At 61.4% G+C, this 56,436-nt stretch carries 53 protein-coding genes, 1 tRNA gene and 1 pseudogene (1 of these 55 cut by a window edge); 25 read left to right on the top strand and 30 right to left on the bottom strand.

Annotation, left to right across the window (positions count from 1 at the left end; genetic code table 11):
- Positions 1 to 459, top strand: a pseudogene (locus tag BM216_RS18855) (ISNCY family transposase); the annotation flags it as partial.
- Between the two features lie 395 nt (positions 460 to 854).
- Positions 855 to 1,280, top strand: coding sequence for an ester cyclase (locus tag BM216_RS18850; protein ID WP_177230834.1), 426 nt, complete (start codon positions 855 to 857; stop codon positions 1,278 to 1,280).
- A gap of 62 nt (positions 1,281 to 1,342) precedes the next feature.
- Here the strand turns inward: BM216_RS18850 and BM216_RS18845 are convergent, their stop codons facing one another.
- Entirely contained in the window at positions 1,343 to 1,738 is a 396-nt protein-coding gene (locus BM216_RS18845) for a RidA family protein (protein ID WP_093000733.1), read from the bottom strand.
- Positions 1,739 to 2,103: 365 nt separating this feature from the next.
- On the opposite strand from BM216_RS18845, the gene BM216_RS18840 reads away from it, so the two are divergent.
- Positions 2,104 to 2,610: a hypothetical protein gene (locus BM216_RS18840; protein WP_093000732.1), complete on the top strand. Its 507-nt coding sequence runs from the start codon at positions 2,104 to 2,106 to the stop codon at positions 2,608 to 2,610.
- An 18-nt stretch (positions 2,611 to 2,628) separates the two neighbouring features.
- Here BM216_RS18840 and BM216_RS18835 read toward each other — a convergent pair whose 3' ends face one another.
- The 3 genes from BM216_RS18835 to BM216_RS18825 all read right to left on the bottom strand — a co-directional run bounded on the left by BM216_RS18835 (position 2,629) and on the right by BM216_RS18825 (position 5,032).
- Positions 2,629 to 3,108 (bottom strand): GNAT family N-acetyltransferase, encoded by a 480-nt coding sequence (locus BM216_RS18835; RefSeq protein WP_093000731.1) that lies wholly within the window; start codon positions 3,106 to 3,108, stop codon positions 2,629 to 2,631.
- 46 nt (positions 3,109 to 3,154) lie between these two features.
- Positions 3,155 to 3,739: a J domain-containing protein gene (locus BM216_RS18830; protein ID WP_093000730.1), complete on the bottom strand. Its 585-nt coding sequence runs from the start codon at positions 3,737 to 3,739 to the stop codon at positions 3,155 to 3,157.
- A 147-nt stretch (positions 3,740 to 3,886) separates the two neighbouring features.
- Positions 3,887 to 5,032, bottom strand: a complete 1,146-nt coding sequence (locus BM216_RS18825) for an MFS transporter (protein WP_093000729.1) — start codon at positions 5,030 to 5,032, stop codon at positions 3,887 to 3,889.
- Positions 5,033 to 5,252: 220 nt separating this feature from the next.
- Between BM216_RS18825 and BM216_RS18820 the strand changes: the two genes are divergently transcribed.
- Positions 5,253 to 5,678 (top strand): DUF4864 domain-containing protein, encoded by a 426-nt coding sequence (locus BM216_RS18820; RefSeq protein ID WP_093000728.1) that lies wholly within the window; start codon positions 5,253 to 5,255, stop codon positions 5,676 to 5,678.
- Positions 5,679 to 5,897: 219 nt separating this feature from the next.
- Here the strand turns inward: BM216_RS18820 and tgt are convergent, their stop codons facing one another.
- From tgt to coaD, 5 genes are all read right to left on the bottom strand, one after another.
- Positions 5,898 to 7,031, bottom strand: coding sequence for a tRNA guanosine(34) transglycosylase Tgt (tgt, locus tag BM216_RS18815; protein WP_093000727.1), 1,134 nt, complete (start codon positions 7,029 to 7,031; stop codon positions 5,898 to 5,900).
- Positions 7,032 to 8,114 (bottom strand): tRNA preQ1(34) S-adenosylmethionine ribosyltransferase-isomerase QueA, encoded by a 1,083-nt coding sequence (gene queA / locus BM216_RS18810; RefSeq protein ID WP_093000726.1) that lies wholly within the window; start codon positions 8,112 to 8,114, stop codon positions 7,032 to 7,034.
- A 66-nt stretch (positions 8,115 to 8,180) separates the two neighbouring features.
- Complete coding sequence (locus BM216_RS18805) at positions 8,181 to 8,690, bottom strand: peptidylprolyl isomerase (protein ID WP_093000725.1); 510 nt, start codon at positions 8,688 to 8,690, stop codon at positions 8,181 to 8,183.
- Positions 8,691 to 8,750: 60 nt separating this feature from the next.
- Positions 8,751 to 9,317 (bottom strand): peptidylprolyl isomerase, encoded by a 567-nt coding sequence (locus BM216_RS18800; protein WP_093000724.1) that lies wholly within the window; start codon positions 9,315 to 9,317, stop codon positions 8,751 to 8,753.
- Between the two features lie 24 nt (positions 9,318 to 9,341).
- Positions 9,342 to 9,836, bottom strand: coding sequence for a pantetheine-phosphate adenylyltransferase (gene coaD, locus BM216_RS18795; RefSeq protein ID WP_093000723.1), 495 nt, complete (start codon positions 9,834 to 9,836; stop codon positions 9,342 to 9,344).
- Between the two features lie 415 nt (positions 9,837 to 10,251).
- Here coaD and BM216_RS18790 point away from each other — a divergent pair, with 415 nt between their 5' ends.
- Together BM216_RS18790 and BM216_RS35040 are read left to right on the top strand one after the other, a co-directional pair.
- Complete coding sequence (locus BM216_RS18790) at positions 10,252 to 10,431, top strand: hypothetical protein (protein WP_093000722.1); 180 nt, start codon at positions 10,252 to 10,254, stop codon at positions 10,429 to 10,431.
- A gap of 29 nt (positions 10,432 to 10,460) precedes the next feature.
- Positions 10,461 to 10,595 (top strand): hypothetical protein, encoded by a 135-nt coding sequence (locus BM216_RS35040; RefSeq protein ID WP_280141690.1) that lies wholly within the window; start codon positions 10,461 to 10,463, stop codon positions 10,593 to 10,595.
- A gap of 137 nt (positions 10,596 to 10,732) precedes the next feature.
- Here the strand turns inward: BM216_RS35040 and gyrA are convergent, their stop codons facing one another.
- The gene (gene gyrA, locus BM216_RS18785) at positions 10,733 to 13,570 is read right to left on the bottom strand and encodes a DNA gyrase subunit A (RefSeq protein WP_093000721.1); all 2,838 of its coding nucleotides are present in this window, start codon (positions 13,568 to 13,570) and stop codon (positions 10,733 to 10,735) included.
- 290 nt (positions 13,571 to 13,860) lie between these two features.
- Between gyrA and BM216_RS18780 the strand changes: the two genes are divergently transcribed.
- Positions 13,861 to 14,490, top strand: coding sequence for a MarC family protein (locus BM216_RS18780; protein ID WP_093000720.1), 630 nt, complete (start codon positions 13,861 to 13,863; stop codon positions 14,488 to 14,490).
- A gap of 18 nt (positions 14,491 to 14,508) precedes the next feature.
- On the opposite strand, the gene BM216_RS18775 is transcribed toward BM216_RS18780, so the two are convergent.
- Both BM216_RS18775 and BM216_RS18770 read right to left on the bottom strand, forming a co-directional pair.
- Complete coding sequence (locus BM216_RS18775; protein ID WP_093000719.1) at positions 14,509 to 14,775, bottom strand: RDD family protein; 267 nt, start codon at positions 14,773 to 14,775, stop codon at positions 14,509 to 14,511.
- A 67-nt stretch (positions 14,776 to 14,842) separates the two neighbouring features.
- Positions 14,843 to 15,406 (bottom strand): single-stranded DNA-binding protein, encoded by a 564-nt coding sequence (locus BM216_RS18770; RefSeq protein ID WP_093000718.1) that lies wholly within the window; start codon positions 15,404 to 15,406, stop codon positions 14,843 to 14,845.
- A gap of 313 nt (positions 15,407 to 15,719) precedes the next feature.
- Here BM216_RS18770 and uvrA point away from each other — a divergent pair, with 313 nt between their 5' ends.
- Both uvrA and BM216_RS18760 read left to right on the top strand, forming a co-directional pair.
- Positions 15,720 to 18,641 carry an excinuclease ABC subunit UvrA gene (gene uvrA, locus BM216_RS18765; protein WP_093000759.1) on the top strand — a complete coding sequence of 974 codons (2,922 nt, stop codon included), beginning with the start codon at positions 15,720 to 15,722 and terminating at the stop codon, positions 18,639 to 18,641.
- A 27-nt stretch (positions 18,642 to 18,668) separates the two neighbouring features.
- Positions 18,669 to 19,478: a DUF72 domain-containing protein gene (locus BM216_RS18760; protein WP_093000717.1), complete on the top strand. Its 810-nt coding sequence runs from the start codon at positions 18,669 to 18,671 to the stop codon at positions 19,476 to 19,478.
- Here the strand turns inward: BM216_RS18760 and BM216_RS18755 are convergent.
- Positions 19,475 to 20,971 carry an NAD(P)H-hydrate dehydratase gene (locus BM216_RS18755; protein WP_093000758.1) on the bottom strand — a complete coding sequence of 499 codons (1,497 nt, stop codon included), beginning with the start codon at positions 20,969 to 20,971 and terminating at the stop codon, positions 19,475 to 19,477. The genes BM216_RS18760 and BM216_RS18755 overlap by 4 nt on opposite strands.
- Here BM216_RS18755 and BM216_RS34065 point away from each other — a divergent pair.
- The 5 genes from BM216_RS34065 to hspQ all read left to right on the top strand — a co-directional run bounded on the left by BM216_RS34065 (position 20,970) and on the right by hspQ (position 24,582).
- Entirely contained in the window at positions 20,970 to 21,146 is a 177-nt protein-coding gene (locus BM216_RS34065) for a hypothetical protein (protein ID WP_177230833.1), read from the top strand. The two genes, BM216_RS18755 and BM216_RS34065, sit on opposite strands and share 2 nt — an antisense overlap.
- A 167-nt stretch (positions 21,147 to 21,313) precedes the next feature.
- On the top strand, positions 21,314 to 21,652 hold the full coding sequence (locus BM216_RS18750) for a P-II family nitrogen regulator (protein ID WP_003515720.1): 339 nt from the start codon (positions 21,314 to 21,316) through the stop codon (positions 21,650 to 21,652).
- Positions 21,653 to 21,702: 50 nt separating this feature from the next.
- Positions 21,703 to 23,112, top strand: a complete 1,410-nt coding sequence (glnA, locus tag BM216_RS18745) for a type I glutamate--ammonia ligase (protein ID WP_093000716.1) — start codon at positions 21,703 to 21,705, stop codon at positions 23,110 to 23,112.
- A 132-nt stretch (positions 23,113 to 23,244) separates the two neighbouring features.
- Entirely contained in the window at positions 23,245 to 24,168 is a 924-nt protein-coding gene (locus BM216_RS18740; RefSeq protein WP_093000715.1) for a DMT family transporter, read from the top strand.
- An 84-nt stretch (positions 24,169 to 24,252) separates the two neighbouring features.
- Positions 24,253 to 24,582: a heat shock protein HspQ gene (gene hspQ / locus BM216_RS18735; protein ID WP_093000714.1), complete on the top strand. Its 330-nt coding sequence runs from the start codon at positions 24,253 to 24,255 to the stop codon at positions 24,580 to 24,582.
- A 91-nt stretch (positions 24,583 to 24,673) separates the two neighbouring features.
- Here hspQ and BM216_RS18730 read toward each other — a convergent pair whose 3' ends face one another.
- The gene (locus tag BM216_RS18730) at positions 24,674 to 25,318 is read right to left on the bottom strand and encodes an invasion associated locus B family protein (RefSeq protein WP_093000713.1); all 645 of its coding nucleotides are present in this window, start codon (positions 25,316 to 25,318) and stop codon (positions 24,674 to 24,676) included.
- A 278-nt stretch (positions 25,319 to 25,596) separates the two neighbouring features.
- Between BM216_RS18730 and BM216_RS18725 the strand changes: the two genes are divergently transcribed.
- Genes BM216_RS18725 through BM216_RS18715 form a run of 3 tightly spaced genes read left to right on the top strand, consistent with a single transcriptional unit; the run spans position 25,597 to position 29,069 of the window.
- Positions 25,597 to 27,402 carry an extracellular solute-binding protein gene (locus BM216_RS18725; protein WP_093000757.1) on the top strand — a complete coding sequence of 602 codons (1,806 nt, stop codon included), beginning with the start codon at positions 25,597 to 25,599 and terminating at the stop codon, positions 27,400 to 27,402.
- 33 nt (positions 27,403 to 27,435) lie between these two features.
- Complete coding sequence (locus tag BM216_RS18720) at positions 27,436 to 28,107, top strand: DsbA family oxidoreductase (RefSeq protein ID WP_093000712.1); 672 nt, start codon at positions 27,436 to 27,438, stop codon at positions 28,105 to 28,107.
- Positions 28,108 to 28,127: 20 nt separating this feature from the next.
- Entirely contained in the window at positions 28,128 to 29,069 is a 942-nt protein-coding gene (locus tag BM216_RS18715) for a DMT family transporter (protein WP_093000711.1), read from the top strand.
- A 209-nt stretch (positions 29,070 to 29,278) separates the two neighbouring features.
- Here the strand turns inward: BM216_RS18715 and mfd are convergent, their stop codons facing one another.
- The gene (gene mfd / locus BM216_RS18705; RefSeq protein ID WP_093000710.1) at positions 29,279 to 32,797 is read right to left on the bottom strand and encodes a transcription-repair coupling factor; all 3,519 of its coding nucleotides are present in this window, start codon (positions 32,795 to 32,797) and stop codon (positions 29,279 to 29,281) included.
- Positions 32,794 to 33,117: an FAD assembly factor SdhE gene (locus BM216_RS18700; RefSeq protein ID WP_093000756.1), complete on the bottom strand. Its 324-nt coding sequence runs from the start codon at positions 33,115 to 33,117 to the stop codon at positions 32,794 to 32,796. The genes mfd and BM216_RS18700 overlap by 4 nt, the downstream gene beginning before the upstream one ends.
- 91 nt (positions 33,118 to 33,208) lie before the next feature.
- On the opposite strand from BM216_RS18700, the gene recG reads away from it, so the two are divergent.
- Positions 33,209 to 35,314 carry an ATP-dependent DNA helicase RecG gene (recG, locus tag BM216_RS18695; RefSeq protein ID WP_093000709.1) on the top strand — a complete coding sequence of 702 codons (2,106 nt, stop codon included), beginning with the start codon at positions 33,209 to 33,211 and terminating at the stop codon, positions 35,312 to 35,314.
- A gap of 6 nt (positions 35,315 to 35,320) precedes the next feature.
- Here the strand turns inward: recG and BM216_RS18690 are convergent, their stop codons facing one another.
- The 9 genes from BM216_RS18690 to pcsA form a co-directional block, all read right to left on the bottom strand.
- The gene (locus tag BM216_RS18690) at positions 35,321 to 36,022 is read right to left on the bottom strand and encodes a DUF502 domain-containing protein (RefSeq protein ID WP_093000708.1); all 702 of its coding nucleotides are present in this window, start codon (positions 36,020 to 36,022) and stop codon (positions 35,321 to 35,323) included.
- Positions 36,023 to 36,118: 96 nt separating this feature from the next.
- Complete coding sequence (glmS, locus tag BM216_RS18685; RefSeq protein ID WP_093000707.1) at positions 36,119 to 37,945, bottom strand: glutamine--fructose-6-phosphate transaminase (isomerizing); 1,827 nt, start codon at positions 37,943 to 37,945, stop codon at positions 36,119 to 36,121.
- Between the two features lie 210 nt (positions 37,946 to 38,155).
- On the bottom strand, positions 38,156 to 40,492 hold the full coding sequence (locus BM216_RS18680; protein ID WP_244530228.1) for a membrane-bound PQQ-dependent dehydrogenase, glucose/quinate/shikimate family: 2,337 nt from the start codon (positions 40,490 to 40,492) through the stop codon (positions 38,156 to 38,158).
- A 381-nt stretch (positions 40,493 to 40,873) separates the two neighbouring features.
- A complete protein-coding gene (gene glmU, locus BM216_RS18675; protein WP_093000705.1) occupies positions 40,874 to 42,232 on the bottom strand; it encodes a bifunctional UDP-N-acetylglucosamine diphosphorylase/glucosamine-1-phosphate N-acetyltransferase GlmU in 1,359 nt (452 codons plus the stop codon).
- 353 nt (positions 42,233 to 42,585) lie between these two features.
- Positions 42,586 to 43,659 carry a BMP family ABC transporter substrate-binding protein gene (locus BM216_RS18670; protein ID WP_093000704.1) on the bottom strand — a complete coding sequence of 358 codons (1,074 nt, stop codon included), beginning with the start codon at positions 43,657 to 43,659 and terminating at the stop codon, positions 42,586 to 42,588.
- A 41-nt stretch (positions 43,660 to 43,700) separates the two neighbouring features.
- On the bottom strand, positions 43,701 to 44,615 hold the full coding sequence (locus tag BM216_RS18665) for an ABC transporter permease (protein WP_093000703.1): 915 nt from the start codon (positions 44,613 to 44,615) through the stop codon (positions 43,701 to 43,703).
- Entirely contained in the window at positions 44,615 to 45,706 is a 1,092-nt protein-coding gene (locus BM216_RS18660) for an ABC transporter permease (protein ID WP_093000702.1), read from the bottom strand. Before BM216_RS18660 ends, BM216_RS18665 begins: the two co-directional genes overlap by 1 nt.
- Positions 45,696 to 47,270 carry an ABC transporter ATP-binding protein gene (locus tag BM216_RS18655; protein ID WP_093000701.1) on the bottom strand — a complete coding sequence of 525 codons (1,575 nt, stop codon included), beginning with the start codon at positions 47,268 to 47,270 and terminating at the stop codon, positions 45,696 to 45,698. Before BM216_RS18655 ends, BM216_RS18660 begins: the two co-directional genes overlap by 11 nt.
- Before the next feature lie 165 nt (positions 47,271 to 47,435).
- Positions 47,436 to 48,164 (bottom strand): phosphatidylcholine synthase, encoded by a 729-nt coding sequence (gene pcsA, locus BM216_RS18650; protein ID WP_093000755.1) that lies wholly within the window; start codon positions 48,162 to 48,164, stop codon positions 47,436 to 47,438.
- Positions 48,165 to 48,357: 193 nt separating this feature from the next.
- On the opposite strand from pcsA, the gene BM216_RS18645 reads away from it, so the two are divergent.
- On the top strand, positions 48,358 to 49,560 hold the full coding sequence (locus BM216_RS18645) for a UbiH/UbiF family hydroxylase (protein WP_093000700.1): 1,203 nt from the start codon (positions 48,358 to 48,360) through the stop codon (positions 49,558 to 49,560).
- A 54-nt stretch (positions 49,561 to 49,614) separates the two neighbouring features.
- Here BM216_RS18645 and BM216_RS18640 read toward each other — a convergent pair whose 3' ends face one another.
- Entirely contained in the window at positions 49,615 to 50,361 is a 747-nt protein-coding gene (locus BM216_RS18640) for a cytochrome c biogenesis CcdA family protein (protein ID WP_093000754.1), read from the bottom strand.
- Between the two features lie 200 nt (positions 50,362 to 50,561).
- On the opposite strand from BM216_RS18640, the gene BM216_RS18635 reads away from it, so the two are divergent.
- From BM216_RS18635 to BM216_RS18630, 3 genes are all read left to right on the top strand, one after another.
- Positions 50,562 to 50,637: transfer RNA gene (locus BM216_RS18635), tRNA-Lys, on the top strand.
- Positions 50,638 to 50,747: 110 nt separating this feature from the next.
- Positions 50,748 to 50,873 carry a hypothetical protein gene (locus BM216_RS35035; protein WP_280141689.1) on the top strand — a complete coding sequence of 42 codons (126 nt, stop codon included), beginning with the start codon at positions 50,748 to 50,750 and terminating at the stop codon, positions 50,871 to 50,873.
- Positions 50,874 to 50,945: 72 nt separating this feature from the next.
- The gene (locus tag BM216_RS18630; RefSeq protein WP_093000699.1) at positions 50,946 to 51,125 is read left to right on the top strand and encodes a hypothetical protein; all 180 of its coding nucleotides are present in this window, start codon (positions 50,946 to 50,948) and stop codon (positions 51,123 to 51,125) included.
- Between the two features lie 49 nt (positions 51,126 to 51,174).
- On the opposite strand, the gene BM216_RS18625 is transcribed toward BM216_RS18630, so the two are convergent.
- A complete protein-coding gene (locus tag BM216_RS18625; RefSeq protein WP_093000698.1) occupies positions 51,175 to 51,435 on the bottom strand; it encodes a DUF2171 domain-containing protein in 261 nt (86 codons plus the stop codon).
- A 289-nt stretch (positions 51,436 to 51,724) separates the two neighbouring features.
- Here BM216_RS18625 and BM216_RS18620 point away from each other — a divergent pair, with 289 nt between their 5' ends.
- From BM216_RS18620 to BM216_RS18610, 3 genes are read left to right on the top strand one after another with little or no spacing between them, the layout of a single operon-like run.
- Positions 51,725 to 53,017: an efflux RND transporter periplasmic adaptor subunit gene (locus tag BM216_RS18620; RefSeq protein WP_244530227.1), complete on the top strand. Its 1,293-nt coding sequence runs from the start codon at positions 51,725 to 51,727 to the stop codon at positions 53,015 to 53,017.
- 10 nt (positions 53,018 to 53,027) lie between these two features.
- Positions 53,028 to 53,744: an ABC transporter ATP-binding protein gene (locus BM216_RS18615; RefSeq protein WP_093000696.1), complete on the top strand. Its 717-nt coding sequence runs from the start codon at positions 53,028 to 53,030 to the stop codon at positions 53,742 to 53,744.
- Positions 53,734 to 54,939 carry an ABC transporter permease gene (locus tag BM216_RS18610; RefSeq protein ID WP_093000695.1) on the top strand — a complete coding sequence of 402 codons (1,206 nt, stop codon included), beginning with the start codon at positions 53,734 to 53,736 and terminating at the stop codon, positions 54,937 to 54,939. The genes BM216_RS18615 and BM216_RS18610 overlap by 11 nt, the downstream gene beginning before the upstream one ends.
- A gap of 53 nt (positions 54,940 to 54,992) precedes the next feature.
- On the opposite strand, the gene sufA is transcribed toward BM216_RS18610, so the two are convergent.
- The 3 genes from sufA to BM216_RS18595 all read right to left on the bottom strand — a co-directional run.
- Positions 54,993 to 55,382 (bottom strand): Fe-S cluster assembly scaffold SufA, encoded by a 390-nt coding sequence (gene sufA / locus BM216_RS18605; protein ID WP_093000694.1) that lies wholly within the window; start codon positions 55,380 to 55,382, stop codon positions 54,993 to 54,995.
- A gap of 77 nt (positions 55,383 to 55,459) precedes the next feature.
- On the bottom strand, positions 55,460 to 55,840 hold the full coding sequence (locus BM216_RS18600) for an SUF system Fe-S cluster assembly protein (RefSeq protein WP_093000693.1): 381 nt from the start codon (positions 55,838 to 55,840) through the stop codon (positions 55,460 to 55,462).
- 8 nt (positions 55,841 to 55,848) lie between these two features.
- A protein-coding gene (locus BM216_RS18595; protein WP_093000692.1) for a cysteine desulfurase crosses the window boundary here: on the bottom strand, positions 55,849 to 56,436 show its 3' end. It continues 657 nt past the right edge of the window; 588 of the gene's 1,245 nt are visible here — the last part of the coding sequence; its start codon lies beyond the right edge, outside the window; the stop codon is at positions 55,849 to 55,851.

Genomic DNA, 56,436 nt, shown 5'->3' with positions numbered 1-56,436 from the left:
ATCAATCTGGCGCCGGACCGATTGGTGGAGATCCTGTGCAAGCGCGAGCAACGTTATGTCGGGGCGCAGCTGGCGTTTTCGTTCGAGCGCAAGCGGATCATGCTGCAGGAAACCGAGGTGACGCGGGGGCTAGTCGGTCGCTATGTCGAGACCTATGCCTATGCGGACGGTCGCCTGGACGTGCGTTGGAAAGGTTATTCCCTGCCCTACACGGTATTCGACAGGGACCAGTGATTGACGGATGCGGCGATCACCGAGAACAAGCGACTGGGTGACGTTCTGGCCTATATCAAGGAACGCCAGGATCAGCAGCCGAAGCCGGACGTAAAGACCAACAGCGAGAAGATTGGCTATAAACCGCGTGGCCGGAAACCCGGTCCCCGGACAGATTACATGAACGATCCGGCGGTCATCGCGCGACATGAGAAGGCACTGTTGCGGCAGCAAGCCGCAGAATGAATGCTCGTTCGAATAGCCTCAAAGCTAAAGCCGAAGAGGTGTGTTTACCACCCGCCCCGATCTGATCTTGCAACCGGAATCAGCCGGTCAGATCGGGGCTGATCGATGTGCCGTGCGCCGACCCCGCGGACATTTCTACTTTGCATCACAGCGGACATTCCAACTCCACCGCCACATTGTATTTGAGTGAGGCACCCTGATTCCTGCTGTGGCTTGTCGCTGAACTCGTCCCCTCCGCGTCATCGTTCTCATCTGCCGCCGAACCAATCCAGCGCTCGAGCCGATTACAATCGTAGTGCATTTGGACGCACACCGTACATGCGGACGCTTCAGGTTTGTGCTGCCGCCGATCCTGATCGGGCGGCTGACTGCAACGCATGGGACGGAGCAACCATATGAAGCCCAGAGAGACATCAATCGAAAAGTTCACCCCCTTGCTGTCCGCATGGGCCAGCGCATGGTCGTATCGTGGTGACGCGGACTTTACCGGGATCCTGACCGAGGATTGCGTCTATGAAGACGTCGCGACCGAGCGTGTCTTCATCGGCATCGCAGACATCACGGACTTCGCGCGCGAAGTCCGCACGGCCTTTCCGGATTTCGCCGTCAGGCTAACCTCCGAGATCTTCACCGGCAGTCATGCAAGTGCCGAATGGGAAATGACCGGAACGAATGGCGGCGAGCTTCTCGGCCTGCCTGCAACCAATCGCGCGATTTCCGTTCGCGGTGCAAGCATGTTCGAGATCGAGGCCGGTCGGTTCAAGCGTTGTTCGGACTATTGCAACCTTGCGTCTCTGCTCAGGCAGCTGGGGCTGAACTGAAAATCGGGCCCGCGCCGCCGTTTCGACGGCGCGGCCCGATTTCCTCCAGGGATCGAAACGGCTCACCTCGGTGGGGATACGGCGATACATTCCATCTCCACCCGGGCGTCGAAGGCCAATCCCGAAGAGCCCAATGCGCTCCGGGCCGGATATCGGCCTTTCTCGAAATAGGTCTGGTAGACCTCGTTGAAACTTGCCCATTCGGCCATGTCCCGCAGGAAGACCGTGCACTTGACGAGATCCGCCATCGTGCAGCCATGCGCCTCCAGGGAGGTCCTGATGTTTTCCATCATCTGCCCGGTCTCCGCCGCGATGCCGCCTTCACGCAGCGTCAGCAATCCGGGAATATTTCCGATCTGGCCGGATAGATAGATCGTGTCACCCACCTTCACCGCTTCCGAAAACGGCAATGTCGAGGGCAGAATTTTTCCCGAGTTCAGATGTTCGATCGTCGTCATGTTGCTCTTCCTCCATGTCAATAAGCCGGCTATCACATGGCAGACCGAGACTGCCGATCGATGGAAGCGGCTAAGGATCACATGACGGCGGATCGTCAGCGTCAAGGGAGCGCAAACGGCGCCAAGACGGTATTTCGGCAATTGTTTCAACGGTCACGCAAATCTGTTGATTTGACATGAGATGGGGTGCTCCGCGGGAAATAAAGGCGATGACCGCAGAGCCAGTCGGCTGAACCCTTTTGCGGCAGAAGCTGGGTACGGCGATTAGCTCTCCCCGCACCCAGCTTCGTTCCCGTTATTATCAGGCGGACCGAAGCCGGCGAGCAGAACGGCAGTAAACAGAGCAATGGGCGGAAAGCGACTGAATGGAATCCAAACGTAGCCTTGCGATGGCCGACATCATCTTTGCCGTCGTCGCCTGTGTGTTCGCAGTCGTTCTGTTTCAGTCATCGGCCTTTGGGGAACTCTGCCAGGGCAGCTACCGCTTCCGGTCCCTGCCCGCCTTCAATGTCATGCCGGTGCAGATCTGGATGAAGATCGGCGTGCTGACCGCGCTCGTCATTCCGGGCATTGCGGCATGGTCGTTTCGCCACCGTCGGGATATCCTGGTGCCGGCCCTTGTCGTTGGCCTGCTGCTTCTCCTGCAGATCGGGATCGAAGCCGTATTCGCGCTCAGCGGGCAGATCCACAAGATCGCTGTGGTGGGCGCTGTCTTCTCCATATGGCGCGCCATAAGGCTGTTTCAGCTGGGAGTTCGCACCGGGCAGACATCATCGATCTGGCGCGCCGTGCTTTTCCTTTGCGCGCTCAAATGGACGATAAACCTGTCCTTCCTCGTCGTGGTGCTTTCGAGAAACTGCGCAGCACCGTGATACGTCCGGCAGGTGCCCTCATCCTTCGGCGAAATCCTTCAGCGCATCTCCAGACAACCGATAACGGATCCATTCCGTCTGCGGTTCGGCGCCGACCGCGTCATAGACCCTGATCGCAGGTTCATTCCAGTCGAGCACGCTCCATTCGAAGCGGCCGCAGCCGTGGTCGATAGCGATCTGCGCCAGACGCTTGAGCAGGGCCTTGCCGGCGCCGGAACCGCGGGCGCTCGGCGTCACATAGAGATCTTCGAGGTAAAGCCCGTTGCGGGCCTGCCAGGTGGAATAGTTGAAGAACCAGATGGCCATGCCAATCGCCTGCCCTTCCCGCTCGCAGACCAGCGCCTGCGTGACCGAGGTCGAACCGAAGATCGACTGTTCGATCGTCTCGACGGTCGCGGCGACCTCGTGCTCGGCCTTTTCGTAGATCGCCAGCTCGCGGATGAAGCCGAGCAGGGTTGATGCGTCCTCGCGGGTGGCCGGACGGATGGTGAGCGACATGATGTCTCCGGAATTCAGATGATGTGCAGCAGAAACCCGGCCGAAGCTATTCGGCGGCGTCCTTCAATTCGGCAATCTCCAGCTCGTAGCTGTAGCCGTCGAGCATGACATAGGCCTGCTCGATGGTCTTGATCTCCGTCTCGGATTTGTTGATCGCCTCGCCGATCGTCTCGCAACGCGCCTTCAGCATGCGGCCGAGCACGTCGGTGCCGGGCTTACGGCCCATGCGGTCCATGTGATTGCGGATGCGGGCGCGGTGGCGTTCCATTTCGAGGATATGGAAGCGGGCGTTGACGATGCGGTCGGTCAACTTGCGGCGCATCGAAGCCACGGGATCGAAGGACCCGGGCTCGCGCTCGTCGAGGATCATCTCGTTGACCAGCGTCTCCAGGATCACCAGGCCCTGCAGGTCCTTGGTGTCGGCAAGTTCAGGGTCATAGCCAGTATCGTCGAAGACCTTGCGGCGCACGGGATCGACGAGAAGTTCATAGGCGAGCTTCAGGTCGGCGAAGACTTCGGCATCGCCACCGGTATCCGGATGGGCGGATTTCGCGCGCTTCCTGTAGGCGGACTTGATGGCCGCGGCATCCGCGTCTCGCGAAAGGCCAAGGATGTCATAGGGGTCGATCAAGGAGCGTCACCTGTCTTCGGCATTTCGGTATCATGGTGTTGGATAGTGGTAAGGGTTCTCGCCCGACGGCTCAAGACCTGATCCATTCTTATGGCCAATTAGGGGCAGGCGATTCGGCCAAACCCACCCTCGCCCGTTTTCCCACAGCTATCGCATGCGCAGGCGGAACGGGCGTTTTCCTTCGGCCACAGGCGCCATCAGGAAACTGAGGAAAACACAGGGCAGAAGCACGATGAAGGCCGCCGACAGGCTGACATGTTCGGCGATGAAGCCGAGAAGTGGCGGTACGCCGATCGTCGACAGCATCAACGTCAGCGCCAACGCCGCCAGATTTTCAGACGGCTGGCCCTTGCCGAGCGCGATCGTGGTGGCGACCGCGAGCGGGAAGGCGAGTGCGATGCCGCAGCCGATGAGGAACAGTGCCGCGCCCGCCATGGTGAAGGATGGCGCCGTCACCAGCAGGATAATGCCGGCGGCGACGGTGATCGCCGACAAGCGGATCAAGGCCAGCGCGCCGAACCTGTCGCGCAGCATGTCGCCGGCCATGCGGGTGGCGCCCATGCCAACGGTGAAGGCGGCATAGAGCATGCCGGCCAGTGCCGGATCCGCGCCCATGACCTCGCGCAGGTAGAAGATCCCCCAGTCATAGACGGCGCCTTCGACAATGCAGAGGCCGAAGACCATGATGCAGATCAAAATGATGATCCGGTCCGGCAGGACATAGGCCGAGCGGCGCACGGGGGGCGCCACTGCCGGCGGATCTGCCGGCATCAGCAGGAACACAGTGAGGCAGGCCAGGAGCGCGAGGCCTGCCGCCATGCTCTGCTGGATGGTCGGCGAGACGCCCTCGCCTGCCAGGAAACCGGAGGCCAGCGAGCCGAAAAGCAGGCCAACCGACCAGAAGCCATGGCTGCGCGACAGAACCTTGACGCCGGTGCGCCGCTCTATGCCAGCGGAAATCATGTTGGCGGAGACGTCGAAAATGGTGCGTACGAAACCGAAGAAGAAGAAGCAGATGACGAAGCCCGGCAGGGAAAAGACGGTGAGAAGCGGGCTGAGGAGCGCGACAATCGGCAGCGTGATGACGGCGGTCAGCCGCGGGGTCAGGCGATCGGTGATCCGTCCAGCCAGTGGCAGCGCCAGAAAGGTGCCGACAGGCGCACTCAGCAAGGCCAAGCCCAGCATCGCCTTGTCGATCTGCATCGTCTCCTGAATGGACGGCAGGCGGGTGAAGAGCGAGATGAAGAGGATGGCATTGCTGAAATAAAGCAGGGCGGGCGGCAGCAGGATCATCAAGGCATTCCGATCGAATCAGTCCATCATTCGTGGCAGGAGGCCACAGGCGCGACAAGCGCTGATGACGGGACCCTGCCCTGCGTGGTTCGATGTTCGCAGATCGATTTTCTCGAAACAGGCCGCCGGATTGCCCCGTATGATGAAAATATCTCCACGCTCATCTTTTCAGCAATGAGAAACGCGCTACCATTCGATGATCGTTGCTGGAGACTGTCCGATGGCCGTTCGATTTGCTTCTCTTGTTGCGTCCCTCATGCTCGTATCCGTTCCCGCCGCCCATGCCGACGATCCGGTCGCCGATGCGCAGGCCGTGATCTCCGGCCAGATCGATGCGCTGATCGCTGACGATGCGGACCGCGCCTATTCCTACGCCTCGCCTGATATCCGCAGCATCTACCCCGACAAGGACACGTTCCTCACCATGGTTCAGAAGAACTATGAGCCGGTCTACCACGCCGGAAACTACGCCTTCGGCCGATCGAAACTGGTCGGCGGCGGTGAACTGGTGTTTCAGGAGGTGATGATCAGCGCCAGGGAAGGCAAGGACTGGACTGCGATCTACGAGATGCGGCTGCTGGATGACGGGTCGTACAAGGTGAACGGTGTGCGGATGATGCCGAATACGGCCAGCCAGGGAATTTGATCGGGCGAAATTGAACAAAAGGCGGGTATCGCCGCCGCTTGGGAGATGAGGTGGCGCGGCGTGCTCCCGGTGATCTCCCCCTTTGTGGGGGAGATGTCACGAAGTGACAGAGGGGGGTGGCACCGCAAACTCAATAGACGAGGAGTGTGTTGAGCCCCCCTCTGGCCTGCCGGCCATCTCCCCCACAAAGGGGGAGATCAGCTAAAGGCGCCCGCCTCATCAGACAGGATCGATATCGCCCTTCGCCCATTCCTCCTGCGTCTTCGCATAGAAATCCGCAAAGCGGCCTTCCTCGATCGACTGGCGGATGCCCTTCATCAGGTCCTGGTAGTAATTAAGGTTGTTCCACGAGAGCAGCATGCCGCCGAGCGCTTCATCGGAGCGGCAGAGGTGGTGCAGGTAGGCGCGGGAATAGTCGCGGGCGGCCGGGCAATTCGATTCCTCGTCGAGCGGGCGCATGTCCTCTGCGTGGCGGGCATTGCGCAGGTTGACGCGGCCGCGGCGGGTAAAGGCCAGGCCGTGACGGCCGGAGCGGGTCGGCATGACGCAGTCGAACATGTCGATGCCGCGAGCGACCGATTTCAGCATGTCGTCCGGCGTGCCGACACCCATCAGGTAGCGCGGCTTTTCGGTCGGCAGGACCGGCAGCGTCGTATCCAGCATGGACAGCATCACGTCCTGCGGCTCGCCGACGGCGAGGCCGCCGACCGCGTAACCCTTGAGATCCAGCTGCTTCAGGCCCTCCGCCGAACGGACGCGTAGTGCGGGAATGTCGCCGCCCTGGACGATGCCGAACATCGCCTTGCCCGGCTGCTCGCCGAAAGCGACGCGGCAGCGCTCGGCCCAGCGCAGCGACATTTCCATGGCGCGTTCGATTTCACGCGGTTCGGCCGGCAGTGCCACGCATTCGTCGAGCTGCATCTGGATATCTGAGCCGAGCAGGCCCTGGATCTCGATCGAGCGCTCCGGCGACATGTGGTGCAGCGAGCCGTCGATATGGCTCTTGAAGGTAACGCCCTTCTCGTCGAGCTTGCGCAGGCCCGACAGCGACATGACCTGGAATCCGCCGGAATCCGTCAGGATCGGGCCCTCCCAGCGGATCAGCTTGTGCAGGCCACCGAGGCGTGCGACGCGCTCGGCGCCCGGGCGCAGCATCAGGTGATAGGTATTGCCGAGGATGATGTCGGCGCCAGTATCCTTCACCTGGTCGAGATACATGGCCTTGACGGTGCCGACGGTGCCAACCGGCATGAAGGCCGGGGTGCGGATCGTGCCGCGCGGCATCGATACTTCTCCGAGGCGGGCGCCGCCATCGGTCTTCTTCAGGGTGAACTGGAAGTTCTCGCTGGTCATCTAGTCTTTCCGGAAAAGCAGGCTGGAATCGCCATAGGAATAAAAGCGGTAGCCCACCTGAATGGCATGGGCGTAGGCGCTCTGCATCGTCTCCAGGCCGCTAAAGGCCGAGACGAGCATGAACAGGGTGGATTTCGGCAGGTGGAAATTGGTCATCAGCATGTCCACCGCCTTGAAGCGATAGCCGGGCGTGATGAAGATGCCGGTCGGACCGGTCCACGGCTCGATCATGCCGTCGTCGATCGCGGCACTCTCGATAAGGCGCAGAGACGTGGTGCCGACGCAGACGATGCGCCCGCCCCTCGCCTTCACAGCATTAAGCTTTTCTGCCGTCTCGGCGCTGACGTAACCGATTTCCTGATGCATCTTGTGGTCGACCGTGTCGTCCACCTTCATCGGCAGGAACGTTCCGGCGCCGACATGCAAGGTGACGAAGTGGCGTTCGATACCCGCAGCATCAAGGCTGGCAAACAGATCGGGCGTGAAATGCAGGCCGGCGGTCGGGGCCGCAACGGCGCCCTTCTCGCGGGCATAGATGGTCTGGTAGTCCTGCCGGTCCTTGGCATCCTCGGCGCGTTTGGCGGCGATGTAAGGGGGCAGCGGGATATGGCCGACGGACATGATCGCCTCGTCGAGCGCCGGACCGGACAGATCGAAGCGAAGCGTAACCTCACCGCCCTCGCCTTTCTCCTCAACCGTCGCCGTCAGCGAGCCGAGAAGGCAGGTGTCGCCGGAATGGCCGAATTCGATGCGGTCGCCGATCTTGATGCGCTTGCCGGGCTTGGCGAAGGCTTTCCAGACATCAGCCGCGGTGCGCATGTGCAGCGTTGCCGAAACCTGCTGGCCGCCCGCCCCTTCGCGATGTCTCACGCCTTCGAGCTGGGCGGGAATGACCTTGGTATCGTTGAAGACCAGCGCATCACCGGGCTTCAGAAAATCTGCGAGTTCCGACACGCGATGATCGGCCAGAACCGGATCGGAATCCGGACGCACGACGAGAAAGCGCGCGCTATCCCGCGGGCTTGCGGGCCTCAGCGCAATGTTTTCTTCCGGCAGATCGAAATCGAATAGGTCGACGCGCATGGTTCTCTCAAAAAGCAGGCCCGCCCCGCCTCGGACGACGGAGCGGGCCAAAATCGTCAGGTCGAATTAAACGTCGGCTGCGACGCGGACGGAAGTGATCGAATCCGGATCCTGGACGGGCTCGCCCTTCTTGATCTGGTCGATGATGTCCATGCCTTCGATGACCTGGCCCCAGACGGAATACTGCTTGTTCAGCCACGGAGCATCCGTGAAGCAGATGAAGAACTGCGAGTTGGCCGAGTTCGGGCTCTGCGAACGGGCCATGGAGCAGGTGCCGCGAACGTGCGGAACGGCCGAGAATTCAGCCTTCAGGTCCGGCTTGTCGGAACCGCCCATGCCGGCGCGCGACGGGTTGAAGCTTTCGCCGCCCTTCTTGCCGAACTTCACGTCGCCAGTCTGGGCCATGAAATCGGGGATGACGCGGTGGAAGACGACGCCGTCATAGGCCTCTTCGCGTGCCAGTTCCTTGATGCGGGCGACATGCTCCGGCGCGAGGTCCGGAAGCAGCGAGATGATGACCTGACCCTTCGTCGTCTGCATGATGAGGGTGTTTTCGGGATCCTTGATCTCGGCCATAAGTGTCTCCTTCTTTGCCTTTTGAGGCTTTTCTAGTGAAAACGTGGGCGCTCTGCGCAGTTATTTCTTTGTGACGGTGACCTTGACCATCTTGTCGGGATTGGTCACTTCGCCGTTGCCGCCCTCGCCGCGCTTGATCTTGTCGACGAATTCCATGCCAGACTGAACCTGGCCGACGACGGTGTACTGGCCATTCAGAAATGCGCCTTCATCGAACATGATGAAGAACTGCGAATTGGCGGAATTCGGATCCTGCGAGCGGGCCATGCCGACCGTGCCGCGCTTGAACGGCACCTTGGAGAATTCGGCCGGGATATCCGGCATTTCGGAACCGCCCATGCCGGCGCGCTTGGGGTTGAACTTCGATCCGCCCTGCTTGCCGAACTCGACGTCGCCGGTCTGCGCCATGAAGCCCTCGATGACACGGTGGAAAACGACGTTGTCGTATTCGCCCTTCTGCGCCAGCGCCTCGATCTGGGCGACGTGCTTGGGTGCCACTTCCGGCGCGAGCTTTATGACGACCGGGCCATCCTTGAGCTGGATGGTCAGAAGATCGTCGGCATAGGCCGAGGTCATCGTCGATGCGAGGGCAACCAGGCCGGCAAAGCCGAGATGAAGCAATTTCATTGTAAACTCCGTGTTTCGGAACAATCAGCGGACGAATTTCGACTTGAGGGCGGCAAGAACGGGCGCCGGCACGAAGGCACTCACATCGCCGCCCATGGAAGCGATCTGGCGAACCAATGTGGCGGTTATGGGCCGTGACGCCGTGCCGGCCGGCAGGAAGACCGTCTGCACGTCCGGCGCCATCTGGCGGTTCATGCCGGCCATCTGCATTTCATAATCGAGGTCCGTCCCGTCGCGCAGCCCGCGAATGAGCAATCTCGCGCCGTTGGCACGCGCCGCATCCACGACCAGACGATCGAAGGATACGACGTCTATGTTGCCGGCCTTTTCGGGAAGCGCCTCAGCGAGCGACGCACGGATCAGATCTGCCCTCTCCTCGAACGAAAAGAGCGGCGTCTTGCCCGGATGAACGCCGATCGCGACAATCACCCGGTCTGCCACCTGCAGCGCCTGAACAAGCACGTCGAGATGCCCGTTCGTCATCGGATCGAAGGATCCGGGATAAAAAGCGGTCGTCATGCCTTGCCTGGCCTTCTACCTGGCGCCTGAACTGGCCGGTGAAAATTCAACGGCCTTTTGTCACGTCGGTCGCGCCTGCGCAAGGGTTGGACGCCTGAACCGCAGATGAACGGGCCATTCAAGGTCGTTTCAGCAGCAACCTGCTTTATTGCAAACCGTGGCGGGAAACATCCCGTCCGTGTCGTGAGAGAAACCTATGCTGGTCCTGATCGTGATCGCCGCAGTATTCGCATCCCTGATGCTGGAGGCACTGTTGATCGCCGCGGACCAGATCGACGCCTGAGGGCGGAGAAAGATGAACGCCAGATGAACGGACCCTTCAGGGTCGCTTCAGAGCCGTTCAGATAGTCTTCTCTCAAAATGCGGTGGAACCTGGTCGCATGAAGCGATCAGGCAAAAGAAAAGGAAGACGGAGATGTTCACGAGAAAGAACTCGCTCATGCTCGACAAGGTCGCGATGATCAACCTGGTATGGACCTCGATGATCGCCGTGATGCTGGCGGCTACCGTCACGCTTTACCAGGATCGTTCCAACACGACTGACACCAGCTACCCGCAGGTTACCGGTCGTTACCAGGACATTTCCTACTATTAAGCCGGGGCATTCGGTTTAAGGAGCGCACCATGATCGTGACGCTTACGACCCTCGCCGGACTGCTCAGCAGCCTGTGCGTCGCGCTCCTGGCATCGACATTGTCCGAACTTCGCCGCGAGCGCGAGGATATCGAGAGTTTTGCCCGTCGCCACACGGCGTTCTGACGAGGGAACGCCGTCCTCCCAAGGCAAAGGCGATGGGATCCAATTGAAAAAGCCGGAGAACGCGAGTTCTCCGGCTTTCTTCTGTTCATTTCGAAGATGATGCGCCGCCCGGTTCGAGCGGCACTTGAACGGCGCCCTCAGGCGCCGTTGTCGTCACCGGCTTCCGGCTCCGAACCGTTATCGGTCGCATCGCCGGCATCACCCGCACCTTCGCCAAGCTCGTCGGTTGCCACCTCATCGTCGCCTTCCGGCTCGCTGATGCGCTCGACGGACACGACCTTCTCGTCCTTGGCAGTGGAGAAGATGGTGACACCCTTGGTGGCGCGGCTGGCGATACGGATGCCGCCGACCGGAACGCGGATGAGAACACCGCCATCCGACACCAGCATGATCTGGTCGCCGTCTTCGACCGGGAAGGCTGCGACGAGTTCGCCGATCTCGTTGGTCTTCGAGGTGTCGGTGGCACGGATGCCCTTGCCGCCGCGGCCGGATGTGCGGAAGTCGTAAGACGACGAACGCTTGCCGAAGCCCTTTTCCGAGACCGTCAGCACGAACTGTTCGCGTGCCTTCAGGTCTTCGTAACGTTCGTCGGTCAACTGTCCCTCTTCAGTGACTTCCTCGCCGACAAGAGCGATGTCTTCCTCGTCCACGCCGGCGGCGCGACGTTCGGTCGCCGAACGTTTCAGGTAAGCGGCACGCTCCCACGGCTCTGCATCGACATGGCTGACGATCGTCATCGAGATAATGCGGTCGCCGTCGCCGAGATTGATGCCGCGAACGCCGATCGAATTGCGGCCCGCAAAGACGCGGACCTCATCGACCGGGAAGCGGATCGCCTGGCCGAGCGCCGTCGTCAGTAGAACATCATCGCCCGGGATGCCGATTGCGTGGTTCGGCGCCGTGCAGGTTTCGACGGAGAGGATTTCATCACCCTCCTCCTCGAGCTTCATGGCGATCTTGCCGTTGCGGTTGACCTGGACGAAGTCGCTGAGCTTGTTGCGGCGAACGGTGCCGCGCGTCGTTGCGAACATGACGTCGAGGTTTGCCCAGCTATCCTCGTCCTCGGGCAGCGGCATAATGGTGGTGATACGTTCGCCGGGTTCCAGCGGCAGCATGTTGATCAGCGCCTTGCCGCGGGACTGCGGCGTGCCGATCGGCAGGCGCCAGACCTTTTCCTTGTAGACGATGCCACGCGAGGAGAAGAACAGGACCGGCGTGTGGGTGTTGACCACGAACAGGCGCGAGACGAAATCCTCGTCGCGCGTCGCCATGCCGGACCGCCCCTTACCGCCACGGCGCTGGGCGCGATAAGTGTTGAGCGGGACGCGCTTGATGTAGCCGAGATGCGAGACGGTCACGACCATGTCCTCGCGGGCGATGAGGTCTTCATCGTCCATGTCGAGGCCGGCATCGAGGATCTGCGTGCGGCGCGGCGTGCCGAATTCGTCACGAACGGCGGCGAGCTCTTCCTTGACCAGCGTCTGGATGCGGATGCGCGAGGACAGGATGTCGAGGTAATCCGAAATCTCAGCGCCGATCTTGTTCAACTCGTCGGCGATTTCATCGCGGCCGAGGGCGGTCAGACGGGCGAGACGCAGTTCGAGGATGGCGCGGGCCTGCTCTTCCGAGAGGTTGTAGGTCGCGTCATCGTTGATCTTGTGGCGCGGGTCGTCGATCAGGCGGATCAGCGCCTCGACGTCATGGGCCGGCCAGCGGCGGGTCATCAACTGCTCGCGGGCGGTCGCCGGATCGGGCGCACGGCGGATGAGCGCGATGACTTCGTCGATATTGGCGACCGCAATCGCCAGACCGACCAAGACGTGGGCGCGTTCGCGCGCCTTGCGCAGCAGGTATTTCGTGCGGCGGCTGACGACTTCCTCACGGAAGGAGACGAAAGCGCGAAGCATGTCGAGCAGCGTCAGCTGCTCCGGCTTGCCGCCGTTCAGCGCCACCATGTTGCAGCCGAAGGAGGTCTGCAGCGGCGTGTAGCGGTAGAGCTGGTTGAGGATGACATCGGCATTGGCATCCCGCTTCAATTCGATGACGACGCGGTAGCCCTGACGGTCGGATTCGTCGCGCAGGTCGGAAATGCCCTCGATGCGCTTTTCCTTGACCAATTCGGCCATCTTCTCGATCATCGAGGCCTTGTTCACCTGGTAGGGAACTTCGGTGACGATGATCTGCTCGCGATCACCGCGCATCGGTTCGATGGTGGCGACGCCGCGCATCATGACAGAACCGCGGCCGGTCTCGTAGGCCGAGCGGATACCGTTCTTGCCGAGGATCATCGCGCCGGTCGGGAAGTCCGGACCGGGGATGATTTCCATCATTTCCGGCAGGTCGATCGCCGGATTGTCGATCAGCGCGATGCAGCCGTCGATGACTTCGCCGAGATTGTGCGGCGGTATGTTGGTCGCCATGCCGACGGCGATGCCGCCTGCGCCGTTGACCAGAAGGTTCGGGAACTTCGCCGGAACCACGACGGGCTCCGACAGGGTGCCATCGTAGTTGTCCCGGAAATCGACGGTTTCCTTGTCGAGATCATCGAGCAGGGAATGAGCAGCCTTTTCAAGGCGACATTCGGTATAACGCTCGGCTGCCGGCGGATCGCCGTCGATCGAACCGAAATTGCCCTGACCGTCGATCAGCGGCAGCCGGAGCGACCAGTCCTGTGCCATACGGGCCAGCGCATCATAGATCGCCGAGTTGCCGTGCGGATGGTATTTACCCATCACGTCCCCGGTAACACGGGCGCATTTGACGTATTTCTTGTTCCAGTCGATGCCGAGTTCGGACATGCCGTAAAGAATGCGCCGGTGAACCGGCTTCAGGCCGTCACGGACATCGGGAAGCGCGCGGCTGACGATCACGCTCATGGCGTAATCGAGATAGGACCGCTGCATCTCTTCCATGATGGAAATGGGTTCGATGCCTGGGGGCAGCTTTCCGCCGCCGGGTGTGCTTTGTTCAGTCAAAACGGGTCACGATCTCTATTCGGAATCAGGTGGCTGTTTATATCGGAAAGCGAGCGGAAGCGCCAATTTCCCCACCTTTTCCATTCAAGGTTTTGAACAGGTTTTGCGACGGAAGGAAGGCAATCCAGCCCGGCCAAGGACCGCCGGACGCGTATTGTCGCCTGTCGGGCATAGGGCATGGCGCGAAGCCGTGCAACCCCACCCTTGCAGCGTGTGCCGCAATCTTCTACAGCCGCGAGCTTATACACGCCGATACGCCATGGCGCGTTTGCAAACGAAGAGGACAGGACATGGCCACCGCCGACGCGCTGATCAATGCGATGACGACGATGCTGGTGACGTTGGACCCGCCGGGTCTTGCGCCGGTCTTCCTCGGCCTGACGGTCGGCATGACGGCGGCACAGCGCCGCCAAGTGGCGCTGCGTGGCTCGATCATCGCCTTCGGCATCCTCACCGTCTTTGCCCTGTTCGGCGCGGGCGTGCTCGGACTGCTCGGCATTTCGATGGGCGCCTTCCGCATCGCGGGCGGCCTGCTGCTCTTCTGGATATCCTTTGAAATGGTGTTCGAACGACGCCAGGAGCGCAAGGAGAAGACATCCCAGGCGGCGATCACCATCGACCACCTGCGCGATCTTGCCGTCTTTCCGCTCGCCATTCCGCTGATTGCCGGACCCGGTGCGATCTCGGCAACCGTTCTGCTGGCCGGCACCTTTACAACCGTGTTCGACCGCGTTCTGCTGATCGGCGTTCTCGCGCTGATGATGCTGGCGGTCTATCTCACCCTGCTGCTTGCCGAAAAGCTGGACCGTTTCCTCGGCGTGACCGGCCGGGCCATCCTGACCCGGCTCCTCGGCGTCATCCTCGCCGCGCTATCGGTGCAGTTCGTCGTGGACGGGGTGCGGTCAGCATTCAATCTCTGACCGCGTAGCCCATATTTCCTAGCGATCCGTGCGCTTAGCCTTGAGGATGCGCTTCCAGATCGTCCCGCCGAGATATTTGTTGAAGACGACAAAATAGGCCACCATCAGCGCGAAGCACAGGAAGGCCGGGCCGCCATCCAGCGAAAAACCATTGTCGGTCATGCCGCCGAACAGCCAAGCGACGGCGAGCCCTGCCACCCAGAAGATCGTAAAGAAATCCAGGATGGCGGCCAGAACGATCCGCCAGGTGGATGGTGCTTTCGGGGTGATCGCAACATCGCTCATTAAAAACTCCTTATCGTCAAAATACGCAGATTATCGATGAGAAAAGGCACCTTACGGCGCCTTTGGATCAGAATGGAATGTCGTCGTCCAGATCGCGGGAGAAATTGCCCCCTGAAGACTGGCCACCGCGACCCTGCTGACCACCGGAAGACGGCTTGCGGTCGTAATCGTTGCCGCCGCCATAACCGCCGCCGAAGTCGTCACCGCCACCGCCGAAATCGCTCGAGCCGCCACGGCCACTGCCGCCGCCATAGCCGCCGCGATCACCACCGCCCTCGCCGCGACCGTCAAGCATGGTCAGCGTCGAGTTGAAGCCCTGCAGCACGACTTCCGTTGAATAACGGTCATTGCCGCTCTGGTCCTGCCACTTGCGGGTCTGTAGCGCGCCTTCGATGTAGAGCTTGGCGCCCTTCTTCACATACTGTTCGACGACCTTGCAGAGGCCCTCGTTGAAGACGACGACGGTGTGCCATTCGGTCTTTTCCTTGCGCTCGCCGGAATTCCGGTCGCGCCAGGTTTCCGACGTCGCAATGCGAAGGTTGGCGATCGGGCGGCCGTCCTGGGTCCGACGGATTTCGGGGTCTGCCCCCACGTTGCCGATCAGAATGACCTTGTTGACGCTACCTGCCATAATCTTCTCACCTTACTCTGCCGCCACCGCGGCTCAAAAACCAATCGGTTCACCATAAACCATCGGCCGCGCCGGACGCGACCTCCCCTTGCCCATTCATCCACAGCTAAGCGCACGACACCGAAAAACAGCCTCAAGTGGGCAACCGCATTTTGGTGAATTTTGTTCTTTATTTGTTCTATTTTATTCCTATACTCCTGTCAACGGACTCGAAACCTCGCCGCGTTGCGGCAGTTTCGCCTCGACAGGGGCGGATCAATCACTACATAAGGGCCTTCAATCCTCCCATATGGGCCTCCCAAAAGGCATGACGATGAGTGAACTCAAGACCATTTCCATACGTGGTGCACGCGAGCACAATTTGAAGGGCATCGATCTCGATCTGCCCCGCAATTCGCTGATCGTGATGACCGGCCTTTCCGGCTCGGGCAAGTCGTCGCTCGCCTTCGACACGATCTATGCGGAAGGTCAGCGCCGCTACGTGGAAAGCCTTTCGGCCTATGCGCGCCAGTTCCTGGAAATGATGCAGAAGCCGGATGTCGATCAGATCGACGGGCTGTCGCCGGCAATCTCGATCGAACAGAAGACGACCTCGCGCAACCCGCGCTCGACGGTCGGCACGGTTACCGAAATCTACGACTACATGCGCCTTCTCTTTGCGCGCGTCGGCGTTCCCTATTCGCCGGCCACCGGCCTGCCGATCGAGAGCCAGACTGTCAGCCAGATGGTCGACCGGGTGCTCGATTTCGAGGAAGGTACCCGCCTCTACATTCTTGCGCCGATGATCCGCGGTCGCAAGGGCGAGTACAAGAAGGAACTCGCCGACCTGATGAAGAAGGGTTTTCAGCGCGTCAAGGTGGACGGTCAGTTCTACGAGATCGCCGATGTGCCGGCGCTCGACAAAAAATACAAGCATGACATCGATGTCGTGGTCGACCGTCTCGTCGTGCGGCCGGATATTTCCGCGCGTCTGGCGGACAGCCTTGAGACCTCTCTGAAGCTGGCCGACGGGCTTGCGGTCGCCGAATTCGCCGACAAGCCCCTGCCTGCCAACGAGACCGCTGCCGGCGGATCGGCCAACAAGTCGCTCAACGAGACCCATGAGCGCGTGCTGTTCTCGGAAAAATTCGCCTGCCCGGTTTCCGGCTTCACCATTCCGGAAATCGAGCCGCGGCTGTTTTCCTTCAACAATCCCTTCGGTGCCTGCCCGACCTGCGACGGCCTCGGCTCGCAGCAGAAGGTGGACGAGAACCTGATCGTGCCGGAACCGGCGCGCACGCTGCGTGACGGCGCCATCGCACCATGGGCCAAGTCTTCCTCGCCTTATTACAACCAGACGCTCGAAGGTCTGGGCAAGGTGTTCGGCTTCAAGCTGTCCGATCGGTGGGACAAGCTGTCCAGCGAGGCGCAGACGGCGATCCTGCAGGGCACCGAGGAAAAGATCGAGTTCAACTACGCCGACGGCGCGCGCTCCTACAAGACGACAAAGACCTTCGAAGGCATCGTGCCGAACCTCGAGCGCCGCTGGAAGGAAACCGACAGCGCCTGGGCGCGCGAGGAGATCGAGCGCTACATGTCGGCGGCCCCCTGCCCGGCCTGTGCCGGTTATCGCCTGAAGCCGGAAGCGCTGGCGGTGAAGATCAACAAGCTGCATATCGGCGAAACAACCGAAATGTCGATCAAGCTGGCGCGCGACTGGTTTTCGGCACTGCCGGAACACCTGAACGCCAAGCAGAATGAGATTGCCGTCCGCATTCTCAAGGAGATCCGCGAGCGCCTGCAGTTTCTCAATGATGTCGGGCTCGACTATCTCAGCCTGTCGCGCAATTCCGGCACGCTGTCGGGTGGTGAAAGCCAGCGCATCCGATTGGCGTCGCAGATCGGCTCGGGGCTCACCGGCGTGCTCTATGTGCTGGACGAGCCGTCGATCGGCCTGCACCAGCGCGACAATGCGCGCCTGCTCGATACGCTCAAGCATCTGCGCGATATCGGCAACACCGTCATCGTCGTCGAGCATGACGAGGACGCGATCCTGACCGCCGACTACGTGGTCGATATCGGCCCGGCCGCCGGCATTCATGGTGGCACCGTGGTGGCGGAAGGCACGCCGCAGCAGGTCATGGCCAATCCGAAGTCACTGACCGGAAAATACCTGTCGGGCGAACTCGGTGTCGCCGTGCCGACGGAGCGCCGCAAGCCGAAGAAGGGCAAGGAACTCAAGGTTTTTGGCGCGCGCGGCAATAACCTGAAGAATGTCACTGCGGCGGTGCCGCTCGGCGTCTTCACCGCAGTTACCGGCGTATCGGGTGGCGGCAAATCTACCTTCCTGATCGAGACGCTCTACAAGTCTGCGGCTCGGCGCGTCATGGGCGCGCGCGAAATCCCGGCCGAACACGACCGCATCGACGGCTTCGAGCATATCGACAAGGTGATCGACATCGACCAGTCGCCGATCGGCCGCACGCCTCGTTCCAACCCGGCCACCTACACCGGCGCGTTTACGCCGATCCGCGACTGGTTTGCTGGCCTGCCGGAAGCCAAGGCGCGCGGTTACGCGCCGGGTCGCTTCTCGTTCAACGTCAAGGGCGGCCGCTGCGAGGCCTGCCAGGGCGATGGCGTGATCAAGATCGAGATGCACTTCCTGCCCGACGTCTACGTCACCTGCGACGTCTGCCACGGCAAGCGCTACAATCGCGAGACGCTGGACGTGCATTTCAAGGGCAAATCGATCGCCGACGTGCTGGACATGACGGTCGAGGAAGGTGTCGAGTTCTTCTCGGCGGTACCTGCCGTGCGCGACAAGCTGCAGGCGCTGTTCGATGTCGGCCTCGGCTATATCAAGGTCGGTCAGCAGGCGAACACGCTGTCGGGCGGCGAGGCGCAGCGCGTCAAGCTCGCCAAGGAACTGTCGAAGCGCTCCACCGGCCGCACGCTCTACATTCTCGACGAGCCGACCACCGGCCTGCATTTCCACGACGTCGCGAAGCTTCTCGAAATGCTGCACGAACTGGTCAATCAGGGCAATTCCGTCGTCGTCATCGAGCACAATCTCGAAGTCATCAAGACGGCTGACTGGATCATCGACATCGGTCCCGAGGGCGGCACGGGTGGTGGCGAGATCGTCGCGTCCGGTACGCCGGAACAGATCGTCAAGGAAAAGCGCTCCTATACCGGCCAGTTCCTAAAGGAACTTCTCGAACGGCGTCCGGCGAAAAAGGTCGAGGCGGCGGAATAGCAATCGCATCAATCCGGTGGAGGGAAGATGACCAAGAGCGGGACGATCAGGAGTGGCATCGGCGGATGGACCTTCGAGCCCTGGGAGGGCACGTTCTATCCGGACAAGCTGACGAAGAAGCGGCAGCTCGAATATGCGTCGGCTAAGCTTTCGGTCATCGAGGTCAACGGCACCTATTACGGCTCTCAGAAGCCGGAAACCTTTGCCAAATGGGCGTCCGAAGTGCCGGATGGCTTCATCTTCTCGCTAAAGGCCAGCCGCTTCACCACGAACCGCAAGGTCCTGGCGGATGCGGGCGAATCCATCGACAAGTTCCTGACGCAGGGCTTGGTTGAACTCGGCGATCATCTCGGTCCGCTGCTCTGGCAGTTTGCGCCGACAAAGAAGTTCGAGCCGGAAGATTTCGAGGCTTTCCTCAAGCTCCTGCCGGAAAAGCTCGAAGGCCTGCCGCTGCGGCATGTCGTCGAGGTGCGGCATGACAGTTTCAAGGTGCCGGAATTCATTGCACTGCTCGAAAAATACAATATCGCGCCCGTCTGCGCCGAACATTTCGACTATCCGATGATATCAGACGTGACGGCCGATTTCGTTTACGCGCGGCTGCAGAAGGGATCGGACGACATTCCGACCTGCTACGCGGATGGTGACATGAAAGCCTGGGCGAAGCGGCTCCAGACGTGGGCGGAAGGTGGCGTGCCCACCGACCTGCCGTTGGTCGACGAGAGCCGAAAGGTGAAGAAGGAGCCGCGCGACGTGTTCGCCTTCTTCATCCACGAGGGCAAGGTCAACGCGCCGCAGGGCGCAATGGCGATGCAGGAACTCGTCGATAAGAGCTAAAGGTCGCCGACAATCCGAGCGAGCGCCTTGCCGGCATGTTCGGCCAGATCCTCCGCCGTCATTCCGGGGCCGGCCATCTGCGCGGCCTCGCCATGCAAATAGACACCCGCTGCAGCGGCCTCGAAGGCCGGCATGCCCTGGGCCAGCAATGCGCCGATCATGCCTGCCAGCACATCTCCGGAGCCGGCTGTCGCCAGCCAACTCGGGCCATTTGCATTGATGGCGGCGCGCCCGTCCGGCGAGGCGATCACCGTATCGGCACCCTTGTAGACGATCGCCGCATTGGCGCGACGGGCTGCCTTTCGGGCTTTCTCGACCTTGCCGAGGTTTTCGTCGGCAGCCAGATCCGGGAACAGCCGGGCGAATTCGCCTTCATGCGGCGTCAGCACAAGATGCGGCGGGCCACCGGAAAAGACATCGAACAGGGCATTCGGTTCGTCCTTAAAGGACGTTATGCCATCGGCATCCAGCACCAGTGAGCGGTCTCTAAGGGCAAGCGCGAAATCCCTCGCCTTCTCGCCGATGCCGAAGCCCGGGCCAAGCACGAATGTGCGCAATCTCGCATCCTTCAGCCAATCGTTCAGATCGTCGGCCGTATCGAGCTGTTTCAGCATGACGGCTGTCAGGTGATTAGCGTTGGTTTCCATCGCGTCGGCCGGTGCGGCGATGGTGACCAGCCCTGCCCCGTTCTTCAGCCCCGCCAGCGCCGAGAGCCGCGCGGCACCTGTTTTCGATGTCTCGCCGGAGAAGACGGCAAGATGCCCCCGCCTGTATTTGTGGGAATCCGCGTCTGCTGACGGCAGCAGATGGCGCCAGAGAGACGGACCGTTTTCCGTCAACTCGCCGGCCTCAGCCTCGATGATCCGCCAAGGAATGCCGATGTCGGAAATTTCCATGTCACCGCAGAGAGACCGGCCTGGCAATAGCAGATGACCAGGCTTTCGGGCCATGAAAGTGACGGTGCAATCGGCTGAGAAAGCCGCCCCCAGCGGTACGCCGCGACGGCCGCAAAGGCCCGAGGGAAGATCGACAGCCAGAACGGGAAGAGCCGCGCCCGTCACCTTCTCGATGAGCGTAGCGACCACGTCCGGCACGTTGCGGGCCAGACCCGCTCCGAAAATCGCGTCGATGACGACATCGCCCGGCGCCGGCTCATAGGCCGCGATGGGCAGAACCTGTTCCTTCCAGGCAGCGCGGGCCGTGGCGGCAGCTCCCTGCAGGCGATGCGGATCCCCCAGCGCGAAAAGCGCCACTTGCGCGCCGGATTCAACCAGCGCGCAGGCAGCGACATATCCGTCACCACCATTGTTGCCCGGCCCGCAAAGCAGCACGAAACGTATCGCCTGCGGATAGCGCGCCAGGGCCGTCGCCGCGACGGCATAGCCCGCCCTGATCATCAGATCATAGACCGGGATGCCGGAAGAAGACGCCGCTTCATCCACGCGGGACATTTCATCAGGGCTCAGGAGAAGGTCGGAGCGGACATTGCACATGCCACAGTTGACCGCAGCATCGTTCAAAAAACAAGCTCTTCAGTCAGCCGCCAAGAGCCCCAATTTTAATCATTTGCATTTATTTTATGCATCTGCACGAATAAAAGATGCAGACGGCATTTTTCGCGAATTTGTCACAAATCGTGCCATCCGGCATCGTCTCAGCCTGACTTGACGAGAGATTTCGTTCAAATCTGCATGGCGGGAACGAAATCGACGAGGATCTGGTGCAAAACCGGAATATCCTTTTGATTGCCGAACATTAGTTTGGCACGATATCTGCATTGGCACCGCTGAGCGGGTGGAGACCTGCCACGGGGAGAAGCGGAGAGAACATTTCTCATGAAGAAGATCGAAGCGATCATTAAGCCCTTCAAGCTCGACGAAGTGAAGGAAGCCCTTCAGGAAGTCGGCCTGCAGGGGATCACGGTAACCGAGGCCAAGGGCTTTGGGCGGCAGAAGGGTCATACGGAGCTCTATCGCGGCGCCGAATATGTCGTCGACTTCCTGCCGAAAGTTAAGGTGGAAGTCGTCCTGGCGGACGAAAATGCGGAAGCCGTGATTGAAGCCATTCGCAACGCCGCCCAGACTGGACGGATCGGCGACGGCAAGATATTCGTGTCCAACGTCGAGGAGGTCATCCGTATCCGCACAGGCGAGACGGGTGTAGACGCGATTTAGGCCGGCTCGGCGATACCGTTCACATCGTTACTGAAATCGAGGAACCCGTAATGACGAGCGCAAGCGAAATCATGAAACAAATCAAGGAAAACGACGTCAAGTTCGTTGACCTTCGCTTCACCGACCCACGCGGCAAGCTGCAGCATGTGACGATGGATATTTCCGCCGTCGACGAGGACATGTTCGCAGACGGCGTCATGTTCGACGGTTCCTCGATCGGCGGCTGGAAGGCGATCAACGAGTCCGACATGGTTCTGATGCCGGACCCGGCGACGGTCCACATGGACCCGTTCTTCGCGCAGTCGACCATGGTCATCATCTGTGACATTCTCGACCCGATCTCGGGCGAGGCCTATAACCGCGACCCGCGCGGTACGGCCAAGAAGGCCGAAGCCTATCTGAAGGCATCGGGTATCGGCGACACCGTCTTCGTCGGCCCGGAACCGGAATTCTTCGTCTTCGACGACGTCAAGTACAAGGCGGACCCGTACAATACGGGCTTCAAGCTTGACTCGTCGGAGCTGCCGTCCAACGACGACACCGACTATGAAACCGGCAACCTCGGCCACCGTCCGCGCGTCAAGGGCGGCTATTTCCCGGTCCCGCCGGTCGACAGCCTGCAGGACATGCGCTCCGAAATGCTGACGGTGCTGACTGAAATGGGCGTCGTCGTAGAGAAGCATCACCACGAGGTCGCCTCCGCCCAGCACGAGCTCGGCGTGAAGTTCGATACGCTGGTGCGCAACGCCGACAAGATGCAGATCTACAAGTATGTCGTGCACCAGGTCGCCAATGCCTATGGCAAGACGGCAACCTTCATGCCGAAGCCGGTCTATGGCGACAACGGTTCGGGCATGCACGTCCACCAGTCTATCTGGAAGGACGGCAAGCCGACATTTGCAGGCGACGAATATGCCGGCCTGTCGGAAAGCTGCCTGTTCTATATCGGCGGCATCATCAAGCATGCCAAGGCCATTAACGCCTTCACCAACCCGACGACGAATTCCTACAAGCGTCTCGTCCCGGGTTATGAAGCGCCGGTCCTGCTCGCCTATTCGGCCCGCAACCGTTCTGCCTCCTGCCGCATCCCGTTCGGCTCCAGCCCGAAGGCAAAGCGCGTCGAAGTCCGCTTCCCGGATCCGACGCAGAACCCCTATCTCGGCTTTGCCGCCATGCTGATGGCCGGTCTCGACGGCATCAAGAACAAGATCCATCCCGGCAAGGCGATGGATAAGGATCTCTACGACCTTCCCCCGAAGGAGTTGAAGAAGATCCCCACCGTCTGCGGTTCGCTGCGCGAAGCGCTGGAAAGCCTCGACAAGGACCGCAAGTTCCTGACCGCCGGCGGCGTGTTCGACGACGACCAGATCGATGCATATATCGAACTGAAGATGACCGAAGTGATGCGTTACGAGATGACGCCGCACCCGGTCGAATTCGACATGTACTATTCGGCCTGAGTGTCGATCATCATTCAAACGAGTTGCGGCGGGCTTTGCCCGCCGTTTCTCATTCAAGAGCAACTGACTTTTAATCAGTGGGCCTCGGCTCTCCAGCCCACCTGAAATATCGCTCCTGCCTGTGGATCTTCCGTGTCCTCTTCGAACAGCCCCATACCGCGCCCTGTCGACTGGCTGATCTTCCTGCTTGTCCCGGTATTCTTCTCAACCAACATCATTTTCGGGCGGGGCATTATCGGCGACGTGGCGCCCTACACGACCGCGTTCCTGCGCTGGGCCGGCTCGACGCTTGTCATGCTGCCGTTCATCTATGCCGACAGGCAGGCCGCGTTCACCTTCACGCGCCGGCATTTCTGGCTGTGGCTGCTGCTCGGAGCGCTCGGCATGGGGATATGCGGCGGCGTGGTCTACTGGTCGCTGACCTATACGACGGCGGCCAACGGCACGCTCATCTACACGACATCGCCGCTGTTCATCATCATGTTCCAGTGGCTGTTCGCCCGCCGCGCCATCGGCGCGCTCGAACTTGCCGGCATGGCAGTCGCATTTTCCGGGGTCATCGCGATCGTGGTGCGCGGTGATCCATCCGCGCTGCTGGCGATGCAGTTCAACATCGGCGATTTTGGCATTCTCATCGCCGCCATAGCGTTCGCGGTCTACTCGATCCTGCTCAAGAACCCGGCATTGCAGGCATTGCGGCCGATGGCACTGTTCGGCATCATCGCCCTTGCCGGAGCGATCGTCCTCCTGCCACCCAGCGCGATCGAGTTTTTCAACGGCGGCGCGGTGCCGGACACCGCGATCGACTGGTGGAAGATCGCCGGCATGGTGGCCTTCGCGTCGCTGGCCGCCTTCTTCTGCTTCCAGCACGTGGTGCGCGTCTTCGGGCCGGCGACCGCAGGCGTCACCCTCTATCTGATGCCGCCCTTCTCGATCATCATGGCCGTGATCTTTCTGGATGAGGCATTCGAACCTTATCACGCGGCAGGCATTGTCCTTGTGCTGGGTGGCGTCATACTTGCCTCACGAGGAGGCACACGGCGTAACACAGGTTGATCGCCCCGCTCAGGAGAGAGAGTGGCTATATCTTGATCCAGGCGGACTTTATTCCCACCTTATGTTGCGAAAGGACATCGCACCATGAAACAGAGAAATGCAAAATTCACGATTGGGGAAGTTGTCCGTCACAAGGTATTTCCGTTCCGTGGCGTCATTTTCGACGTCGATCCGGAATTTGCCAATACCGATGAATGGTACAATGCGATCCCCGTAGAAATCCGCCCGAGCAAGGACCAGCCGTTCTACCATCTGCTGGCGGAAAACGACGACAGCGAATATGTCGCCTATGTCTCGGAGCAGAACCTCGAGCATGACGAGAGCGAGCAACCGCTCCGCAATCCTCAGGTCTACCAGATCTTCGAACCGCGCGATGGCGGCCAGCTCAGACCCAAGATGATCCTGGCCCACTAAGGCAGTCGTTCGAAACAGAATTTAATAACAAAAAAGCCCGGGTTCGCCCGGGCTTCTTTTTTGCCTTGCGGCAGATTTTGCTTTGCAGATCTTACTGACCCTGCTTTGCAGCGTTCTGGGCTTCTTCGAGCTTCTTGCGCGCTTCCTCGGCCTTCTTCTGCATGCCTTCTTCCAGCGAACGCTGGCTTTCGGCGAGCTGAGACTGGGAAATCGCCGGGCCGTCGAAGGCGCCGGTGAAGCCGCCGAGCGAAACCTTGATCGGGTTCGGCGCGCGACGGAAGTTCATCGAGGTGAAGACTACTTCGCCGCCCTTCTTGAGGCTGGCGATCATCGGATCGGTCAGCGGAACTTCGGCGGTGCACTTGTCCGGCAGGCAGACGGTGTAGTCGAGCTTCTGGCCCTTGCCGCCGTCGATCTGCATGACGATGCCCGGGGGCACGAGACGTGCGGTCGGGACCGAAACCTGCAGGATCTTGCGGTTGACCTTGCCTTCGATGGTGATCAGGCCAACGGCGGTGATCAGCTGGCCGTTCTGTGCGAGAATGACGTTCTGGACGACGCAGAGGTCGCTGTCATCCTGCTTGGTGCAGGTCTTGAACCAGCCAAGCGGCGGAGCGCCCGGAGCCTGCGCCGCAGCTTCCTGTGCAGATGCCACGACGGGCGCAGAAGCCGCGCCGATGGTCATAGCCAGAGCGGACATAGCAGTCCGCAAAACTTTGGTAGCCTTAAGATTCATAACGAGATCCGTCTCCTGAAAACCCTCGCATGGGGCAGATGCCTTCCACGCCTCGGGGCGTCCTACTGATGTGTCACCTGAGATTCAAATGAGGCATTTGAATGACCCGCTCTGTAACCCACCTGTTACATCGCCATAGTTTCGATATCCAGCCCCTCAATACAGATTTGAACGCCGATACCGGTAGTAATGCCATGTTTTTGTATGGTCCTGATGGTTGGTCGCAGGCATAGACTGGGATAATTTGCAGCGAATCAGCGATGCGTATCAGGGTTCTCATGAGGCGTCTTTCCATCTTCTTGATCGCGGCCTTGATGCCGCTGTCACTCGCCGCGGCGCCACTGCACGGGATTGCCATGCACGGCACGCCGAACCTGCCTGCGGATTATCGCCATCTGGACTATATCGATCCGGCGGCCAAGAAGGGCGGCGCAGTGCGCTATGGGGTCGTCGGCACGTTCGACAGCCTCAACCCGTTTGTCCTGAAAAGCATGCGCACGACCGCCCGCGGCCTGTGGGACACGATCTTCGGTCACCTTCTCTACGAACCGCTGATGACGCGTTCCAGCAACGAGCCATTCACGCTTTACGGTCTGCTGGCCGAAAGCGTCGAAATGAATGACGAGCGCAGCTTCATCCAGTTCAACCTCAACCCCAGGGCAAAATGGTCGGATGGTCAGCCGGTGACCGCCGACGACGTGATTTTCACGTTCGAACTCTTGAAGGAAAAGGGCCGCATTCCGTTTTCTACGCGGCTCACGCCGGTCGAGAAGATGGAAAAGGTGGGCGAAAGAAGCGTCCGCTTTACCTTCAACGACAAGGTCGACCGGGAATTTCCGATGATCCTTGCCAGTTCGACGCCGATACTGCCGAAACACGCGATCGACGCCGATTCGTTCGACCAGTCGACGCTGAAGCCGCCGATCGGGTCCGGCCCCTACCGAATCAAGTCGGTCTCACCGGGCGAGCGCATCGTCTACGAGCGCAATCCGGATTACTGGGGCGGAAATATCCCGGCCAAGATCGGCTTCGACAATTACGACCAGATCTCGATCGAATATTTCCTGCAGGAAAGCACGATGTTCGAGGCCTTCAAGAAGGGCGCGCTCGACATTTATCTCGACGGCAGTCCGACCCATTGGGCAAGAGCCTATGATTTTCCGGCCGTGCGTAACGGCGACGTGGTGCAGGACGCGTTTACGCCGCAGCTGCCGACCGGCATGCTCGGCTTTGTCTTCAACACGCGGCGGCCGCTGTTTTCCGACGGCAACATTCGCGCCGGACTGTCGCTCGCCTTCGATTTCGAATGGGCCAACCGCAATCTGTTCGAAAATGCCTATACGCGCACCGAGAGTTTCTGGCAGGGTTCCCCCCTCACCTCGCTCGGCAAGCCTGCCGACGAGCGCGAACTGCGGATTCTCGGCGAAGCAAGCAAGCGGATCGAACCGAGCATGCTCGACGGGACCTATCGGATTGCGAAGACAGACGGATCGGGTGTCGACCGCGATGTACTGAAGCAGGCCGTCGATCTTCTCGGCAAAGCCGGCTACCGAATCAAGAATGGCCGGATGTCGGACGACGCCGGCCGGGTGTTGAGCTTCGAAGTGATGACGCAGAGCATCGACCAGGAGAAGCTCGCGATCGCCTATCAGCGCACGCTCAGGCTGATCGGTGTCGACATGCGCATCCGCACGGTGGACGATGCGCAGTATCAGCAGAGATCGGCTGCCTTCGACTACGACATGATCGTGAAATCCTATCCCTCCTCGCTCTCGCCGGGGATCGAGCAGATCGGCCGCTGGGGATCGGCATCGCGCGACCGGCAGGGAAGCTTCAACTTCGCCGGCACCGCTGATCCGGATATCGACAGGCTGATCGAGACGATGCTGACGGCGCGATCCGACGAGGATTTCCAGGCGACCGTACGTGCCTATGATCGACTGCTGCTTTCCGGCCACTACATGGTGCCGCTCTATCATGTCGCCGATCAGTGGGTGGCGCGGCGCAGCTATATAAGATATCCCGAAACTCTGCCGCTCTACGGCTACCAGCTCAACACCTGGTGGGACAGCCGGGCGAAATAACACCTGCAAACTCTCGATACGAAGGAAGCCGCCATGGAGCGCGTCACAATCGACATCGTCTCGGACGTCGTCTGCCCCTGGTGCTATCTCGGCAAAGCCCGTCTGGAGCTTGCGATTGCCGAGGTTCAGGACGAGATCGGCGTCGACGTGAACTGGCGTCCCTACCGGCTCAATCCGGACATCCCGGCGGAAGGCGTCGACCAGAAGGCCTATCTGGAAGCCAAGCTCGGCGGAGCGGAAGCGGTCACACGCGGCCACGAGATGCTGACGCAGCTCGGCGCAGAAGTCGGCATCCACTATGATTTCGCAGCGATCAAGATCGGCCCGAACACGCTCGACGCGCATCGCCTGCTGCATTGGGCAGGCGTCGAAGGCCGCGAGATCCAGGATCGCGCGGCAACCGCGCTGTTCAAGGCGAATTTCGAAGAAGGCCGGAATATCGGCGATCACGCGGTGCTTGCCGATATCGCCGAGGCGAGCGGCATGGACCGCAAGCTGGTCGAGAACCTGCTCGCGACCGATGCGGACAAGGATACGGTGCTTGGCGAGATCGATGCGGCGCAGCAGATGGGTGTCAACGGCGTGCCGTTCTTCATCGTCGACGGGCAATATGCGATAAGCGGCGCGCAGACGCCCGACGTGCTTTCCAATGCCCTTCGTGAAATTGCCCAACTCAAGGCCGAAGCCCGCAAGGGCATGATCTGATTTTCTAGAAAGCCTCGTCCGTGCAAAAAGACCAGACAGTCAAGGGTGTCCTCCTCGCCTTTGCGGCCTTTGCCGCCTATGCGTGGAGTGATGCGAGCGTGAAGCTCATCGAGGGGCAGCTCAGCCCCTATCAGTCTTCCTTCCTCGGCGCCGTCTTCTGCCTGGTCGGCCTGCCCTTCATCATGAAAAAGGGCGATCGCTGGGGCGATATCGTGCGCACGACCAACCGCCCGCTCTGGCTGCTGCGTTTCGTCGCCCAGGCAGGCGGTACGATCGGCAGTGTCACCGCCTTTACCCATCTTTCTATGGCCGAGGCCTTCGCGCTGATCTTCCTGCTCCCCTCCTTCGTCACCATCATGTCGGTGATCTTTCTGAAGGAGCAGGTGGGCTATCGCCGTTGGGCGGCCGTGGTCATCGGTTTCATCGGCGTCATGGTTGTGCTGCGTCCCGGTTTCCGCGAACTTTCGATCGGCCATCTCGGCGCCGTCTTCGGCGGCCTGAGCGGCGCGATCTCGATCGTAGTTTTCCGCGCCATGGGTCCATCGGAAAAGAACATCTCGCTTTACGGTGCCGGCGTGCTCGGTACCCTGATCGTCTGCGGTGCGTTGGCCCTGCCTGGCTTTGAGACGCCGACGGCGATGCAATGGGGCTGGCTCGCCGGCTATGGACTTCTCGCAGCGCTCGCTGCGATCCTGACCATGTATGCGGCAACCTACATACCGGCCTCGATGATCGGTCCCATCCAATACAGCCAGATGCTCTGGGCCGTTGCCTTCGGTTACCTCGTCTTCGGCGACGGCATCGATGCCTGGATGCTGGTCGGGATCCTGCTGATCATCGGCTCCGGCATGCTGACGCTGATCCGCGAACGGGTCCGCGGCACGCCGCTTCCGCCAGCGGTGGGAACGGATGCCCAGGCCGCGGCGGTGATGGCGCCGGAAGATGGGGATGGGAAGCCCTAAGTGTCGCTTTTGCTTGGGGCAGAAGCCCTGTGCACCATCATTTCCTGTACTCGTCAGAGGAATGCAGCCACGGCGCGTCTGCGCCGTGAAAGATGCATCTAGTTAAAGAGTCTTCCGCGCCCAAGGACTTGGGCGGACTGGATTCCTGTGACGAGCACAGGAATGAGGGAGGAAAGGTCGTCGGAGACCTCTCCTGCACATCTTGAAACTCAGCCCTTCGCCAGTTCCGCCATCTGCGTCATGATCTGCGCCGCAGCCTGGAGCCGCTTGGTCGGTGTCGGCAGGTCGCGGTTGAGGAAGATGCTCTGGTCCGGCCTGATCTTGGCCAGCGAACCCTGCTTGGCGATATAGCCCACAAGATTGGCCGGGTTGGGGAACTGCTTGTCGCGGAAGGCGATGACGACGCCCTTCGGACCGGCATCGACCTTTTCGACATTGGCCTTGCGGCAGAGCGACTTGATGTAGACGACCTTGAGCAGGTTCTGCACTTCAGGCGGCATCGGGCCGAAGCGGTCGACCATTTCGGCGCCGAAGCCGTCGATTTCCGCCAACTCCTGCACCTCGCCGAGACGGCGATAAAGGCCCATGCGCAGGTGGAGATCCGGCACGTAGTTTTCCGGGATCATCGTGGTGATGCCGACGGAAATCTGCGGCGACCAGCCGGTATCGACGATCTCGTCCTCGCCCTTCACTTCGGCGACCGCCTCTTCCAGCATCTGCTGGTAGAGCTCGAAGCCGACTTCCTTGATATGGCCGGACTGTTCTTCGCCGAGCAGATTGCCGGCGCCGCGGATGTCGAGATCGTGGCTTGCGAGCTGGAAGCCGGCGCCGAGTGTGTCGAGCGACTGCAGGACCTTGAGGCGGCGTTCGGCCATCTGGGTCAGCGTCTTGTTGACCGGCAGGGTGAAGAGCGCGAACGCCCTCACCTTCGACCGGCCGACGCGGCCGCGCAGCTGGTAGAGCTGGGCGAGACCGAACATATCGGCGCGGTGGACGATCAGCGTATTGGCGGTCGGAACGTCGAGACCGGATTCGACGATGGTGGTCGACAGGAGCACGTCGTATTTGCCGTCGTAGAAGGCATTCATGATGTCTTCCAGCTCGCCCGCCGCCATCTGGCCGTGGGCGACCGCGACCTTCAGTTCCGGCACGTCGGACTGGAGGAAGGCCTGGATATCGGCAAGGTCCGCCAGCCGGGGGCAGACATAAAAACTCTGGCCGCCGCGATAATGCTCGCGCATCAGCGTCTCGCGGATGACCAGCGGATCGAAGGGCGAGATGAAGGTGCGGACCGCCATGCGGTCGACCGGCGGGGTGGTGATCAGCGACAGCTCGCGAACACCGGTCATGGCAAGCTGCAGCGTGCGGGGGATCGGCGTGGCCGAGAGCGTCAGGACGTGGACATCGGTCTTCAGATCCTTCAGCCGCTCCTTGTGCTTCACGCCGAAGTGCTGCTCCTCGTCGATGATGAGCAGGCTCAAATTGGCGAACTGGATGCCGGCGCCGAGCAGCGCGTGGGTGCCGACGACGATATCGACCTTGCCATCGGCAATGTCCTTCTTCGTCTGGGCCAGTTCCTTTGACGACACGAGGCGCGAGGCCTGGGCGATCCTGATCGGCAGACCGCGGAAGCGATCGGTGAAGGTCTTGAAATGCTGGCGGGACAGAAGCGTGGTCGGCACGACGACTGCGACCTGCGCGCCGTTCATGGCGGCGAAGAAGGCGGCGCGGAGCGCCACTTCCGTCTTGCCGAAACCGACGTCACCGCAGACGAGGCGATCCATCGGTCGGCCGGCGGCGAGATCCTCGCGCACGGATTCGATGGCGTTTTCCTGGTCTTCCGTCTCGTCATAGGGAAAACGGGCGGCGAACTCATCGTAGAGACCTTCGGGCGTCGCCAGAACCGGTGCCTTGCGCACCATGCGGGTGGCGGCAATGCGGATGAGATCACCCGCCATGTCGAGCAGGCGTTTCTTGAGCTTGGCCTTGCGGGCCTGCCATGCGCCGCCGCCGAGACGGTCTAGATTAGCTTCTGCCGCATCCGAACCGTAACGGGAGAGAAGGTCGATATTTTCGACCGGCAGGAAGAGTTTTGCCTGGTCGGCATAATGCAGTTCGAGGCAGGCGCGAGGCGCACCGGCAGCCTCGATCGTCACGAGGCCGACGAACTTGCCGATGCCGTGTTCGGCATGGACGACAAGCGAGCCTTCGTCGAGGCCCGCCACTTCGGTGAGGAAGTCGGCGCCGCGCTTGCGCCGCTTGCCGCGGCGGACCATGCGGTCGCCCAAAATGTCCTGCTCGCCGATGACGGCCATGTTGCCGGTCTCGAAACCGGCCTCGAGGCTCATCACGGCGGACGCCGCCTCGCCCTTATCCAGCTTGTCGAGATCGGCCAGCTTGTCGATCTGCCTGATCCGCTTCAGGCCTCGCTCGTCGAGCACCTGGAGGAGGCGATCGAGCGAACCGGCGGACCAGCCGGTCACAAGAACTTTCGTTCCTTCGGCTCGCTTGTCGGCAATATGCTTGACGACGAGATCGAAGACATTGACGCGTTCATCGCGATCTTGCGTCTCCGCGCCCGCTTCCGCCTGGCTTTTTGCCCAGCGAGGACCGGTGTGGGCGTCAAGTGTCACCACTGGGCGACCTGCTGCATCCATCTCGTTAAATGGGGTCAGCCGCAGTGCTGCGACGTCGTCGAGCGCCGACGCGAAAGCCTTGCCGTCGAGATAGAGCTGGCCGGGGGAGACCGGCTTGTAGGGCGTCGCCTGCGCGGCCGCACCCTTGCCCTGGCTGCCTTGATCGCGGCGGGCTTCAAAGTAGTCGATGACCAGCTTGGAGCGCTCGGCTGCGGCCTCTCTGGCCGTGTGATCGGTGACGATCCGAAAACCGGCGAGATAATCGAAGGCGGTATCCAGCTTGTCGTAGAAAAGCGGCAGCCAGTGTTCCATGCCGGCATAACGGCGGCCTTCGGAGACGGCCTGATAGAGCGCGTCGTCGCGGGTGGCGGCGCCGAAGAGCGAGAGATAGTTCTTGCGGAAGCGGCTGATCGTGTCGGGCGTCAGCGTCACTTCGCTCATCGGGTTCAGGTCAAGGGAGCGGGCCTGGCCCGTGGTGCGCTGGCTGGCCGGATCAAAGGAGCGGATGCTTTCCAGCGTATCCCCGAAGAAATCGAGGCGGACCGGCTCTTCCGTGCCCGGCACGAAGACGTCGAGAATGCCGCCGCGCACGGCGAATTCGCCGACTTCGCGGACCGTCGAGACGCGGTCGAAGCCGTTGCGCTCCAGTCGGGCAGCGATGTCGTCCATGCGGATCTGGTTGCCGGGCTTGGCCGAAAACGCGAGGCTTTCTATGATCTCCGCCGGGGCGATTTTTTGCAGCATGGCGTTGACCGTGACGAGCACGATCGCGGGATGCGGTTTCTTCGCATGGGCGATCAAGCCGGAAAGCGCCGACAGTCTCCTTGCGGAGACATCGGCACTGGGCGAGACGCGGTCATAAGGCAGACAGTCCCAGGCCGGCAGGCTCAGGACCGGGATTTCCGGCGCGACGAAGGAGAGCATCTGTTCCAGATCCGGCATGCGCTGGCCGTCGGAGAGAACATAGGCGACCGACTGGCCGGAGCGCGCGAGTTCCGCCAGCAGCAGCGGCTCCATGCCGGGCGGCACGCTGCCGATGGTCAGCGGGGTCGAAGCGGCCGCGATCTTCTTCGCGTCAAATCCGGAAATCATTGGCCGAGTTTCTCTTTCAGCGAGGCTTCGGTAACGGGATCGAAATCCGGCCTGTAGGCTGCAACACGGGCGAACAGCGGCGTATCGCGCTCCCCGGGAAGTGGGCGGGCGCCGGTGATCCAGGCATGCAGGTCATGATCATCCTCACCCATGATCGCCTCGAACTCGTCGAGCTCCTGATCGGAAAGCCTGGAAATCTCGGCCTCGGCGAAACTGCCGAAGACGAGGTCCATTTCGCGGATGCCGCGATGCCAGCAGCGGTAGAGGATGCGCCTGCGGCGCGGGTCGAGATCCGCGCTGGTGCGCGCAAGTCCTGTCATGATGCAAGTCCCTGTTTTGCGGTTCATATAGGATTGTTTTCGGCCCACGTCACCTTGCCAAATGGGCAAAACTTGCCCCATTTAGCCGGTCATGCGCCCTGCCATACTCGATCCGCTGTTTGCCTCCATCTCGTCGCTGCCCGGTGTCGGCCCGAAGATCGCCGATCTGATCGTGAAAGTGACGGGCCGCGAGGATGTGGAGGACTGCCGCGTCGTCGACCTGCTCTTCCATGCGCCCTATTCACTGATCGACCGGCGCAACCGGCCGGGCATCGCGCTGGCGCCGCAAGGGTCGATCGTCACCATCGAGGGACGCGTCGACCGCCACCAGCCGCCGGCACGCGGTACCAACCAGCCTTATCGCGTCTTCCTGCACGACGAGACAGGCGAGTTGGCTCTGACTTTCTTCCGCGCCAAGGGCGACTGGCTACAGAAATCGCTGCCGATCGACGAACAGGTACTGGTGAGCGGGAAGGTCGACTGGTTCAACGGTCGCGCCTCGATGATCCATCCGGATTTCATGGTGAAAGTCTCGGAGGCGCAGAACCTCGCGCTGGTGGAGCCGGTCTATCCGCTCACCGCCGGGCTTTCACCGAAGACCTTGCGCAAGGTGATCGAAGGCGCCGTCGAGCGGCTGCCGGATTTTCCCGAATGGGCGGATGCGGCGCTGACGCAGAAACAGAGTTTCCCGTCCGTCTCGGAGGCGTTCAGGCACCTGCATGAGCCGGAGGACGAGAAGGATATCGATCCGAATGCGCCGGCTCGCCGGCGTCTGGCTTACGACGAATTTCTTGCCGGACAGGTGTCGCTTGCCCTGGTGCGCCAGAAGATCCGCAAGGTGCCGGGCCAGCCGATCCGGGTGAAGGGCGATCTTGCCGCGCGCATCGTCGCGGCCCTGCCCTTCTCGCTGACGCCGAGCCAGAAGGCTGCCATCGACGACATCACCAAGGACATGGCCGGCGAAGACCGGATGCTGCGGCTGCTGCAGGGCGATGTCGGTGCCGGCAAGACGCTGGTGGCGCTGCTCTCCATGGCGGCGGCCATCGAGGCCGGCGGCCAGGCCGTGCTGATGGCTCCAACGGAAATCCTAGCACGTCAGCATTTCGCAACGATCTCGAAGCTTGCGGGCGCTGCCGGTGTCTCTGCCGAACTGCTGACCGGCCGGACCAAGGGGCGCGAGCGCGAACAGATTATAGAGCGGATCGCTTCGGGCGAAGCGCAGATCGTCATCGGTACGCACGCGCTGTTCCAGGATACGGTCAGCTACAGCAACCTAATGATGGCGGTGGTCGATGAGCAGCATCGCTTCGGCGTCCATCAGCGTCTCAGGCTGACCGCCAAGGGCATCTCGCCACACATGCTTGTGATGACCGCGACGCCGATCCCCCGCACGCTCGTGCTGGCGGCATTTGGCGACATGGATGTGTCGAAGCTCACGGAAAAGCCTGCCGGCCGCAAACCGATCCAAACGGTGACCGTTCCGACCGAGCGGATCGGCGACATCGTCGGGCGGCTGAGAAGTGCGGTGGCAGAAGGCAAGAAGGCCTACTGGATCTGCCCGCTAGTGGAGGAATCCGACGTCTCGGAGCTGATGTCGGCTGAAGAGCGGCATGCGGTGCTGGCGCGGGAACTCGGGACCAAGAATGTCGGCCTCGTGCACGGCCGGATGGCGGGGCCGGAAAAGGACGCGGTGATGAACGCGTTCAAGACAGGCGAAATCCGCATGCTGGTGGCAACGACCGTGGTCGAAGTCGGCGTCGATGTGCCGGATGCGACGATCATGGTGATCGAACATGCCGAACGATTCGGGCTTGCCCAGCTGCATCAGCTGCGCGGCCGTGTCGGTCGTGGCGACGAGGCTTCGACCTGTATCCTGCTCTACAAGGGCCCCTTGAGCGAAACCGGCCATGCGCGGCTTTCGATCCTGCGCGACAGCGAGGACGGGTTCCTGATTGCCGAGGAAGACCTGAAACTGCGCGGCGAAGGCGAGCTGCTTGGCACCCGCCAGTCCGGCACGCCGGGCTTCAGGATTGCAAGCCTCGCGGCTCATGCCGACCTTTTGGAGATCGCCCGTAAAGACGCGACTTATCTGTTGGATCGCGATCCAGACCTGACGAGCGAGCGAGGAGAGGCGGTGCGGGCGCTGCTCTACCTGCACCGCCGCGACGAGGCGATCCGCTTCCTGCGGGCGGGATAACTTGGATTACTTGACCGGCGAGAGATCGGCCGGTGCTGGAAGGACAGGAACCGGATCTACTTTGGGCTTATATTCCGGCGCGATGAGACCACCGGAAATCAGCAGCTTGGCGCCCTCTTCGGGCGTCATGTCGAGCATGATGATCTTGCTCTTCGGCACGAACATCAGGAAGCCCGCGGTCGGGACTGGTGTCGGCGGCATGAAGACGGCGATCATTTCCTCGCCCTCCGCATTCAGCTTCGCGGCAATCTCGCCCTGGGCGTCGCCGGAAATGAAGACCAGCGCCCACATGCCCGGGCTCGGGAATTCCACCAATCCGCATTTCTTGAACGAGGTCGACTGTTCCTTGAGCACGGTCTCGAGGATCTGCTTGACGCTCCTGTAGATCGTGCGCACCAGCGGCATGCGGTGCAGGATCGACTCGCCGAAATTGACGATCGAGCGGCCGATCAGGTTCTTGCCCAGAAAGCCGATGATGGTGATGAACATCACAGCGATCAGCAGACCGGTGCCCGGGATCGTAACGTCGAAATAATATTGCGGGTTATAGCGCTGCGGCAGATAGGGCGTGACCCAGCTGTCGGCCCAGTCGATGAAGGTGAAGGTCAGCCAGATGGTGATGGCCAGAGGTGCGCAGATGATCAGGCCGGTGAGGAAATTGTTCCTGAGCCGACCGGCCATCGAAATGCGCTCGGGGCTGTCGCTCATGTCACTTCCCTGTAAAGCCTTGGCATTGCCGCATTCATTGCTGCGACAATGCCGGATGCGATGCTGCGATGCAAGGGCGCCGGGAGGGGCGCCCTATCACTCAACGGTGACGGACTTTGCGAGGTTCCGCGGCTGGTCGACATCGGTGCCCATGAACACTGCCGTGTGATAGGCAAGCAGCTGGATCGGCAAGGAAAAGATCATCGGCGCGATGATCTCGTCGACATTGGGAAGCGTGATCGTCGCCATGATTTCGAGCTTGGAGGCGGCCGCCCCCTTCTCGTCTGTGATGAAGATGATCTTGCCGCCGCGGGCGGCCACTTCCTGCATGTTCGAAACGGTCTTTTCGAAGAACCGGTCATGGGGGGCGATGACGATGACGGGCATGTGTTCGTCGATCAGCGCAATCGGACCATGTTTCAGTTCGCCGGCGGCATAACCTTCGGCGTGGATGTAGGAAATCTCCTTGAGCTTAAGTGCGCCTTCCATAGCGAGCGGGAAACTGGTGCCGCGGCCGAGATAGAGCACATCCTTGAAACGCGAAAGATCACGCGACAGGGTCTCGATCTGGGGCTGGATGTCGTTCAGCACCTTGCTCATGATGCGCGGCATCTCGGCGAGATGTTTCACCATCTGCTTCTCGTCGGCCTCGGTTACCGTGCCACGGGCACGGCCGGCGGCGATCGACAGCGAGGCCAGAACCGCAAGCTGGCAGGTGAAGGCCTTGGTAGAGGCGACGCCGATTTCGGGGCCGGCGAGGATCGGGAAGATGGCGTCGGATTCGCGGGCGATGGTCGATTCGCGGACATTGACGATGGCGCCGATCTTCAGGCCTTCGTCCTTGCAATAGCGCAGCGAGGCGAGCGTATCGGCCGTCTCGCCGGACTGGGAGATGAACAGAGCGGCCTGGGTCGGCTGCAGCGGCAGTTCACGGTAGCGGAATTCGGAGGCTACATCGATCTCGACCGGAAGGCGGGCATAGCGCTCGAACCAGTATTTGCCGACGAGGCCAGCGAGATAGGCGGTGCCGCAGGCGGAGATCGCGAGGCCGGAGAGTTTGGAGAAATCGATCGCCGTATCGGTCGGCTTCACCGTGTGGCTGGCGAAATCGACATAGTGGCTGAGCGCATGGGAGATGATCTCCGGCTGCTCGTAGATTTCCTTTTCCATGAAATGGCGGTGGTTACCCTTGTCGACCATGAAGGTGGCCGCTTGGGAAATCTGGCTTTTGCGGATGACCGGGCGGCCGTCGTAGTCCATCACCTCGAGACCGGCATGGGTAATGATGGCGAAGTCGCCATCGACCAGATAGGTGATCTCGTTGGTGAAGGGCGACAGGGCGATGGCATCGGAGCCCAAAAACATCTCGCCCTGGCCATGGCCGACGGCGAGCGGCGGTCCGAAACGGGCAGACAGAATCGTGCCAGGCTCGTCCTCGAACATGACGACCAGAGCATAGGCGCCCGAGACGCGGTTCAGCATGGCGAGCATCGCGTCGCGGTGGTTCTTGCCCTCGCGGGTGTATTTCGCCAGCAGATGGGCGACGACTTCGGTATCCGTCTGGCTGGTGAAGACGGCGCCCTCGGCGATCAGCTCGTCCTTCAGCTCGGAAAAATTCTCGATGATGCCGTTGTGAACAACGGCGACGCCGTCGACGAAATGCGGGTGGGCATTGGTCTCGTTCGGCACGCCATGGGTCGCCCAGCGGGTGTGGGCGATGCCGATCGTGCCCGGCAGCGGTTCGCCGTCGAGCTTCTTTTCGAGGTTGAACAGCTTGCCTTCGGCACGACGGCGGTCGAGCCTGCCTTCATGGATGGTCGCGACGCCGGCGGAATCATAACCGCGGTATTCGAGCCTCCGCAGCGCATCGACCAGACGCGACGCTACCGGCTCTACACCGACAATCCCAACAATCCCGCACATATCGGCCTCTCTGTTTGATGCTTCGCCGCGAATTCCTAGCCGATCGCATCATCCGTGCAATGACTGGCGCGGTCACTTTCGATGTCGAACCGTAACGCGAAATCCTTAATGGCCTCTGCGCGCATTGCAGTGTGCCAAGACACCGCAAATGCAAAGGGAGGCGGATCGCTCCGCCTCCCCTCAATGTCACCGAATGGCGACGGCTGGCTGCTACTTCTTGAGGCGGTAGGCCACCACGTAGTCACCGCGCTGCGGACTCTGGCGAGCGCCACCGGCAGCGATGAGGACGTACTGGCTGCCGTCCTTGCCCATGTAGGTCATGGGCGTCGCCTGGGCGCCGATCGGCATACGGCCCTTCCACACTTCGTCACCGGTCGCGGTGTCGATGGCGCGCAGGTAGAAGTCCTGCGTACCAGCGTAGAAGGTCAGGCCACCGGCCGTGGTCAGCGGTCCACCGAGCGTCGGCATGCCGATCTGCATGCCGAGCGGTACCTTGAGGCCGTTCGGCAGGACGCTGTCCTCTACCGAGCCCAGCGGGCGCTGCCAGACGAGCTTTCCAGTTTCGAGGTCAACCGCCGAGAGCGTACCCCATGGCGGCATGTGGCACGGAACGCCGAGCGGCGAGTAGAAGCCGCCGCGGAGAGCGGCAAACGGCGTGCCTTCCTGCGGATGAACGCCGGCATCATGGCTCATGTTGGCCGACATTTCCGGCGATGCGTCTTCGCGCAGGATCAGTTCTGCGAGCTGCGGCATGCGGATGTCGTTGATGATGCCGAGGCCACGGCTCTCGTCGATCGCCATGGAGCCCCAGTTCATGCCACCGTAGAAGCCCGGGTAGATGAGCGTGCGCTCGCCCTTGATCATCGGCGTGTAGCGGCCTTCATAGCGAAGCTTCTTGAAGGCGATGCGGCATGCCAGCTGATCGAACGGGGTTGCACCCCACATGTCGGCTTCGGTCAGCACGCCACCACCGAGATGCGGCATCTCGACAGAGAAGGGCTGCGTCGCAGCAATGACGTCGCCTTCCTGATGGCTCTGCTCGACTGGGCGTTCCTCGACCTTTTTGATAGGCTTTCCGTCGCGGCGGTCGAGGACGTAGATGTCGCCCTGCTTGGTGGTCTGAACCACTGCCGGCGTACCGTCGGCCATGTCATAGAGAGCCGGCTGAGACGCGGTGTCGTAGTCCCAGACGTCCTGATGAACGAACTGGAAGTGCCAGCGCTCGCGACCCGTCGCGATGTCGAGTGCGACGAGCGACGCGCCGTACTTGTTGCCGGCTTCGTTGCGGTGACCGGCCCAGAAGTCCGGCGTCGCGTTGCCCATCGGCAGGTAGATCAGGCCAAGTTCAGGATCGAAGGCAGGCGTCGACCACATGTTCGGCGTGCCGCGAGTGTAGCTTTCGCCTTCCGGTGGCAGCTTTGTGATGCCCGGGTTGCCGAGATCCCATGCCCATGCCAGTTCGCCGTTTTCGGCGCTGTAGGCACGGATGACGCCCGACGGCTCATTGGTGTCGCGACCGTCACGCACCCAGCCGCCGACGATGACGAGACCGTTGGTCACGGTCGGCATCGAGGTCGGGAAGTAGTAGGTTTCCTGAACGTCGCCGAGGCCGTCCTTCAGGTTCGCCGCGCCATTCGTGCCGAACTGAGCGCAGGTCTCGCCGGTATTGGCGTCGAGCGCGATCATCTGCGCATCGATCGTCGTCAGGATCAGGCGAGCGTGGCACTGCTGGCCTTCCGGCACGACGGCGCTTTCATAATAACCAACGCCGCGGCAACGGTTCCAGAAGGTGTTGCTCTTCGACTTGGGATCAAAGCGCCACTTTTCCTCGCCGGTCGTTGCGTCGAGAGAGATGACCTTGTTGAGCGGCGTGCAGACATAGACGTTGTCGCCGATCTGGGTCGGGGTGTTCTGGAACTCGGATCCCTTGACCGGTTCTTCGCCGGTGCGGAACGTCCAGGCAACCTCGAGGTTCGAGACGTTTTCCGCGGTGATCTGGTTATAGGGCGCAAAGCGCGTACCAGCCGGGCTGTAACCGTAATACTGCCAGTTGGAAGCCTGCTCGGACGGCTGTGCGTTGGGCTTTACAGCGACCGGCGCTTCCGGACGAAGGACGCCCTGCGGCTGGAATGCGCCCCAAAGGCCATAACCGAAGACGGCGACCAGCACGGCGGCGATCGCAAAACCGGGAACCTTGGCCCGGCCGCCGGCAACGGCCGGCAGCAACAGGGCCGCGACGATGCCGATGGCAACGAAGGGTGCCAGACGCGGCACGAGGCCCCAGAAGGCGAAGCCGACTTCGTACACGCCCCAGACCGCAGTCGCGACGCCGATCACCAGGAACAGGACCAGGCCGGACGCGCTACCGCGGAACAGAAGCAAAGCTGAAACCAGCAAAGCGATGCCGGCGATCAGGTAATACCACGAACCGCCAAGAGTAATCAGATAACCGCCCCCGGCCACAAAGACCGCCCCGAAGAGAGCGAGGACGACGGCGAGTGCAATCACAAGCCATCTAAACGGCTTGTGGGAAGTGAGCTCCGCCAAGGAAATTCTCCCATGAAAATTGAGAAGGAATGTCATCACCTGCGATAGGTGATGAAGACTGCGCCGTTTTGCCCGGTTGACAGGCAAAGACACAAACCCGCCATGGAGTTGCCGCCAAAAAGACACCAAGTCAACGAGAAAACCCCCATTATTTGAGGGATCGGCAAATAATATGACTGTTTTTATCATGTTAATTGCAACACGCAACCCGACGACCACCTCGGCGGGACGTGCGACCGATCGTCTCAAGATCGGAAAAATGATGAAAATCAATTACTACCGGCGATCGGACGCTGTTGATCCATGACATGAGCGAGCGCGGTCTATGCCAAAGCCGAGGCTTCGGTCATCGACTTCACAATCCCGTGAAGACTTCCGATGTCAGGTTTTGCTGCGGGACTTCTTAAGCGCCAGAGCCCGCTCGCGAATCACGGTTGCGCGCTCAGGCTTGATTTCCTGCCTTGCGCGGCCGAAAGCCAGCGCATCTGCAGGCACATCCTCGGTGATGACGCTTCCGGAGGCGATATAGGCTCCGTCACCAATCGATACCGGGGCGACGAGCGCGGAGTTGGAGCCGACGAAGGAGTTGGCGCCGATCCAGGTCTCGTGCTTGTTCACGCCATCGTAATTGCAGGTGATCGTGCCTGCCCCGATATTGGCATGGGCACCGATGACCGCGTCGCCGATATAGGTCAGGTGATTGACCTTGGCGCCCTCGCCCACCTTGCCGTTCTTCACCTCGCAGAAATTGCCGACCTTGGAGCCTGCGGCGAGATCGGCGCCCGGACGCAGCCGCGCAAACGGACCGACGGTCGCGCCGGCGCTGACATGGGCGCCCTCTATATGGGAAAAGGCATGGATCACGGCGCCGCCATCGATCGTCACGCCGGGGCCGAAGACGACATTCGGCTCGATCAGCGCATCCTGGCCGATCTGCGTATCATAGGAGAGGAATACGGTTTCCGGGGCGATCATAGAGACACCCGAGACCATCAGTTCGTGACGGCGGCGTTCCTGCCAGAGCTTTTCGATATAGGCGAGCTCGGCGCGGTTGTTGCAGCCGGTGAGTTCCGCTTCCGGCGCATCGACGGCCACGACCTTGCCGCCGGCCGCGCGGGCGATCTCGACGAGGTCCGTCAGATAATATTCGCCCTTGGCATTGGCATTGCCGATCTTTTCGAGCAACGACAGTGCCTTGCGACCGTTGATCGCCATCAGGCCGCTATTGCACCAGGTGACCTTGCGCTCTTCATCGGTCGCATCCTTCTCCTCGCGGATGGCGACCAACTCGCCATTTTCGACCAGAAGACGGCCGTAACCCGTAGGTTTGTCGGTATGAAAGCCGATGACGACGACATCAGCGCCTTCAGCCAGTTTTTGGCGCGCGGCGGCAAAGGGGATGGCCGTAATCAGCGGTACGTCGCCGTAAGCGACAAGAACGTCGTCGAAACCGTCGGCGATGGCCTCGCGGGCAGCGAGAACCGCGTGGCCCGTGCCGAGACGCTCGGTCTGCAGGAAGCTGCGCACCGAGATCCCATCGATCGCGCCTGCATTGGCAACCTTCTCGGCATCACGGCCGACGACCAGCGCCGCATCCGTCATGCCTGCCGATGCGACCGCCGCCATGACATGCGCGATCATCGGACGACCTGCGACCGGATGCAGCACTTTCGACATGGAGGATTTCATCCGCGTGCTGTCGCCAGCAGCGAGAATGACGGCAAGGCAGGAACGGCTCATCTGAGAATCTCCTTCGGCAATCCTTGGGTCTTTATCAGCATGTTTCCTGAAGGGCGATAAACGGCTTGTATCGGCAGGAAACAAATTGCTGAAAAGCAAAAAGGGCGTCTGTGGACGCCCTTCTTTAATGATCTGCGATTTGCCGAAACCCACCGTCCTCATTCCTGTGCTTGTCACAGGAATCCAGCCGACGCGCGTCTGCGCGTCGAGGTAGGTCTTTCCAGCCCAAAGACTTGGGCTGGCTGGATCCCTGTGAAAGGCACAGGGATGAGGGAGAGTGCGGCGACCATCGTATTTCACGCGCAACGTTTCGTCCGCACGGAACTGATCGCCAGCTCCATGCGCCTTCAACCTTACTGCGGCAGCTTGTCGTCTACGCCTTCGATGTAGAAGTTCATGCCGAGCAGAACGCCGTCTTCCGGCTTTTCACCGGCAGCAAGCCAGGCCGAACCGTCCTGCTTGTTGATCGGGCCGGTGAACGGATGCAGTTCGCCCGACTTGATCTTGGCTTCGGTCTCCTCCGCCATCGCCTTCACGTCGTCCGGCATGTTGGTGTAGGGCGCCATGGTCAAGATGCCGTCCTTGAGGCCGTCCCAGATCTGCTCCGACTTCCAGGTGCCGTCGAGCATGGCCTGGGTGCGCTTGATGTAATAGGCGCCCCAGGTGTCGACGATGGCGGTCAGCTGGGTCTTCGGGCCAGCGGCGATCATGTCGGAGGCCTGACCGAAGGCGAAGATGCCGCGCTCGGCTGCTACCTGCATCGGAGCCGTCGTATCAGTGTGCTGGGTCAGGATGTCGACGCCCTGGTCAACCAGCGCCTTGGCGGCGTCGGCTTCCTTGCCCGGGTCGAACCAGGTGTTGGCCCATACGACCTTCAGCTTGAAATCGGGGTTGATCGACTTCGCGCCGAGTTCGAAGGCATTGATGCCCATGACCACTTCCGGGATCGGGAAGGATGCGATGTAGCCGGCGAGGCCCTTCTTCGACATCTTCGCGGCGATCTGGCCCTGGATATAACGGCCTTCGTAGAAGCGCGAATTGTAGGTGGCGAGGTTCTCAGCCGCCTTGAAACCGGTGGCATGCTCGAACTTCACGTCCGGGAATTTCGCGGCAACCTTCACGGTCGCGTCCATGAAACCGAACGAGGTGGTGTAGATCATGGCGCAGCCGGAGCGAGCCATGCGCTCGATGGCGCGCTCGGCATCCGGGCCTTCCGGAACGCTTTCGAGGAACGGGGTCTCGATCTTGTCATCCAGCGCCTTCTGCAGCGCCTGGCGGCCGATATCGTGCGCCTGGGTCCAGCCACCGTCGGTCTTGGAGCCGACATAGATGAAGCAGACCTTCTTCTTTTCCTGGGCCGACGCACCGCTCGCAAAACCGCCAAGCACGGCAGCCGTGGCAGTGAGAGCAATAATCAGTTTCTTCATTTTCCAACCTCTGATGGAGTATGACATTGACGTTAACGCGGTCACCGATCGGGGACAAACGGTTTTCCGAGGGATGCCGGCGTATTGATGAGCGTCATGCGTCGATTATGCGAAATGATAATCAGCACGACAATAGTGGCCGCGTAGGGCAGCGCAGACAGGAGCTGGGAAGGCACGCCGATGCCGAAGGCCTGCGCATGCAGCTGGCCGATGGTGACGGCGCCGAAGAGATAACCGCCGGCCAGGAGCCGCCAGGGGCGCCAGGAGGCGAAAACGACGAGCGCCAGCGCGATCCAGCCGCGGCCGGCCGACATATTCTCCACCCATTGCGGCGTGTAGACGAGCGAAAGCTGAGCACCGGCCAGGCCCGCGCAGGCACCGCCGAACAGGACCGCGAGATAGCGGACGCGCACGACATTGATGCCGAGCGCATGGGCGGAGCCGTGATTGTCGCCGATGGCACGGAGCTTCAGTCCTGCCCGGCTTTTGAACAGGAACCAGCTGATGCCGATGACCAGGGCGACCGACAGATAGAAGATCAAGTCTTGGGCGAACAGGACAAGGCCGAAGAACGGAATGTCGGACAGGAGCGGGATCACGATCGGCTGCAGCTTGATTCCGGGCATGCCGACGAAGCTCTCGCCTAGCTGGCCGGAAAGGCCGAGGCCGAGGATCGTCAGGGCGAGACCGGTCGCAACCTGATTGGCGACAAGCGTCAGCGTCAGGAAGCCGAACAGCAGCGAGAAGAGCGCGCCGCCGGCAATGCCCGCGAGAATGCCGAGATAGGGACTGCCGGTCAGCTGCGCCGCGGCAAAGGCCGACACCGCGCCCATGATCATCATGCCTTCGACGCCGAGATTGAGGACGCCGGAGCGCTCGGCCACGAGTTCGCCGAGGGCAGCGATCACAAGCGGCGTCGATGCAGTGATGACTGTCAGGAGGATGGCTTCGAACATCAGTTTTTCGCCTCCGCGGTTGCCGCCGACGGATTGAAGATCAGCCGGATCCTGTAGTGGATCAGCGTGTCGCAGGAGAGAACGAAGAACAGGATCAGGCCCTGGAAGACACGGCTGACCTTGTCGGAAATGCCGATCGACAGCTGTGCGGCCTCGCCACCCAGATAGGTCAGCGCCAGCACAAAGCCGGAGGCGACGATGCCGAGCGGATTGAGGCGCCCGAGGAAGGCGACGATGATCGCGGTGAAGCCGTAGCCAGGGGAAATCGTCGGCTGCAGATGGCCGATCGAGCCGGATACTTCGGAGATTCCTGCAAGCCCGGCAAGCGCGCCGGAGAGCAGCATCGAGAACCAGACCATGTTCTTCGCCGAGAACCCGGCAAACCGCCCTGCCCGCGCCGACTGACCGAGCACGGACACCTGGAACCCCTTGAGCATGAAGCGCATCATGAACCAGAGCAGGACCGCGGCGAGAAGCGTGAAGACGATGCCCATATGCGCGCGGCCGGAATCCAGGACTTCCGGCAGAACCGCCTCCACCTGGAAACTCTTGGTCTGTGGAAAATTGTAGCCCTGGGGATCGCGCCACGGACCGCGTACCAGCCAATCGAGGAACAGCTGGGCGATATAGACCAGCATTAGGCTGGTCAGGATCTCGTTGGTGTTGCAGCGGATTTTTAGGAAGGCGGGGATGCCGGCGTAAAGCGCGCCGCCGATCATGCCCATGACGAGCATCAGCGGCAGGATCATCGGCGAATGCCATTCGGGATAGAGGACGGGCAGGATAGAGCCGGTGATCGCGCCGATGGTGAACTGGCCTTCGGCGCCGATATTCCAGTTGTTCGAGCGGTAACAGATGGCGAGGCCGACCGCGATCAGGATCAGCGGTGCCGCCTTGATGACCAGTTCGTGCAGCGACCACACGTCCAGAAGCGGTTCGACGAAGAAGGTGTAGAGGGCGCCGGTCGGGCTCTTGCCGAGCGCCCAGAACATGATGCCGCCGACCACCAGCGTCAGCGCCAGCGCCAGCAAAGGCGACAGGATCGAGAACAGGGTGGAGACCTGGGCGCGCTTCTGGAGTTCAAGACGCATAGCGCGCCTCCCCACCGAAATGGCTCTCGTGAATGCCGCCCATCAGCAAGCCGATCTGTTCCATCGAAAGATCGCCTGCCGGATAAGGGGCAGATAGCTTGCCATCCGATATGACCGCGATCGTCGTCGCGATCTCGAAGATCTCGTCGAGATCCTGGCTGATGACGATGACGGCAGATCCGGCCTTGGCGAGATCGATCAGCGCCTGGCGGATGCGGCTCGCGGCGCCGGCATCGACGCCCCAGGTCGGCTGGTTGATGACGAGAACCGAAGGCTGGCGATCCAGCTCGCGGCCGACGATGAATTTCTGCAGATTGCCGCCGGACAGCGAGCCGGCAGCCGGATCTTCGCCGCTCTTGCGCACGTCCATGACCGAACAGATGCGCCGCGCGGCGGACTGGATCGCATCCCGGCGGAGAACCGACAGGAAGCCGCCGGACAGGAAAGCCTTCTTGTCGGACCGGCTGCGGGCGAGGAGCAAATTGTCGGAAAGCGGCAGCCCTGGCACCGCTGCATGTCCGTGACGCTCTTCCGGCACGAAACCGGCGCCGACAAGACGCCGGCCGTTAATGCCAAGCCGACCGACGGCGCGGCCGCGCAGGCGAATCCGCCCCTCGTCGGCGATCGGGTACTCGCCGGACAGCGCATCGAACAGCTCCGACTGGCCATTGCCGGCGACGCCTGCGATCGCCAGCACTTCGCCGGCGCGGACTTTCAGGGAGACGTCCTTGAGCGAAACGGAGAACGGCGTGCGTGGCGCAACCGACACGTCCTTCATCTCGACCAGGACCTCGCCGGTATCGGCCAGGCCTTCGCGCTTGACCTCGGCAACTTCGGTCCCGACCATCATGCGCGCCAGAGAGGCCGGTGTCTCGCGCTTGGGATCGCAGGCACCGGTGACCTTGCCGTGGCGCAAGACGGTCGCGCGGTCGCAGATGCGGCGCACTTCCTCGAGGCGATGGCTGATATAGAGGACCGAACGGCCTTCGGCCTTGAGGCGCATCAGCGTCTCGAACAGGCGCTCGGCCTCCTGGGGCGTCAGAACCGAGGTGGGCTCGTCGAGAATGATCAGCTTGGGGTTCTGCAGAAGCGCGCGGACGATCTCTATGCGCTGGCGTTCGCCGACGGAAAGGTCGGCCACATGGGCGGACGGATCGAGCGGCAGGCCATAGGCCTTTGAGACGGTGGCGGTTTCCTCGGCGATCTTAGCAAGCGGTATGCGGGCATCGAGGGAAAGCGCGATGTTTTCGGCGACCGTCAGGGCTTCGAACAGGGAAAAATGCTGGAAGACCATGCCGATGCCGCGCTGTCGGGCTTCGCCGGGCGACGCGATCGTCACCGGCGCGCCGTCCCAGGAAATACTTCCGGCACTCGGTTCGAGCACCCCGAAGAGCATCTTGACGAGGGTCGACTTGCCCGCGCCGTTTTCACCGAGAAGCGCGTGGATTTCCCCGTGACCGATATCGAGATCGATGGAATCGCAGGCGGCGAAGCTGCCGAAGAATTTGGTCAGCCCCCGAATGGATAGAAGCGGCTTCGCTTCCGGGCCCTCGGATACAGTCACGGATCCCCCTTTTTAAATGCACTTCCGGTCCGTCGCGGAAGTACAATTTTGTATTGCTTCAGAATTGCAAAGGCACACGCATGCCGATTATTGCAGCCGATTGATATTGATACCGTTTTTGCAGACTTCCACAACATCAAAGAGAGGTTTGCGACAGGCTTCGCGTCATTTTCCAAGATTTGGAAAGAGCTGCAACACACCACCGATGCAATAGAGATAAATGCCGCTGATGACGACGCCCCAGACGACCCAATCCGGCGACTGGAAATGCATCAACAGCGAGTAACCACCGAGCGCGCACCAGAGCAGGCAGATGCCGAGATTGAGCGGCCGCAGCCGTTTGACGCGGACCGGATGGAGGAAACTGATCGGCAGGAAGGTGAGAACCACAGACACTGTGACAACGATCATCGCGGTCGTCGCCGTTGCATCGATGACGAAGAGCGTGAAGACCACCATGTTCCAGACGACCGGAAAACCGGAGAAGAAATACTCGTCGGTCTTCATGCCCGTATCGGCATAATAGATGGCGCTCGAGACGACGATCATGCCGGCCGCAACGAAGGACCATGGCTCGCCGATCATGCCGCTCTGGTAGAGAGCAAAAGCGGGCAGCAGGACATAGGTGACGTAGTCGATGATGTTATCGAGCGTGTCGCCCGACCAGTTGGGCAGCACTTCCTTCACATGCACCTTGCGGGCAATGGGACCGTCGATACCATCGACCAGTAGCGCAAGGCCAAGCCACCAGAACATGTCGACGAAGCGATGCTCCGCCGCGGCGACCACGCCGAGGAAGGCCAGGAAGGAGCCGGAGGCCGTCAGCAGGTGCACGCAGAATGCGCGGATTTCCGCATAGGGGACTTTACGGTAATTGAAAATTCGTCTGAACACGCCCTGGTCCCGCTTTTCTCTGCATTCCGGATATGCGGCCAAACCGCCGATATTGCAACCGCGCCCGGAAATGGCCACAGGTTTTACACTACAGCCGTCATAGCTGCGCGCCGATGCCCCATGGATCAGAAGCGCGCGACGCTCTACATAGGCCCCAGAAAGTGATCGGCCAGACAGTGAACGGGAAGCGGACATGCAACATTACGAGATCGCAATCGTCGGAGGCGGGCTGGCAGGACTGGTGGCAGCGCTCGCATTGGGCCGTACCGGACGCAAGGTCTGCCTGATCGCCGCAAAGCCGCCGCATGAAGACACCCGTACGACGGCACTGATGGACCAGTCCGTCCGTTACCTTGAGCGCCTCGGCGTGTGGGATGCGATCGCGCCTTCGACGGCAGCGCTCTCCGTCATGCAGATCCTCGACGGCACGACCCGCCTCCTGCGCGCCCCGCCGGCGCAGTTCCGCGCCACGGATATCGGACTGACAGCCTTCGGCTACAACATGCCGAACACGGCGCTGTCCGAGGCTCTGAACAAGGCGCTTGCCGCAGAACCGAACGTGACTCGGATCGAACAGAATGCCGAAAGCGTCGCCGTGCAGACCGACAAGGCGACGATCTCGATTGCCGAGGGCGACGTCATCGAGGTCGATTTCGTGATCGGCGCCGATGGGCGCAACTCGATCACGCGCGAAGCTGCCGGCGTCAGCGCGCGCAAATGGTCCTACGAACAGTCGGCCGTGGTTCTCAATTTCAGCCATGCGCTGCCGCACGGCAATGTCTCGACTGAATTCCACACCGAGAGCGGTCCGTTCACCCAGGTGCCCCTGCCCGGCCTTCGCTCGAGCCTCGTCTGGGTCGTCCGTCCGGAAGAAGCTGCACGGCTCGTCTCATTGTCAACGGAAGAGCTTTCGACAGCAGTGGAAACCCGCATGCAGTCGATCCTCGGCAAGGTGACGGTGGAAGGCAAGGCGCGGGCCTGGCCGCTTTCCAGCATGATGGCCGAGCGCTTCGGCAGCGGGCGGGCGGCATTCATCGGCGAGGCGGCGCACGCCTTCCCGCCGATCGGCGCGCAGGGCCTCAATCTTTCGTTGCGCGACAGCATGACGCTCGCCGAACTGCTATCCGCCGTCCGTGACCGGCCGATCGCAGCCGATGCCGGTGATCGCTACAATCGTCGCCGCAAGCCGGACGTGATGAGCCGCACCGTCAGCGTCGACCTGCTCAATCGCTCACTGCTGACGGACTTCCTGCCGGTTCAGATGGTGCGCGCGGCCGGCATGCATGTCCTTAACGCCATCCCGCCTCTTCGCAATGCGCTGATGCAGGAAGGTGTCGAGCCGGGACGCGGGCTGAAGAATTTCGTCAAAGGTCTCGGGAAGCAGGTTCGGCATTAAGAGCCGGTAGGCTGAAGCCCGGTGGGCGGATTCCGGGGCTTGGCGGCTAAGTAATCAGCCGATCTGCATCAGGATCGGGAAGGTCTGCTGGAACCAGATAGCGGCATCGGTGACGATGCCGAAGATGAAGGCGAGGCCCGTCAGGATCAGGAAGACACCCATGATCTTCTCCACGGTGCCGAGGTGACGGCGGAAGCGCGTCAGGAAGCGCATGAAGACGCCGGAAAATCCGGCCGCGATCCAGAACGGAACGGCAAGCCCCAGCGAATAGATGGCAAGCAGTGTCGCGCCTTCCCCAACCGTGTCGCGTGATGCGGCCACCCCTAGGATGGCGCCAAGCACCGGCCCGATGCAGGGCGTCCATCCGAAGGCGAAGGCGAGCCCCATGAGATAGGCGCCGGACAGGGTCGCCGGCTGTCCGGAGGACTGGAAGCGCGCCTCGCGAGACAGGAATCCGATTCTCAGGACGCCGAGGAAATTCAATCCCATCACGATGATGATCAGGCCGCCAATCTTGGACAGGATGTCGAGATGCTGGCGCAGCAGGACGCCCACCGTGGACGCCCCTGCCCCGAGCATGACGAAGACGGTGGCAAAGCCGAGCGTGAAGAAGAAGGCCGAGCGCAGCACCGCCGCCCGTGCTGGAGACGCCTGCGCAGGAGCTTCTCCGCGGAACTGGTCGACGGAAATACCCGCCATGTAACAGAGATAAGGCGGCACCAGCGGCAGGACGCAAGGGGACAGGAAGGAGAGCGCGCCCGCGATCAGGGCGGTGAAAACGGATATTTCGGCAATGGACACGGAACGACCCCGATCTGCAGCTTGGCCGCGCTGGTAGCGCCTATCCGCCCCCAAGGCCAATCACCTTTTCGAACGACGTCTTATAACCATTGCTGGAAAACCGCCAACAGTGCTGTTTTTGGTGTTTTTCCGGGTTGACCGCAGGGGGTGACCTGCATATGTTCCGCGCACTTTCGAGAGGCGCTTCGGTGCATTCGCGGGAGAGCGTAGCTCAGCCGGTAGAGCAACTGACTTTTAATCAGTAGGTCCAGGGTTCGAACCCCTGCGCTCTCACCATCTCAAATTCCACTCCAATAACTTCGTACAATATTCGTGATCAGCAATGCGCGAGCCTTGCCGGAACAAGTATTAGGCCGTGGCTGTTATCTCCGCCTAAGGAGTTGTCCATGCGGATCATTTTCGTCGTTCTTATCGCTTCGGTGCTGAGTATTCTGGCTTTCAAATATATGGACCAGTCTATTGGCGGATCGGAGTTGATGGCATCCCCGACAGAGCTCTCTGCCAAGAGCTGAGTGGTCGATGCCGGCAATCCCGGTGCAAAACTCAAAACATGCCCAAGACGTCTTTGAAAAAGGAGAATTGTGATGAGACGCGGTAACGTGCTGATCGCTCTTGTCTTGGCCGTCGTCGGCGGCCTTGCCGTCACATTTGCGGTGACACCTTTCGGATATTTTCCTCAAGGGAAAACCGACCGGTTGAGTGGCGACGAGACTGAAACAGCTTTCCTGCCCGCGCGCTTCGGTGTGCCGAGCAGCCAGCAGTGAGCATTGCAGTCAGACGGCCCGGCATTCCCTCGAATGCCGGGCCGCATTTTCAGTGTACGGGCTTGCCGCCCTGCTCTTCCTCGAAGGATACGGTAACGTCGCCGTCTGCGGACAATCTCACCTTGCCGCCTTCGATATCCGCGACCAGTTCGAGCGGAATGAAGTGATGGTGCCCTTCGTGGCTGCCCTCACCGCTATCCTTCTTCGTCAGCTTGATCCGGCTGCCTTCGACCCGGTCCACGGTGCCCACGTAAACGCCATCGGCACCAATGACTTCGGCATGTTCCTTGATTCTCGCTACATCGATCATGGCAGATCTCCTCTGTTGCGGAGGCAGAACGCTTGGCGCGCCAGTTCGATGCATGCCCGAGGTGCGGCAAATCATCTTTTCGACACCGCGATGGTGTTTCCAGTAACCACGGGACGGTTGCGCGTGGTGCGGGCGGCCAACACCTTACAGGTATTTAAGTTTTTCTACCGTGCGTTTCATGGCATTCAGGCCGATGAAAGCATGGCTCCCTTGCTTCGCCGTCAAATCGATACGGTAGCTTGCGAGTCGCCGGAATCTTTCGTCAGATCGATTTAACGAGGCCAAGATTTTGAACGTCCAGCAAGACCCCAGCAAGAACGGCGACACGAGGACGCCCGATCTCGGCGCCATCCTGGCCGGCTCCGGTGGCCGCCGCAAACGCGGCCGTGGCAGGTGGTTTGCGATCGGCCTCGCCGTCATCGTCGCAGGCGGCCTCGGTCTCTACTTCCAGGGGCAGTCCGGACAGCAGCCGTTCGACTATTCGACCCAGGACGCCAGGAAGGGCAATCTCTCCGTCATCGTGACCGCAACGGGATCGGTTCAGCCGACAGACCAGGTCGATATATCGAGCGAACAGTCGGGAACCGTGCGCAAAGTGAATGTGACCTACAACAGCCCGGTCAAGGCCGGCGACGTGTTGCTGGAGCTCGATACGAACAAGCAGGAAGCCGACGTCCAGAGCGCGCGGGCGCAGCTCGCGTCGGCCAAGGCCAATGTACTCAAGGCGCAGGCGGAAGCGGCATCGGCGAAAATCTCGCTCGATCGGCTGACGAACCTCGTCAACAACCGCATTTCCAGCCAGCAGGAACTCGACGCCGCCAAATACAGCTATGATTCCGCCCTTGCGACGACGGAGATCAACGAGGCGGCCGTGCTGTCCGCCGAGGCCGCCCTGCGGCTCGCGGAAGTCAACCTCTCGAAGCTGACGGTCGTCTCGCCGATCGACGGTATCGTTCTCACCCGTGATGTCGATCCCGGAGCGACGGTCGCATCCTCGCTCAATGCGCCGGTGCTCTTCACCATTGCCGGCGACCTGAAGCGGATGGAACTGCAGGTCTCCGTCGACGAGGCTGATGTCGGCCAGGTGCGTGAAGGCCAGGTGGCGAAATTCTCGGTCGACGCCTATCCGGATCGCAGTTTTCCGGCGACAATCCAGGCGGTCCGGTTCGCATCGGAAACGGTATCCAACGTGGTCACCTACAAAGCGATCCTGACGGTCGACAACCAGGATCTGCTGCTGCGGCCGGGAATGACGGCTACTGCCGATGTCACGGTCGAGTCGGTTGCGGACGCGATGCTCATCCCTAACGCAGCGCTCCGCTATTCGCCGGCGGCATCGCCCCAGGCGCGCGGCAGCTTCCTCACCCGCCTTTTTGCGCCACCACGACCGCGCGGTAGCCGCGGCGAACGGGGAGAAGCCTCGGCCACCACCACCCGTGCCGTCTGGGTGCTGCGCGGCGGCGCGCCGCAGCGCGTGCAGGTCGAGACCGGCCCGACCGACGGCCAGTTCACCGTGCTGAAATCCGGCGAGATCAAGGAAGGCGACCAGCTGATCACCGATGCGACAGCGCGCAATCAGTAAGGAGATCGCCATGACGGTTTCTCCGCTGATCACCTTCAAGGATATCTGCAAGGTCTATGGGCGTGGTGAGGCGACGATCCGGGCGCTCGATCGCATCAACCTGTCGATCTCTCCGGGTGAATTCGTCTCGATCATGGGGCCTTCCGGCTCGGGCAAGTCGACGGCGATGAACATTATCGGCGGGCTCGACGTGCCGTCATCCGGCGAATACCTGTTCCAGGGCATTCCAACCAGCGGTTTCAGCCGCGAACAACTGACGCTGCTGCGCCGCCATATGCTGGGTTTCGTCTTCCAGGGCTTCAACCTGCTTGCACGCACCTCGGCGGTGGAAAATGTCGAACTGCCGCTCGTCTATCGCGGCATGGACCACGCCGAACGACGCCGCAGGGCGATGGCGGCACTCGAGCAGGTCGGTCTGAAGGGACGCGAGGGCCATACGACTCAGGAGCTTTCCGGCGGCCAGCAGCAGCGCGTCGCGATCGCCCGCGCCATCGTTACCGATCCGGCCGTCCTGCTCGCCGATGAGCCGACCGGCAACCTCGACACCAAGACGAGCGTCGAGATCATGGAGCTCATCACGCGGCTCAATCGCGAGAACGGGATCACGGTTATCATGGTCACCCACGAGGAAGACATTGCCGCCTATGCCAAGCGGCTTCTGCGCTTCGTCGATGGCCATCTGGTGACCGACGAGATGCGCGCCGAGGAGGCAAGCCATGCTGTTTGAGACGACCAAGCTCGCCTGGCGCGCCATCAGCCGTAACATGCTGCGCTCCATCCTGACCGTGCTCGGCGTCGTCATCGGCGTCGCAGCCGTGATCGCCATGGTGACCGTCGGCAACGGCACGACCGCGAAGGTGCGCGATGAGCTCACGCGGCTGGGTACCAACACGCTGTTCGTGCGTCCGGGCCAGTGGGGACCCGGCCGCGCCAGCACGGAAGCCAAGCGTTTTACCGATGGGGATATCGCGGCTATTCAGGAGCAGGTCAGCGGCCTGAGAGCCGTCGCTCCGATCAACCGCGGGACGGCCACTGTCATTGCCGGCGGCGCCAACCGTTCGACCAGCGCAATCGGCACCACGAACGACTATCTGATCGCCCAGGACTGGGATCTGGCGCTCGGCCGCGAATTCCTGCCCAGCGAGGATCGCGGCAGTCAGGCGGCCTGCATCATCGGCGAGACGGTACGTCGGGAATTGTTCGGTGCCGCCGACCCCGTCGGGCAGACCATCCGCGTCAGCAATGTCGCCTGCCCGATCGTCGGGGTTCTGGCCGCCAAGGGACAGTCCGGCATGGGCGACGACCAGGACGACAGCGTGATCATGCCGCTGAAACTCCACCAGCGGCGGATCGGCGGGACGACGACGATCAGCAGCATCGTGCTGTCGGCTCAGGACGGCGTCTCCACGGCGAAGGTGCAGTCAGATGTGGAAAGCCTGCTAAGGGAGCGTCGCCGCATCGGGATCGGCCGGGACGACGATTTCTCCGTCAACGACATGTCGCAGATCGCCGCGGCCATGACCGGCACCACGGTGCTGCTCACCGGCCTGCTTGGCGCCGTCGCGGCCGTCAGCCTGCTGGTCGGCGGTATCGGCATCATGAACATCATGCTGGTCTCGGTGACCGAGCGTACGCGCGAAATCGGCATAAGGCTTGCGATCGGGGCGCTCGAGACGCAGGTGCTGACGCAGTTCCTGGTGGAAGCCGTGATGCTGTCGATCTTCGGCGGCGTGACCGGCATCATCGCCGGCCTCAGCCTTGCGCTGGCGGTGGTCAGCTACCTGCAGGTGCCGTTCGTGGTCAGCCCGACGATCATCGTGCTCGCCTTCATCTTCTCGGCGGCAATCGGGATGATCTTCGGCTATTTTCCGGCAAGGCGCGCCGCGCAGCTCAATCCGATCGAAGCGCTGCGGCACGAGTGATCGCAACAAAAAAGGGCCTTGCGGCCCTTTTCAATTCGCAACACCAACGCCGACTATGCGTGCGTTTCAGCTTCCCGCTGCTTTGCCAGCGCTGCCAGATCGGCAGGCTTCAGCTCTACCGATTCACCGCAGCCGCAGGCCGACGTCTGGTTCGGGTTCACGAAGGTGAAGCCGGAGCGCATCTTGGTGATTTCGAAGTCCATCTGCGTGCCGAGCAGGTAAAGCACGGCCGACGGCTCGATCCAGACCCTAGCGCCCGCATGTTCGATCAGGTCGTCCTTGGCATTCGCTTCGGTGACCAGATCGATCGTATATTCCATACCGGCGCAACCGCCCTTCTTGATCCCGACGCGAATGCCCTTGGCGTCCGCACCTGAGTTGGAAACGATCTGGTTGACGCGCGCGGCCGCCGCGTCGGTCATGGTCATCACTGCAAAGCCCATCGGCCCATTCTCCTTCAACAACCGGGTTCAAGGTCCGGCGTTTCTAGACTCAAACTTAGTACCGGCGTCCTGACGGATCAATACCAGCCGACGGCGACCTGTGCCTCTTCGGACATGCGCTCGGGCGTCCACGGCGGATCGAAAGTCATCTCGACCTCGACGCCCGAGACGCCTTCGACGGCGCCGACGGCGTTTTCGACCCAGCCCGGCATTTCGCCGGCCACCGGGCAGCCCGGGGCGGTGAGCGTCATGGCGATCTTCACCATGCGGTCGTCCTCGATATCGATCCTGTAGATCAGGCCGAGTTCGAAAATGTCAGCCGGGATTTCCGGGTCATAGACGGTCTTCAGCGCCGCGATGATATCGTCGGACAGGCGTTCCAGTTCCTCCGCGGGAATGCTGGATTCGATGATGCCTTCACGGGCATCCCACTTCGGTATGTCTTGGTCCATGGCCATGGAATTCCTCAGGCAAAGAAGTTGCGCGCATAGTCCAGCGCGTCAGCCAAAGCGTCCACTTCGGCACGGGTATTATACATGCCGAACGATGCCCGGCATGTGGAGGTGACGCCAAAGCGTTTCAAGAGCGGCATGGCGCAATGGGTGCCGGCCCGAACCGCGACGCCGCGGCGGTCGATGACCATCGAAACGTCATGGGCGTGGATGCCCGCAAGTTCGAAGGAGAAGATCGCGCCCTTGCCCGGCGCGTTGCCGATGATACGGAGCGAATTGATCGCCTGAAGACGTTCGGTGGCATAGGCGGTCAGATCCGCTTCATGGGCGGCGATCGCGGCACGGCCGACCTTGTCCATATAGTCGAGTGCGTAGCCTAGTCCGATTGCCTGAACGATCGGCGGCGTGCCGGCTTCGAAGCGATGCGGCGGGTCGTTATAGGTGACGATATCCTCGGCCACCTCGATGATCATCTCGCCGCCGCCCTGGAAGGGACGCATCTCCTTCAGGCGATCCATCTTGCCGTAAAGGACGCCGATGCCGGACGGACCATAGAGCTTGTGGCCGGTCATGACGAACCAGTCGCAATCGATATCCCTGAC

It is taken from the genome of Rhizobium sp. NFR07 (assembly GCF_900111905.1).
Taxonomy (GTDB): Bacteria; Pseudomonadota; Alphaproteobacteria; order Rhizobiales; family Rhizobiaceae; genus Neorhizobium.
Note: the sequence above shows the minus strand (reverse complement) of the source record. Positions and strands in the feature narration are given on the sequence as shown.

Bases quoted from the DNA above. Each gene is read 5' to 3' on its own strand.
- BM216_RS18805 (WP_093000725.1), bottom strand. From the start codon at position 8,690: ATGGCCGAGATCAAGGATCCCGAAAACACCCTCATCATGCAGACGACG.
- glmS (WP_093000707.1), bottom strand. From the start codon at position 37,945: ATGTGCGGGATTGTTGGGATTGTCGGTGTAGAGCCGGTAGCGTCGCGT.
- tgt (WP_093000727.1), bottom strand. From the start codon at position 7,031: ATGACCAGCGAGAACTTCCAGTTCACCCTGAAGAAGACCGATGGCGGC.
- BM216_RS18730 (WP_093000713.1), bottom strand. From the start codon at position 25,318: ATGAATCTTAAGGCTACCAAAGTTTTGCGGACTGCTATGTCCGCTCTG.
- BM216_RS18845 (WP_093000733.1), bottom strand. From the start codon at position 1,738: ATGACGACGATCGAACATCTGAACTCGGGAAAAATTCTGCCCTCGACA.
- queA (WP_093000726.1), bottom strand. From the start codon at position 8,114: ATGCGCGTCGACCTATTCGATTTCGATCTGCCGGAAGAAAACATTGCG.
- BM216_RS18850 (WP_177230834.1), top strand. From the start codon at position 855: ATGAAGCCCAGAGAGACATCAATCGAAAAGTTCACCCCCTTGCTGTCC.
- BM216_RS18645 (WP_093000700.1), top strand. From the start codon at position 48,358: ATGCAACATTACGAGATCGCAATCGTCGGAGGCGGGCTGGCAGGACTG.
- BM216_RS18835 (WP_093000731.1), bottom strand. From the start codon at position 3,108: ATGTCGCTCACCATCCGTCCGGCCACCCGCGAGGACGCATCAACCCTG.
- BM216_RS35035 (WP_280141689.1), top strand. From the start codon at position 50,748: ATGCGGATCATTTTCGTCGTTCTTATCGCTTCGGTGCTGAGTATTCTG.
- glmU (WP_093000705.1), bottom strand. From the start codon at position 42,232: ATGAGCCGTTCCTGCCTTGCCGTCATTCTCGCTGCTGGCGACAGCACG.
- sufA (WP_093000694.1), bottom strand. From the start codon at position 55,382: ATGGGCTTTGCAGTGATGACCATGACCGACGCGGCGGCCGCGCGCGTC.
- BM216_RS18760 (WP_093000717.1), top strand. From the start codon at position 18,669: ATGACCAAGAGCGGGACGATCAGGAGTGGCATCGGCGGATGGACCTTC.
- BM216_RS18770 (WP_093000718.1), bottom strand. From the start codon at position 15,406: ATGGCAGGTAGCGTCAACAAGGTCATTCTGATCGGCAACGTGGGGGCA.
- BM216_RS34065 (WP_177230833.1), top strand. From the start codon at position 20,970: ATGCCACAGTTGACCGCAGCATCGTTCAAAAAACAAGCTCTTCAGTCA.
- BM216_RS18700 (WP_093000756.1), bottom strand. From the start codon at position 33,117: ATGACAGGACTTGCGCGCACCAGCGCGGATCTCGACCCGCGCCGCAGG.
- BM216_RS18630 (WP_093000699.1), top strand. From the start codon at position 50,946: ATGAGACGCGGTAACGTGCTGATCGCTCTTGTCTTGGCCGTCGTCGGC.
- hspQ (WP_093000714.1), top strand. From the start codon at position 24,253: ATGAAACAGAGAAATGCAAAATTCACGATTGGGGAAGTTGTCCGTCAC.
- BM216_RS18670 (WP_093000704.1), bottom strand. From the start codon at position 43,659: ATGAAGAAACTGATTATTGCTCTCACTGCCACGGCTGCCGTGCTTGGC.
- BM216_RS18825 (WP_093000729.1), bottom strand. From the start codon at position 5,032: ATGATCCTGCTGCCGCCCGCCCTGCTTTATTTCAGCAATGCCATCCTC.
- BM216_RS35040 (WP_280141690.1), top strand. From the start codon at position 10,461: ATGATCGTGACGCTTACGACCCTCGCCGGACTGCTCAGCAGCCTGTGC.
- glnA (WP_093000716.1), top strand. From the start codon at position 21,703: ATGACGAGCGCAAGCGAAATCATGAAACAAATCAAGGAAAACGACGTC.
- BM216_RS18615 (WP_093000696.1), top strand. From the start codon at position 53,028: ATGACGGTTTCTCCGCTGATCACCTTCAAGGATATCTGCAAGGTCTAT.
- BM216_RS18750 (WP_003515720.1), top strand. From the start codon at position 21,314: ATGAAGAAGATCGAAGCGATCATTAAGCCCTTCAAGCTCGACGAAGTG.
- BM216_RS18725 (WP_093000757.1), top strand. From the start codon at position 25,597: ATGAGGCGTCTTTCCATCTTCTTGATCGCGGCCTTGATGCCGCTGTCA.
- coaD (WP_093000723.1), bottom strand. From the start codon at position 9,836: ATGACGACCGCTTTTTATCCCGGATCCTTCGATCCGATGACGAACGGG.
- BM216_RS18600 (WP_093000693.1), bottom strand. From the start codon at position 55,840: ATGGCCATGGACCAAGACATACCGAAGTGGGATGCCCGTGAAGGCATC.
- BM216_RS18820 (WP_093000728.1), top strand. From the start codon at position 5,253: ATGGCCGTTCGATTTGCTTCTCTTGTTGCGTCCCTCATGCTCGTATCC.
- BM216_RS18790 (WP_093000722.1), top strand. From the start codon at position 10,252: ATGTTCACGAGAAAGAACTCGCTCATGCTCGACAAGGTCGCGATGATC.
- BM216_RS18720 (WP_093000712.1), top strand. From the start codon at position 27,436: ATGGAGCGCGTCACAATCGACATCGTCTCGGACGTCGTCTGCCCCTGG.
- BM216_RS18610 (WP_093000695.1), top strand. From the start codon at position 53,734: ATGCTGTTTGAGACGACCAAGCTCGCCTGGCGCGCCATCAGCCGTAAC.
- BM216_RS18660 (WP_093000702.1), bottom strand. From the start codon at position 45,706: ATGCGTCTTGAACTCCAGAAGCGCGCCCAGGTCTCCACCCTGTTCTCG.
- BM216_RS18625 (WP_093000698.1), bottom strand. From the start codon at position 51,435: ATGATCGATGTAGCGAGAATCAAGGAACATGCCGAAGTCATTGGTGCC.
- recG (WP_093000709.1), top strand. From the start codon at position 33,209: ATGCGCCCTGCCATACTCGATCCGCTGTTTGCCTCCATCTCGTCGCTG.
- BM216_RS18665 (WP_093000703.1), bottom strand. From the start codon at position 44,615: ATGTTCGAAGCCATCCTCCTGACAGTCATCACTGCATCGACGCCGCTT.
- BM216_RS18690 (WP_093000708.1), bottom strand. From the start codon at position 36,022: ATGAGCGACAGCCCCGAGCGCATTTCGATGGCCGGTCGGCTCAGGAAC.
- BM216_RS18755 (WP_093000758.1), bottom strand. From the start codon at position 20,971: ATGTGCAATGTCCGCTCCGACCTTCTCCTGAGCCCTGATGAAATGTCC.
- BM216_RS18780 (WP_093000720.1), top strand. From the start codon at position 13,861: ATGGCCACCGCCGACGCGCTGATCAATGCGATGACGACGATGCTGGTG.
- mfd (WP_093000710.1), bottom strand. From the start codon at position 32,797: ATGATTTCCGGATTTGACGCGAAGAAGATCGCGGCCGCTTCGACCCCG.
- uvrA (WP_093000759.1), top strand. From the start codon at position 15,720: ATGAGTGAACTCAAGACCATTTCCATACGTGGTGCACGCGAGCACAAT.
- BM216_RS18775 (WP_093000719.1), bottom strand. From the start codon at position 14,775: ATGAGCGATGTTGCGATCACCCCGAAAGCACCATCCACCTGGCGGATC.
- BM216_RS18800 (WP_093000724.1), bottom strand. From the start codon at position 9,317: ATGAAATTGCTTCATCTCGGCTTTGCCGGCCTGGTTGCCCTCGCATCG.
- BM216_RS18840 (WP_093000732.1), top strand. From the start codon at position 2,104: ATGGAATCCAAACGTAGCCTTGCGATGGCCGACATCATCTTTGCCGTC.